This is a genomic window from Shinella sp. GW821-FHT10F02 (assembly GCF_058809275.1).
Genome location: NZ_JBXASL010000003.1, coordinates 55632 through 110960, shown reverse-complemented (window position 1 = coordinate 110960; position 55329 = coordinate 55632). Strand labels below are relative to the sequence as shown.

Annotated in this window: 58 protein-coding genes (2 of these 58 running past the window's edge); 46 read left to right on the top strand and 12 right to left on the bottom strand. The window is 64.3% G+C overall.

Annotated elements, in window-relative coordinates; all coding sequences use genetic code 11:
* The 3 genes in view from AC1RWL_RS10290 to AC1RWL_RS10280 are tightly spaced (at most 4 nt apart) and all read left to right on the top strand, a layout consistent with a single transcriptional unit that may run on beyond the window.
* On the top strand, window positions 1-1177 hold the 3' portion of the coding sequence (locus tag AC1RWL_RS10290) for a terminase large subunit domain-containing protein (protein ID WP_493094856.1). The gene continues 446 nt to the left of window position 1, outside the view; the window shows 1177 of its 1623 coding nt (coding positions 447-1623); its start codon lies off the left edge, out of view; the stop codon is at window positions 1175-1177.
* Window positions 1174-2841, top strand: a complete 1668-nt coding sequence (locus AC1RWL_RS10285; protein WP_493094857.1) for a DUF935 domain-containing protein — start codon at window positions 1174-1176, stop codon at window positions 2839-2841. Before AC1RWL_RS10290 ends, AC1RWL_RS10285 begins: the two co-directional genes overlap by 4 nt.
* 4 nt (window positions 2842-2845) lie before the next feature.
* The gene (locus AC1RWL_RS10280; protein ID WP_493094858.1) at window positions 2846-4093 is read left to right on the top strand and encodes a phage head morphogenesis protein; all 1248 of its coding nucleotides are present in this window, start codon (window positions 2846-2848) and stop codon (window positions 4091-4093) included.
* Window positions 4094-4212: 119 nt separating this feature from the next.
* On the opposite strand, the gene AC1RWL_RS10275 is transcribed toward AC1RWL_RS10280, so the two are convergent.
* On the bottom strand, window positions 4213-4644 hold the full coding sequence (locus AC1RWL_RS10275; protein ID WP_493094859.1) for a hypothetical protein: 432 nt from the start codon (window positions 4642-4644) through the stop codon (window positions 4213-4215).
* Window positions 4645-4906: 262 nt separating this feature from the next.
* Between AC1RWL_RS10275 and AC1RWL_RS10270 the strand changes: the two genes are divergently transcribed.
* From AC1RWL_RS10270 to AC1RWL_RS10140, 27 genes are all read left to right on the top strand, one after another.
* The gene (locus AC1RWL_RS10270) at window positions 4907-5908 is read left to right on the top strand and encodes a phage protease (RefSeq protein WP_493094860.1); all 1002 of its coding nucleotides are present in this window, start codon (window positions 4907-4909) and stop codon (window positions 5906-5908) included.
* A gap of 27 nt (window positions 5909-5935) precedes the next feature.
* On the top strand, window positions 5936-6340 hold the full coding sequence (locus AC1RWL_RS10265; RefSeq protein ID WP_493094861.1) for a hypothetical protein: 405 nt from the start codon (window positions 5936-5938) through the stop codon (window positions 6338-6340).
* A gap of 31 nt (window positions 6341-6371) precedes the next feature.
* Window positions 6372-7268, top strand: coding sequence for a Mu-like prophage major head subunit gpT family protein (locus tag AC1RWL_RS10260; protein WP_493094862.1), 897 nt, complete (start codon window positions 6372-6374; stop codon window positions 7266-7268).
* 119 nt (window positions 7269-7387) lie between these two features.
* Window positions 7388-7753 (top strand): hypothetical protein, encoded by a 366-nt coding sequence (locus AC1RWL_RS10255; RefSeq protein WP_493094863.1) that lies wholly within the window; start codon window positions 7388-7390, stop codon window positions 7751-7753.
* A gap of 133 nt (window positions 7754-7886) precedes the next feature.
* Entirely contained in the window at window positions 7887-8348 is a 462-nt protein-coding gene (locus AC1RWL_RS10250) for a phage protein Gp36 family protein (RefSeq protein WP_493094864.1), read from the top strand.
* Window positions 8348-8827, top strand: a complete 480-nt coding sequence (locus AC1RWL_RS10245) for a phage virion morphogenesis protein (RefSeq protein ID WP_493094865.1) — start codon at window positions 8348-8350, stop codon at window positions 8825-8827. Before AC1RWL_RS10250 ends, AC1RWL_RS10245 begins: the two co-directional genes overlap by 1 nt.
* Complete coding sequence (locus AC1RWL_RS10240) at window positions 8824-9444, top strand: hypothetical protein (protein ID WP_493094866.1); 621 nt, start codon at window positions 8824-8826, stop codon at window positions 9442-9444. The genes AC1RWL_RS10245 and AC1RWL_RS10240 overlap by 4 nt, the downstream gene beginning before the upstream one ends.
* Entirely contained in the window at window positions 9437-9964 is a 528-nt protein-coding gene (locus tag AC1RWL_RS10235) for a phage baseplate protein (RefSeq protein WP_493094867.1), read from the top strand. Before AC1RWL_RS10240 ends, AC1RWL_RS10235 begins: the two co-directional genes overlap by 8 nt.
* An 11-nt stretch (window positions 9965-9975) precedes the next feature.
* Window positions 9976-10263 (top strand): hypothetical protein, encoded by a 288-nt coding sequence (locus AC1RWL_RS10230; RefSeq protein WP_493094868.1) that lies wholly within the window; start codon window positions 9976-9978, stop codon window positions 10261-10263.
* A gap of 13 nt (window positions 10264-10276) precedes the next feature.
* The gene (locus AC1RWL_RS10225; protein WP_493094869.1) at window positions 10277-10678 is read left to right on the top strand and encodes a GPW/gp25 family protein; all 402 of its coding nucleotides are present in this window, start codon (window positions 10277-10279) and stop codon (window positions 10676-10678) included.
* Complete coding sequence (locus AC1RWL_RS10220; protein WP_493094870.1) at window positions 10675-11619, top strand: hypothetical protein; 945 nt, start codon at window positions 10675-10677, stop codon at window positions 11617-11619. Before AC1RWL_RS10225 ends, AC1RWL_RS10220 begins: the two co-directional genes overlap by 4 nt.
* Entirely contained in the window at window positions 11612-12889 is a 1278-nt protein-coding gene (locus tag AC1RWL_RS10215) for a phage tail protein I (RefSeq protein ID WP_493094871.1), read from the top strand. Before AC1RWL_RS10220 ends, AC1RWL_RS10215 begins: the two co-directional genes overlap by 8 nt.
* Window positions 12886-15174 carry a hypothetical protein gene (locus AC1RWL_RS10210; protein WP_493094872.1) on the top strand — a complete coding sequence of 763 codons (2289 nt, stop codon included), beginning with the start codon at window positions 12886-12888 and terminating at the stop codon, window positions 15172-15174. The genes AC1RWL_RS10215 and AC1RWL_RS10210 overlap by 4 nt, the downstream gene beginning before the upstream one ends.
* Before the next feature lie 10 nt (window positions 15175-15184).
* Entirely contained in the window at window positions 15185-15385 is a 201-nt protein-coding gene (locus tag AC1RWL_RS10205) for a hypothetical protein (RefSeq protein ID WP_493094873.1), read from the top strand.
* The gene (locus tag AC1RWL_RS10200) at window positions 15363-15911 is read left to right on the top strand and encodes a hypothetical protein (protein WP_493094874.1); all 549 of its coding nucleotides are present in this window, start codon (window positions 15363-15365) and stop codon (window positions 15909-15911) included. Before AC1RWL_RS10205 ends, AC1RWL_RS10200 begins: the two co-directional genes overlap by 23 nt.
* Before the next feature lie 15 nt (window positions 15912-15926).
* A complete protein-coding gene (locus tag AC1RWL_RS10195) occupies window positions 15927-16328 on the top strand; it encodes a hypothetical protein (protein ID WP_493094875.1) in 402 nt (133 codons plus the stop codon).
* Window positions 16329-17024 (top strand): hypothetical protein, encoded by a 696-nt coding sequence (locus AC1RWL_RS10190; RefSeq protein WP_493094876.1) that lies wholly within the window; start codon window positions 16329-16331, stop codon window positions 17022-17024. It abuts the gene before it with no gap.
* Entirely contained in the window at window positions 17021-17533 is a 513-nt protein-coding gene (locus AC1RWL_RS10185) for a hypothetical protein (protein WP_493094877.1), read from the top strand. Before AC1RWL_RS10190 ends, AC1RWL_RS10185 begins: the two co-directional genes overlap by 4 nt.
* 140 nt (window positions 17534-17673) lie before the next feature.
* Window positions 17674-18924, top strand: a complete 1251-nt coding sequence (locus AC1RWL_RS10180) for a phage tail sheath family protein (RefSeq protein WP_493094878.1) — start codon at window positions 17674-17676, stop codon at window positions 18922-18924.
* Window positions 18925-18938: 14 nt separating this feature from the next.
* Window positions 18939-19484 carry a phage major tail tube protein gene (locus tag AC1RWL_RS10175; protein ID WP_493094879.1) on the top strand — a complete coding sequence of 182 codons (546 nt, stop codon included), beginning with the start codon at window positions 18939-18941 and terminating at the stop codon, window positions 19482-19484.
* Window positions 19485-19572: 88 nt separating this feature from the next.
* Window positions 19573-20049, top strand: coding sequence for a hypothetical protein (locus AC1RWL_RS10170; RefSeq protein WP_493094880.1), 477 nt, complete (start codon window positions 19573-19575; stop codon window positions 20047-20049).
* 169 nt (window positions 20050-20218) lie between these two features.
* Entirely contained in the window at window positions 20219-22270 is a 2052-nt protein-coding gene (locus AC1RWL_RS10165; protein WP_493094881.1) for a phage tail tape measure protein, read from the top strand.
* Window positions 22267-22737, top strand: a complete 471-nt coding sequence (locus tag AC1RWL_RS10160; RefSeq protein ID WP_493094882.1) for a hypothetical protein — start codon at window positions 22267-22269, stop codon at window positions 22735-22737. The genes AC1RWL_RS10165 and AC1RWL_RS10160 overlap by 4 nt, the downstream gene beginning before the upstream one ends.
* The gene (locus tag AC1RWL_RS10155) at window positions 22734-22958 is read left to right on the top strand and encodes a tail protein X (protein ID WP_493094883.1); all 225 of its coding nucleotides are present in this window, start codon (window positions 22734-22736) and stop codon (window positions 22956-22958) included. Before AC1RWL_RS10160 ends, AC1RWL_RS10155 begins: the two co-directional genes overlap by 4 nt.
* A gap of 3 nt (window positions 22959-22961) precedes the next feature.
* Window positions 22962-23978 carry a phage late control D family protein gene (locus tag AC1RWL_RS10150; protein ID WP_493094884.1) on the top strand — a complete coding sequence of 339 codons (1017 nt, stop codon included), beginning with the start codon at window positions 22962-22964 and terminating at the stop codon, window positions 23976-23978.
* A 149-nt stretch (window positions 23979-24127) separates the two neighbouring features.
* On the top strand, window positions 24128-24928 hold the full coding sequence (locus tag AC1RWL_RS10145; protein WP_493094885.1) for a DNA adenine methylase: 801 nt from the start codon (window positions 24128-24130) through the stop codon (window positions 24926-24928).
* 144 nt (window positions 24929-25072) lie between these two features.
* Window positions 25073-25288, top strand: coding sequence for a hypothetical protein (locus AC1RWL_RS10140; RefSeq protein WP_493094886.1), 216 nt, complete (start codon window positions 25073-25075; stop codon window positions 25286-25288).
* Window positions 25289-25345: 57 nt separating this feature from the next.
* On the opposite strand, the gene AC1RWL_RS10135 is transcribed toward AC1RWL_RS10140, so the two are convergent.
* From AC1RWL_RS10135 to AC1RWL_RS10105, 7 genes are read right to left on the bottom strand one after another with little or no spacing between them, the layout of a single operon-like run.
* Window positions 25346-25615: a hypothetical protein gene (locus AC1RWL_RS10135; RefSeq protein ID WP_493094887.1), complete on the bottom strand. Its 270-nt coding sequence runs from the start codon at window positions 25613-25615 to the stop codon at window positions 25346-25348.
* 45 nt (window positions 25616-25660) lie between these two features.
* Window positions 25661-26296, bottom strand: a complete 636-nt coding sequence (locus tag AC1RWL_RS10130; RefSeq protein WP_493094888.1) for an ASCH domain-containing protein — start codon at window positions 26294-26296, stop codon at window positions 25661-25663.
* 15 nt (window positions 26297-26311) lie between these two features.
* A complete protein-coding gene (gene ertB, locus AC1RWL_RS10125) occupies window positions 26312-27973 on the bottom strand; it encodes a thiourocanate hydratase (protein ID WP_493094889.1) in 1662 nt (553 codons plus the stop codon).
* 20 nt (window positions 27974-27993) lie between these two features.
* Window positions 27994-29082: a thiohydantoin desulfurase gene (ertC, locus tag AC1RWL_RS10120; RefSeq protein WP_493094890.1), complete on the bottom strand. Its 1089-nt coding sequence runs from the start codon at window positions 29080-29082 to the stop codon at window positions 27994-27996.
* Window positions 29082-30353: a Zn-dependent hydrolase gene (locus tag AC1RWL_RS10115; protein WP_493094891.1), complete on the bottom strand. Its 1272-nt coding sequence runs from the start codon at window positions 30351-30353 to the stop codon at window positions 29082-29084. The genes ertC and AC1RWL_RS10115 overlap by 1 nt, the downstream gene beginning before the upstream one ends.
* A complete protein-coding gene (gene ertD / locus AC1RWL_RS10110) occupies window positions 30353-31729 on the bottom strand; it encodes a hydantoin-5-propionate amidohydrolase (RefSeq protein WP_493094892.1) in 1377 nt (458 codons plus the stop codon). The genes AC1RWL_RS10115 and ertD overlap by 1 nt, the downstream gene beginning before the upstream one ends.
* Before the next feature lie 12 nt (window positions 31730-31741).
* Window positions 31742-33280, bottom strand: a complete 1539-nt coding sequence (locus AC1RWL_RS10105; protein ID WP_493094893.1) for an aromatic amino acid lyase — start codon at window positions 33278-33280, stop codon at window positions 31742-31744.
* Between the two features lie 180 nt (window positions 33281-33460).
* Between AC1RWL_RS10105 and AC1RWL_RS10100 the strand changes: the two genes are divergently transcribed.
* Window positions 33461-34618 carry a LysR family transcriptional regulator gene (locus tag AC1RWL_RS10100; protein WP_493094894.1) on the top strand — a complete coding sequence of 386 codons (1158 nt, stop codon included), beginning with the start codon at window positions 33461-33463 and terminating at the stop codon, window positions 34616-34618.
* Here the strand turns inward: AC1RWL_RS10100 and AC1RWL_RS10095 are convergent.
* Window positions 34615-35589 (bottom strand): GlxA family transcriptional regulator, encoded by a 975-nt coding sequence (locus AC1RWL_RS10095; RefSeq protein ID WP_435267907.1) that lies wholly within the window; start codon window positions 35587-35589, stop codon window positions 34615-34617. The two genes, AC1RWL_RS10100 and AC1RWL_RS10095, sit on opposite strands and share 4 nt — an antisense overlap.
* Window positions 35590-35703: 114 nt before the next feature.
* On the opposite strand from AC1RWL_RS10095, the gene bcoG reads away from it, so the two are divergent.
* From bcoG to AC1RWL_RS10050, 9 genes are all read left to right on the top strand, one after another.
* On the top strand, window positions 35704-36615 hold the full coding sequence (gene bcoG, locus AC1RWL_RS10090) for a 3-dehydrocarnitine:acetyl-CoA trimethylamine transferase BcoG (protein ID WP_435267906.1): 912 nt from the start codon (window positions 35704-35706) through the stop codon (window positions 36613-36615).
* Window positions 36612-38105 carry a carnitine 3-dehydrogenase gene (locus AC1RWL_RS10085; RefSeq protein WP_493094895.1) on the top strand — a complete coding sequence of 498 codons (1494 nt, stop codon included), beginning with the start codon at window positions 36612-36614 and terminating at the stop codon, window positions 38103-38105. The genes bcoG and AC1RWL_RS10085 overlap by 4 nt, the downstream gene beginning before the upstream one ends.
* 129 nt (window positions 38106-38234) lie before the next feature.
* Entirely contained in the window at window positions 38235-39395 is a 1161-nt protein-coding gene (locus AC1RWL_RS10080) for an acyl-CoA dehydrogenase family protein (protein ID WP_256117251.1), read from the top strand.
* A 7-nt stretch (window positions 39396-39402) separates the two neighbouring features.
* Window positions 39403-41463: an acetate--CoA ligase family protein gene (locus AC1RWL_RS10075; RefSeq protein WP_493094896.1), complete on the top strand. Its 2061-nt coding sequence runs from the start codon at window positions 39403-39405 to the stop codon at window positions 41461-41463.
* Window positions 41460-42242 carry a carnitinyl-CoA dehydratase gene (locus AC1RWL_RS10070; protein ID WP_435267902.1) on the top strand — a complete coding sequence of 261 codons (783 nt, stop codon included), beginning with the start codon at window positions 41460-41462 and terminating at the stop codon, window positions 42240-42242. Before AC1RWL_RS10075 ends, AC1RWL_RS10070 begins: the two co-directional genes overlap by 4 nt.
* Window positions 42243-42519: 277 nt before the next feature.
* Window positions 42520-44109, top strand: a complete 1590-nt coding sequence (locus AC1RWL_RS10065) for an ABC transporter substrate-binding protein (RefSeq protein ID WP_256117256.1) — start codon at window positions 42520-42522, stop codon at window positions 44107-44109.
* Window positions 44109-45218, top strand: a complete 1110-nt coding sequence (locus AC1RWL_RS10060; RefSeq protein WP_493094897.1) for an ABC transporter permease — start codon at window positions 44109-44111, stop codon at window positions 45216-45218. Before AC1RWL_RS10065 ends, AC1RWL_RS10060 begins: the two co-directional genes overlap by 1 nt.
* Complete coding sequence (locus AC1RWL_RS10055) at window positions 45215-46042, top strand: ABC transporter permease (protein WP_256117258.1); 828 nt, start codon at window positions 45215-45217, stop codon at window positions 46040-46042. The genes AC1RWL_RS10060 and AC1RWL_RS10055 overlap by 4 nt, the downstream gene beginning before the upstream one ends.
* Window positions 46035-47666, top strand: coding sequence for an ABC transporter ATP-binding protein (locus tag AC1RWL_RS10050; RefSeq protein ID WP_493094898.1), 1632 nt, complete (start codon window positions 46035-46037; stop codon window positions 47664-47666). The genes AC1RWL_RS10055 and AC1RWL_RS10050 overlap by 8 nt, the downstream gene beginning before the upstream one ends.
* A gap of 187 nt (window positions 47667-47853) precedes the next feature.
* Here the strand turns inward: AC1RWL_RS10050 and AC1RWL_RS10045 are convergent, their stop codons facing one another.
* From AC1RWL_RS10045 to AC1RWL_RS10035, 3 genes are read right to left on the bottom strand one after another with little or no spacing between them, the layout of a single operon-like run.
* Window positions 47854-48207, bottom strand: a complete 354-nt coding sequence (locus AC1RWL_RS10045) for a PAAR domain-containing protein (RefSeq protein ID WP_492646909.1) — start codon at window positions 48205-48207, stop codon at window positions 47854-47856.
* Window positions 48204-48620, bottom strand: a complete 417-nt coding sequence (locus AC1RWL_RS10040) for an ACT domain-containing protein (RefSeq protein WP_435267897.1) — start codon at window positions 48618-48620, stop codon at window positions 48204-48206. The genes AC1RWL_RS10045 and AC1RWL_RS10040 overlap by 4 nt, the downstream gene beginning before the upstream one ends.
* The gene (locus tag AC1RWL_RS10035; protein ID WP_493094899.1) at window positions 48617-49528 is read right to left on the bottom strand and encodes an alpha/beta hydrolase; all 912 of its coding nucleotides are present in this window, start codon (window positions 49526-49528) and stop codon (window positions 48617-48619) included. Before AC1RWL_RS10035 ends, AC1RWL_RS10040 begins: the two co-directional genes overlap by 4 nt.
* A gap of 123 nt (window positions 49529-49651) precedes the next feature.
* Here AC1RWL_RS10035 and AC1RWL_RS10030 point away from each other — a divergent pair, with 123 nt between their 5' ends.
* From AC1RWL_RS10030 to AC1RWL_RS10005, 6 genes are all read left to right on the top strand, one after another.
* Window positions 49652-50560, top strand: coding sequence for a LysR family transcriptional regulator (locus AC1RWL_RS10030; protein ID WP_306031837.1), 909 nt, complete (start codon window positions 49652-49654; stop codon window positions 50558-50560).
* Window positions 50561-50685: 125 nt separating this feature from the next.
* Window positions 50686-51846: an ABC transporter substrate-binding protein gene (locus AC1RWL_RS10025; protein ID WP_256117266.1), complete on the top strand. Its 1161-nt coding sequence runs from the start codon at window positions 50686-50688 to the stop codon at window positions 51844-51846.
* Between the two features lie 243 nt (window positions 51847-52089).
* Complete coding sequence (locus AC1RWL_RS10020; RefSeq protein ID WP_493094900.1) at window positions 52090-53088, top strand: ABC transporter ATP-binding protein; 999 nt, start codon at window positions 52090-52092, stop codon at window positions 53086-53088.
* Window positions 53085-54035: an ABC transporter permease gene (locus tag AC1RWL_RS10015; protein ID WP_256117268.1), complete on the top strand. Its 951-nt coding sequence runs from the start codon at window positions 53085-53087 to the stop codon at window positions 54033-54035. The genes AC1RWL_RS10020 and AC1RWL_RS10015 overlap by 4 nt, the downstream gene beginning before the upstream one ends.
* Window positions 54025-54840 (top strand): ABC transporter permease, encoded by an 816-nt coding sequence (locus AC1RWL_RS10010; protein WP_439616386.1) that lies wholly within the window; start codon window positions 54025-54027, stop codon window positions 54838-54840. The genes AC1RWL_RS10015 and AC1RWL_RS10010 overlap by 11 nt, the downstream gene beginning before the upstream one ends.
* Window positions 54841-54860: 20 nt before the next feature.
* Window positions 54861-55329: the start of a gamma-aminobutyraldehyde dehydrogenase gene (locus AC1RWL_RS10005; RefSeq protein WP_439616387.1), read on the top strand. Its footprint extends 959 nt past the window's final position; the window shows 469 of its 1428 coding nt (coding positions 1-469); its start codon is at window positions 54861-54863; its stop codon lies off the right edge, out of view.

Here is a 55329-nt window from a genome sequence, read left to right as displayed (position 1 = left end):
GCCGCGCTCGCTTCGCGGCAAGCAGGGCGTCGTCATGATCGACGAGGCCGCGTTCGTCGATAACCTGAAGGAGCTGCTCAAGGCGGCGCTCGCCTTCCTCATGTGGGGCGGCCAGGTGGTGGTCTGCTCGACGCACAACGGCGTCGACAATCACTTCAACGAACAGATCCAGGACATCCTCGCAAAGCGCAAGCCGTATCATCATCTGCGCATCGACTTCGACGACGCGCTGAAGCAAGGCCTCTACGAGCGCATCTGCCTGGTCACCGGCAAGGAATGGTCTCCCGAGGCCGAGGCCGACTGGCGCGAGAGCATCATCAAGTTCTACGGCGACGGCGCCGACGAGGAGCTGTTCTGCATCCCGACCATGGGCAGCGGCGCGTGGTTGTCAGCCCCGCTCATCGAAGCGCGCATGACGATGCTGCCAGAGCACGCGCCTATCATCCGCATCGAACTGCCCGCGAACTACCTGCATCTGCCGCGCCTGGAGCGCGCCTCGCTGATGGCGCCGCACATCGAGGCCGTGGAGCGCGCCGTGAAGAAGCTCGATCGGACCAGGCGCCATGCCTTCGGTTTCGACTTTGCGCGCGTGGCCGACCTCTCCGTTGCCAAGCTGCTTTCCATCTCCCGGCTGCTGAAGCGCGAGAGCGCATTGACGGTCGAGATGCGGAACGTGCCGGGCGACGAACAGAAGCTGATCACCGGTATCATCCTGCACGGCGCGCCGATGCTCACCGGCGCCGCCTTCGACGCGACCGGCATGGGCTGGACGGTCGCCGAAGACATGGGCCGCATCTTCGGCTTTCACGATCCCGACCATCCGGGCGGCCTGGTCCATGCGATCAAGTTCTCGCAGGACTGGTACCGGATCAACATGCCGCCGCTGAAAGGCGCGTTCGAAGACGAAGGCATGCTCGCCCTGGTGAAGGATGACGAGCACCTTTCTGACCTGCGCCTGGTGAAGGTCATTCGCGGCGTGCCGATGGTGCCCGATGCCAGGACCGGCGAAGGCAGCAAGAAACGCCACGGCGACTTCGCCATCGGTTTGGCACTCGCCTACTTCGCGAGCCTCCATCAGTGGCACGAGTACGACTATCAATCCGTGAAATCTCTCGCCGAGCCGGGCTCGCCCTATGACGACGACGAGGTCTTCGAGTTCATGAGGCAACACTGGTGAGCACCCGCACCTCTTCCGTCCTTGGCCCGGATGGCCGGCCGATCATCGTCCAGGTGCTCTCCGAAGAGATCGCCACGCCGACCGTCGCAGGCGTGCGCCGCACGCACGAGGACAGGGTTGCCTCTGGCATCACGCCCGAACGCCTCGGGACGATCTTGCGCGATGCCGCCGAAGGCAATGCCCGCGCCTACCTCACGCTGGCCGAGGAGATGGAGGAGCGCTATCTGCACTATGCGTCGCAGCTCCAGACCCGCCGGCTTGCCATCGAGAGCGTCGACGTCACGCTTTCCTCCGACAAGGTTCCCACGAAAATCACCGACGCCGTCAACGAGCTGATCGACGACGACGGCTTCAAGGAAGCTAAGGGCAGTCTGCCGGACGGCATTTCCAAGGGTTACGCCTGCGTCGAAATGATGTGGGAGTACGAGCGGAAATACCTGCGCCCGGTCGAATACAGAGACCGTGATCCACGGTTCTTTCAGATGGAAAAGCTCGGCCTGCGCGATCTGCGCCTTGCAGTGGACGGGTCCATCGATGGCGTCGAGCTGCCCGAGGCAAAGTTCCTGCGCCACATGCCGCGCACCAAGCTTGGGCTGCCGTTGCGGCGCGGCATGGCGCGGCCGGCGGCGTGGGCCTATCTCATCCAGCAATTCACCCTGCAGGACTGGGCGGCCTTCTCCGAGGTCTACGGTATGCCGCTCCGCGTCGGCAAATACAATGCCGGCGCCAGCCCGGCCGACAAGCGCACCCTGCTGAAGGCGGTCGCCTCGATCGCCAACGACGCCGCGGCAATCATCCCGGCCGGCATGGACATCGAGTTTCACGAGGTCAACGGCGCGAACGGCGCGGCGGTCTTCGGCGGCCTGCTCGACTATATCGACAAGCAGATCTCGAAGCTTGTGGTTGGCCAGACCATGACGAGCGACAACGGCTCCTCCCTCGGACAGGCGAAGATCCACAACGAGGTGCGCCTGGACATCCTGCGCGCCGACTGCCGCCAGCTCGCCATCACGATCAACCGCGACCTGATCAAGCCCTTCGTGGACCTGAACTTCGGTCCCCAGGATCATTACCCCTTCGTCGAGCTGCCGGTGCCCGATCCGGAGGACGTGAAGGCGCTGTCCGACAGCCTTGCCGCTCTGGTCCCGCTCGGCCTGCGCGTCAGCCAGAACGAGATCCGCGAGAAGCTCGGCCTTTCCGATCCGAAGGCGGATGACGAGGTGCTGACGAAAACAGAGCCGACCGTCGCACCGCCGCCGCCTGCCGGAGCCAATCCGGCCGAGCCGGCACCCTTGAAGAAGCCGGCCAATGACGACGTGAAGCCGGCCGAAGACCGGAAGGCGAAGACAGCCGCGCTCTCGGCGATCGTCTCCGACCACAAGCGCGCGTGCCGGTGCGGCGCATGCACCTCGCTGCTCGCGGCCGAGGCCGGCGAGCCCGACGCGCTCGACCAGGTCGAGCAGCTCTTCGCCGACGCGATGGACGACTGGGAGGAGATGGCATTGCCGATCGTCGCGCCGATCGCCGACATCATCACCAACGCCTCATCCTTCGAAGAGGCTTTGAAGATGCTTCAAGCCGCCGGCCCGGATGCCTCGAAGATGGGCGAGCGCCTGGCGCGCCTGGCAGCGATCGGCCGCGGCGTCGGCGACATCGCGGACTGACGGGATGGCAGAGCGGGCCAACCAGTTTGCCTACCCGCCCGAGGTGTCGGGCTATTTCAAGAACAAGACCGTCAAGCCGGCCTTCTCCTATCTCGACGTGTGGGCGGAGGAGCACGCCTACATGTTCACCGTCGCCAAGACGACGGAGCTTGAAGTCACCAACGCCTTTCACCGGACGATCGGCCAGGCCTTCGACGAGGGCAAGGGTTTCGACAACTGGAAGCCGCTCATCCAGGCCGAGTTGTCCAAGCTCGGGTGGTGGCAGCCTCGCATGGTCTCCGATCCCTCGGGCATCGATCCCGACCGCATGGTGAACTTCGCCTCCGATCGCCGCCTGAAAACCATCTTCTGGTCCAACATGAATTCCGCCCGATCGGCGGGACAGTGGGAGCGGGCACAGCGATCGAAGCGCGCCTTGCCCTATGTGCTTTACATGCGGACCACGTCGGGCGATCCGCGCGAAGAGCATCTCCAGTGGGTCGGCCTCATCCTGCCGATCGACCATCCATTCTGGCGAACCCATTGGCCGCCAAACGGCTGGCTCTGCAAATGCCAGGTGCGCATGATCTCTGCCCGCGAGGCTCAATCCTTGATCGGCACGACGCGCGTCATCGGGAAGGACGAGGCCGATAACGACATCACCATGCGATACACAGACAGCCCGCCGGATCTCGGTCCTGATCGGCAGCACCGCAACCGGCGCACCGGCGAAATCACCATGGTGCCGCCTGGCATCGATCCGGGCTGGCACACCAATCCCGGCCAGGCGCGCGCCACGACGTTGATCCGCAATCTCGAAACGCAGCTGGAGGCGGCGCCGGAGGCCGACGCGACGAAGGTGCTGAAGGAGTTGTGGGAAGATCCTTATCTCCGGCTTGCGCCGCGACTTGATCAGAAGGTCTGGTTGCCGGCCGGCGTGTCCCGCGAACTGGCGGACGAGCTCGGCGCGAAAAGCCCCGTGATCTCGGTCACCAGCGAGACGATCGCCGAGCGCATGACGCGCCATAAGCTATCCGTTGACGACTTCGCGGTTTTCCCCGAGCTGCTCGCCGAAGGCCTGTCGCTTCCCGACCCGCGCGGCAAGGGCAATGTTCGCTCTATCATCCGGCAGATCGGCAAGTCCTGGTGGCGCGCCTTCGTTACCCTTTCGGAGACCGGCTATATGCGCGCGACCTCCCTGCACCAAAAGCAGGAGAAGGAGTTACGCAACGCCGTGGCGCGCGCCGGGATCAAATGGCCTTGGGGAGAATGAGGCGCGGCAGGGAGGGACCGCATCCCGGCCTAATCCGGGCTCCCTCCATGGGCAATCGAGGCCAACGGGCTTCACTGCCGCGCCAACAGATAGATAGCGCCGAGAGATCGAAAATTCAACTAATCGGCCGCGAGCATTCTGATAAGCGTTTTTGCCTGAGCCTCGGCCGCGGCCAACTCGGCCTGGTCCACGTTTTCAGCACCGCAGAAATATTTGGCGTTCGACACGTCTGTCGTGTCCACGGAAAGGTGGCCGCTTTCGAGAATGACGAAGCGCCAGGCGCAGCCCAGGATCTTGTTCACGACGATCGCCCCTTGGCAGCCGGTGCTAAGGCAGAAGGAAACATTCCGCTGGCCTTGATAGCCTCCCGCGATGGCTTCAGAATAATCCTTCGGCCAAAGCTCCTTCGAATACCGGCACGACGAACTTGCATCATCCGCGCTGCATGCTGATGGATGCACATATGTTTCCGCCGCCGGCCACGCCGTCTCGCCGGCCTCAACCAAGCTCACACACCCGCAAGCCAACACCGCCGCCAAAATAGCTCTCACGTACTTTCCCCTCAGCCTTGATCCGGCTTCAAAATAAACGGGCCACGGGCGCGCGCAAGCCGTTGCGATGGCTCGATGTACCATCCCGCCCCTAAAAACGCGCCCAAGGCCTTCAAATCGGCTTCAAATTTGAAGGCATGGTTGATTGCGGGGGCGCGGTCGGCGTAGATGGAGAGGGTGGCGCGCCGGGCTTGGCTCTCGGCCTAGACTGCTGACAGGTGTCAGCCACGAAATCCCATGCGGCTCTGGCAAAGATTGCCGCATGCTTTTCAAAACCGCAACCCACCTTTTGACTTCCTGCCTTGCCGGCGAGCCGGCCGGGATTGCCGACGCCATGACGGGCCTGACCGTGCTCGATGCGTTCGCCGGCGATCCGGCGGCCGTCGCTGCACAGCGTGCGCCTGAATGGATCAAGCTTGCCCCGCGCGGCAAGTTCACGGCCCGCGACGGCCGCGTCTTCGAAGTCGATCCGGACACGCTCGTCTCCCGCTTCGAAGCAGATGGCGTGGACCTGCCGATCGACCTCGACCATGCCACCGTCAAGAAGGCGATGTTTGGCGATGCCGCGCCGGCACTTGGCTGGATCTCGAAGCTGGAAGCGCGCGACGATGGCCTCTACGGCAAGGCCGAGTGGCTTGACGAAGGCACGCGCGTCCTGACGGCTCGCACCCATCGCTACGTTTCCCCGACCCTCAAGACCGACGATCGCGGCAAGGCCTACTGGCTGCACTCGGCCGCTCTCGTCGCCGCGCCCGCGGCATCCATGCCGGCCCTTGCGTCGGCCCAGCCCACCACAACGGAGCCCACCATGCTGAAAGCCATCGCTGCCGCCCTCGGCCTTAACGAAGACGCCGCCGAGACGTCCTGCCTGTCCGCCATCACCGACCTGCGCAAGCGCATCGATCCGGCTGTCCATGAGCAGACGCTCACCACGCTGTCCGCCGTCCAGGCAAAACTCGACGGCATCGAGAAGACCGCGCGTAAGGAGAAGGTCGACGCCCTGCTCGAAGGTGCGCTCACCGCCAAGAAAATCAGCCCGGCCCAGCGCGAAAGCTACGAGCTTCTCTGCGCCACCGATGACGGCCTGGTGCAGGTGACGAAGCTGATCGAGACGCTCGGCGCCGGCCTTGCCGCGTCCGGCCTCGACACCAAGCCGACGCCCGGCGGCCTCGCCACCCTCTCGGCCGAGGACCGCGACGTCATGAAGCTGCTCGGCCAGACCGAGGAAGAATTCCGCAAGGCGAACGGCCTCGCCGCCGCCTGATCCAGTCTAAACCCGGAGACCATCCACATGACGGCAATGTCCCAGGCCCGCTCGCTGATCGAGATCGAGGGCGTCTTCAGCGAAGCGCCGATGAAGGGCGCCACCACCATCCTCCAGGGCGCCTTGGTCGTCAGCGAGAGCGGCCTCGCCGTTCCCGGCAAGACGGCCGCAAGCCTGACCGTTCTCGGCGTTGCCCGCGAGACCGTCACCAATGCCGGCGCGGACGGCGCGAAAAAGATCCCGTTCAAGCGCGGCATCTTCAAGTTCTTCAACCTCGGCGCGGACCCGGTCGTTGCCGGCGACGTCGGCAAGGACTGCTTCCTCGTCGATGATCAGACCGTCGCCAAGACGTCGAACAGCAGCGCTCGCTCGGTCGCCGGCAAAGTCATGGTCGTCGAGAGCGACGGCGTCTTCGTCCGCGTCGGCTACTGACGCCGCCTAGAACCCACAAGGAACCACCTGAATGAGCCGCGTCATCACTCCCGCCCTGCTGTCCGCAATCAACAAGGGCTTCAACACGTCCTTCCAGAATGCCTTCGCCGGCGCCAACGCAATGTACCAGTCGGTCGCAACAGTCATCGCGTCGACCGCTTCGGAAGAAACCTATGGGTTTCTCGGGGATATCCCGAAGCTCCGCGAATGGATCGGCGATCGCCATGTGAAGGCGCTTTCCAGCAAGGGTTACGCGATCAAGAACCGGAAGTTCGAAGGCACCATCGCCGTCAGCCGGGACGACATCGAAGACGATAAGCTTGGCCTCTACGGGCCGCGCATCCAGATGCTTGGCCAGTCGGCCGGCACCCATCCCGACGAAATCGTCTTCGAGCTGATCAACAGCGCCACCTCGCTGGAATGCTACGATGGTCAGAATTTCTTCGACACGGACCATCCGGTCGGCAAGCCGGGCGCAGTGACCTCGGTTTCGAACTTCGCAAGCGGATCGGGTGATCTGTGGTTCCTCGCCGACTTCTCCCGCCCGCTGAAGCCCTTCATCTTCCAGAAGCGCCGCGACTATGCCTTCGCGGCAAAGGAAGACGGTAAGACCTCCGACCATGTCTTCATGCGCGACGAGTATCTCTACGGGGTCGATGCCCGCGTCTCCGCCGGCCTCGGCTTCTGGCAGATGGCCTTCGGTTCGACCGATACCCTCGACGCGCAGAACCTGCGTGAAGCCTACACCGCATTGAGCAGTTTCCGGGACGACGAAGGCCGTAAGCTCAATATTCGTCCCACGCACTTGGTCGTCGGTTCCACCAATCTCTTCGCCGCGCGCGACATCCTGCTCTCCGAGCAGCTCAACGGTTCCACCAACACCAACCGGAACCTCGTCCAGATCATGGACGCGCCGCTGCTGAATTAACGAACCCGGGGCGGGCGTTACGGCGCCCGCAAACTGCCGGCGGATTTCCTCCTCCCATCCGCCGGCGGTTTTCCGAGAGCAGCCTGTCGCTGCTTTCCGAAAACCGACAGGAGACGAACATGGCAAAGCGCCCCGCCATCACCCAGGAGAACCAGCCGGAGACGGCGACGAGCACGCCCGAGGATCACAAGCACCTCGGCCCGGCTTCCGATGGCCCAACAGGGTCGGATGACGGTTCCGTCTACTCCGCCCCTCCCGAACCCGATGGCAGCATCATGATGGTCGGCGAGCACATCCTTGTCGTTTCCGCCCCGGCCGGCCCACGCCGCCGCGCCGGTTTCGGTTTCGGCCCGACGCCTGTCGATCTGCCTTGGGAAGAACTTGGCGCCACGGCCGAGGAGCGCGAGAAGACGTTCGATCGCCTTCGCAATGACCCGATGCTGAAGATCGACGGCCGGATCGAGAGCCGCCCGGTTGAGGACTAAGGAATACCCAGGGGAGGCCTGGTCCGGCTCGCGAGGCCGTCAGCACCCATCGACCCGGCCGGCCGCCGGATAGGGGACGTCGAGAACGTAGGGGCTAAGCCCGCCTCCCACACCCATTTGCATGCGAGGAGCCATGACAGTTTACGCCACCATTGCGGATCTCGAAGCGCGCCACCGCGATCAGCTCACGCTGATCGCGGCCGACGAGCAGACGGGCGAGCGCGATGATGTGCGGATTGTTGCCGGGCTTGAAGACGCGTCGATTGAGATCCGCGCCATCCTTGCGGCGCGGTATTCGTCGGCCGAGCTTGCCGGCCTCGATGTCGATGGCCTCGCGATCCTGCGCATGTATTGCGGCGATATCGCATTCTACAAGATCGCGCTCGCCTTCAGCCGCGTCACGGACGAGATCCGCGATCGCCGGAACGACGCGATCAGAAGGCTTGAGGCGATCGCGGCCGGCAAGGGCGCGCTGCCGTCTGCCGGCGGCGGCTCAAGCGTCGGCGGCAGCGATGATGGCGAAGTCGGCCAGAACGAAGTCATCCTGGATGCGCCCGAGCGCGTCTTCACCCGCAAACGACTGGGGCGCATCTGATGAGCGGCGTCTCGATCGAGGTTGATGTCAGCGACTTCAAAGGCATTTTCCGCCGCCTGGAGCCGATCCTCAATTTTGAGCCGACCGAGTTGATGACGACGCTCGGCGCGCTCGGCGAAAGCCAGACCAGGCGCCGGATTGCGGAAGAGAAGACCGCGCCGGACGGCACGCCGTGGAAGCCGAACCTCGAAGGCACCTCCATCCTCATGAAGACGGGCCAGCACCTTCTCGCCTCCTGCGCCTTCACGGCCTCGGCAACGGAAGCCGAATGGGGCGCTGCCTGGGAATATGCCCATGTTCACCAGGACGGCATGACGATCATTCCTAAAAACAAGAGCCGCCTGGTCTTCACGGTCGGCGGCGTGAAGGTCTTCGCCAAAGAAGTCACCGTGCCAGCGCGGCCGTTCGTTGGTCTCTCGGCCGAGAACATCGCCCAGATAATCGACGAAGTCACAGATCATTTCGGGATGGCGCAATGAACCCGGTCTCCCTCGATCAGCTCCTCGCCGCCGATCCCATCGCGTCGTTGCAGAAGGTGATCGTCTCTACGATCAAGACGCAGATCCTCGGCGTCACCGTCATCAATCATCCCGGCAAGGTCGATATTTCCGAGCTGATCGAAAAGACCGTGGTTCCCGCGCCTGGTATCAGCATTGGCTGGACCCGCGCCCGCGCCGCAGGCCTGAGTGACGGTTCCTACGGCCTCGCGGTCGAATGGGTGGCTTACATCGTCGCTGCGGCCCGCGTCGTCGGCCTGAAGCGCGCCGAGAAGGAAGAGGTCGGCATCGCGATCGGCGCCCGCCTGCTCGCTATCCTCAATGACCCGGTGGTTTCATTCTGGGGGCGCACGTCGGGTCTGATGCCCGTTTCCGAGACGCCTGCGCCGGAGCTGAAGCCGATCTTCACGGTGAAGGATTCCGCACAGGGTACGGCCTATTACACCGTGACCTGGACGCAGGTCATTCCGGACGTCGGCCAAACCTACTTCCCGCAAGTGGTCGGCGCTGTTGCCGAGGACGCGGGCACGATCAACTACGAGGACGAGGCGTGGGCCGAGGCGATCGCTCCCTTCATTGCGGAGATGGACGATGCGTAGTCTCGCCGCCCTGGAGAACCGCCGTATCCGAAATGCGCTCGAAGCGGCCGAGCGGCGCATCGCCACGTCGAACCTACCGGGCAAGGTGTCCGGCGATCATATCGACCGCGAAAAGCGCCTGATCCGCCTGAAGCTTGGTGAAACCGAGGACGGCCAGCCGATCCTCGGCCCGTGGTCGCGCTGGCAGGAAGCCGGCGCCGGCGGCATGAAGATCCACTCAGAGCCCGCGCCGAACGAACAGATGATGCTGACCAGCTTCTCCGGAACGGTCGGTAGCGCCTCGATCGCCGTGCCCGCGACCTACGACCAGGACCATGACGCGCCATCCAAGTCCGGCGACACGGCCGTGATGGAACGCGGCGGCGGCCGCATCGAGATCGGTCCGGACGGCGTCAAGATCATCGGCAATTTCCGCGCCGAGGGCGGCGTCTTCGAACACGAGGGCAGCAATGTCGGCGTGGACCACAAGCACACTGATGTCTTCCCCGGCGGCGGCCTGTCCGGCCCGCCGCAAGCCTGAAGGAAAAGATGATGGCCAAACAGCCAAAGACCGAAACGGAAACCGCACAAGCCTTTGAGCCGCAGAAGACGGCTGACGGCCACACTCTCTACGACATCACCGAAGCCGCGCCGCCCTTCGTCGCCGGCCGACGCGTCAATGGCGCGGTCGATATCGCCCTCTTCGATCACGAGGCATCCGCCGAGCTGCTCGCCGGTCACATCTGGCCGAAGGGCATGCCGCGCAAGGAACGCGTGAAGAAGGCGGATGACGCCACCGCTGAAGCCGCCGGCGGCGAAGCCGGTTCGAACGACGTTTGAAGGGACTTTAAGGATGGTCGGAGCGATCCGGTACAGGGCTGGCATCAACGCCGTGGATGGGCAACCGCTCATCGGCGTGCCGCACCTCGTCCAGTCGCTCGGCAAGATCTGGACGACGGCCTACGAGACGCTCCCCATGCTGCTCGACTTCGGCAACAACCTTCGCGGTCTGCTTTCCGAGGACATCGAGCCAGCGCTTTCGCTTGCCATATATAATGAGATGGTGTTGAGCGCTGCCCGGTGGGAGCCTGAATATGAGCTGACCGAACTCCAGCTCGTCCTGCTGAAGGAAACCGGCGCACTCGGACTTCGCCATGGCGGGATCTACTATCCAGAAGGCCGCTACGGCAACTACTCGATCGCCGTGCCGCTTTCCCTGCCAGCCGGCGCGCTTATCGGAGGTTCCGCCCGATGAGCGTCGTCGCCGAGCTGCTCGACTTCTCCAGGCTTCCGCCGCCGGAAGCGCTCCTGACGCTGTCCTTCAAGACGAGCTTCGAAGAGGCCAAGGCGCGCCTGGTCGAAATCTTCACCGCCAATGGCATTCCGTTCAATGTCGAAAAGCAGGAGACCGATAGCGGCGTCCTGATCCTGCGCGTCAACAATTGGCGCGAGCTGCTCATCGTCGCGGCTATCAACCGCGTCTACAAGCAGACGCTCACCGCCTTCGCGACAGGCTCCTCGCTCGATCATATCGCTGCGACACTGCATTTCATGCGCCGCCTGGATGGCGAACTGGACGATCGCTTCCGCGCGCGCATCCAGCTCGAAGCCGAGAACAAGTCCGGCGGCCGGTTGGCTGGCTACAAGGCGGATTGCCTTGCCGCGGATCTCGATGTCACCGACGTGGGCGCCTGGTTCGATGATGTCGATCCGCTCCGCCCGACTGTGCGCCTCGCCGTCATGGGTCCGGCCGAGGGCGAATGGACGCCAGCGGTTTCGAACGATCCTGCCGTCCTGATCCTCCAGTGGGACGGCGCCACCGGCGCGGCATCGTCGTCGCTCGTCGGCAAAGTGCAGCTCTATGTCGACCAGGACCACGTCAAGCAGGCCACCGATATCGTCCAGGTCTCGGCGATCAGCGTGCGAGAGGTGGTTATCGACGTGACGCTGCAGCATTTGCGCGGCCCCGATCCGGCACTCCTCCGCACCACGGCGGCCGAGACGCTGAAGACCATGATCGCGAGCCGTCGCCGGCCTGGTCGCGATCTGCCGCTCGAAGCCATCGTCGCGGCCGCCAGCGTCGGCGGCGTAGAGAAGCCCGTCGTGGACAGTCCCGAGGCCGGCATCGTCGCTTCCAAGGGCGAACTGGTTCACGCCACAACCATCATCGTGCGGAGCGCCTACACCGATGGCTAGTCTCCTCCCGAACTCCACCACCACGACGCCGCGCGAAAAGGCCGTCGAAGGCGTCATGGCCGAGCGCTGGGCCGGGCTCGACATCGATGTCATCCGCCGATCGCGCGACGCCTGGGAGTGCGATGCGCATCTCCTGCCTTATCTCGCCGTCGATCGCGGCGTGGACCTCTGGTACGACGACTGGCCGGAGGAGTGGAAACGGCGCGCGATCGACCGGATGCCGCGGCTGAAGACGCTGAAGGGCAAGGTCGAGGGCATCCGCGGTTATCTCGCGCTGCTCGACATTCCTGTTACCTATGTCGTGCAGCCACCCTCGGATGGCTACCTCGGCGATTTCGTTTCCGAGGAAGAGCGCGCCGCCTGGCTGGCGAAGCTGCCGCAGATCCGCATCTACCCGTTCCGTGACACCGACGCCGTGCTCGATGGCGAAGGTTATGTCGATGACAACATGCTGCTCGCCGACACGGACGAACACGGGACCTATTTCGATTTCGAGCCGGAGCTGGTCGGCGAGCGGCTTTACATCTGGCATGCCGGCGTCGAGACGCCGCTCGTCTTCCTGTCCCGCGCCGTGAGCTATCGGGCCGGCCAGCGCGTCGAGACGGTGCAGATGGCGCGGCCCTTCGCGTCCGACTTCGACAACCTCGAAGACAGCGTGATCGAGGATACGGTTTTCGAGGAGACCAGCGCCGCAGGCATCATCACGGTTTCGCTTGTCGGTGAGGCCTCCGCGCCGATCGTGCCGGTCCCGTTCTCGGAGCGGGCCGCGATGACACGGTTCGAGCTGGTGAGCCAATCCGTTCCCGCCGATCCGACCGAGGCCTTTCTCGATGACAACCTCATGGTCGACGACGGCGATGAGGCGGGCACGTTCTTCGGTGATGATGATGCCGGCGAGTATGTCTATCGCCGGGCCTATCTCAGTGACCCGGCCGTGCCGGTTCCGGACATGGACGGCTCTCTTTGCGTTGACCAATTCATCTGGGATTTCCCGCCCTACACCCTCATCGTCGGCATCGATGTCTCGGAGCGCGTGCCGGAAGGCGACCTCCGCCACATCGTCGGCGAGACCACGATCGAAGACTATTATTTCGAAGACGATGACAGCGAGCGCGTGAAGCGAGCGCTGGAAGCAATTCGCTGTGCCCAGGGCGGCTCGGACCGGGTTGTTGTCGATATCCAAGTCGCCCGCCCCCTCAAATTCGGTGACGCCCCCAAGGCGGGAGCCGGCCTCAAGTTTGGACAAATGATCAGGAGCACCTGGCAATGAGCCTTCTCGCACAACGCCGCGCCGTCGTCGGCGCAAAACAGTTCGGCAACCGCATGGACTGGAACAACATAGGCATCTTCGCGGTCAATGCCATGGATGCCATGGGCCTCGACCTTCTCGGCGCCGATGGCGGGTGGGCAGGCATGGCCGTCACGCGCGAAAGCTCGAATTCGGTCCGCGTCACGCTCGGCCGCGTCTGGAAGAACGGAAAGTTCTACGCCAACGTCGACGAGGACAGCATCGTGGTGTCGCTGGTCTCCGTTGCCCCCACGCTTGGGGAGGTCATCGTTGCCATCGTCGCATCCGGTGAAGAGGTCGAGGCGGAGGAACAGCAGCGCGTCTTCAAGACGTCCGCACCGGGCGACCCGCTGGTGAAAACGCCCCAGCCCTGGAAAACCGAGGTACGCCGCGCCATGGCGATCGGCATCAAGGCCGGCCCCGATGGCGTAACGCCCTTGCCGCCGTTCATCGAGCCGAACTATGTCCCGGTCGCCTATGTCCGCATGACGACAACGGGCATCCCGGAGGTCGGCGCAATCACGATGCTGACCGATTACCGGCTTCCGTCCCAACAGGGCATGCAGGCCCGGCTGCTTTCGCTGGAGACATTCCGCCAGACGATCGGCAGCCGGGTGGAGACGCTGGCCGGTGACCTCGCGGCGATCGGCGCGCGTGTCGACCGCCTCAACGTTCCCGCCGTGCGCCAGGCGATGAGCCGGCTTGCCGAGCTTGAAGACATGCTCGACATCGACGAGGGCGCGCAGCTCCAGGGCTTCGATCGCTTCATGACCGACCACGACAGCGACACCGACAATGTCGCCTACAAGGCCCGCGTCTACGAAGGCATTCGCGCGCCCTGGGCGGCAACGAAGGTTGTCACGCCCCAGCAGCTCGCATCGAGCGATCCCAAGGTGGTGACAAAGAGCGGCTGGACGATGCCGGTCCACACCGAAGAGCGCCGGCTGGACATCTGGGGCCAGTACATCTCCATCAACATCTCCAACTTCCAGTACGCCAACAACTCGTTCACGGTCTATCCCGGCGCCAAGCGCCGCCGCCGCTATGGGCCGAGCCAGGTGCACGCCGCGAACTCGGCCTTCTGGCAGAAGGCGGCCTATGCGGTCGACTACCTGACCAACACCTTCATGGTTGCCGGCGAGACCTACAACATCACCGATCAGTGGATCGAGGACGGCGTCACCTATTACCGCGTCGAGCAGTATTGGGACGATCAGCAGAAATATTGGAATGGCTATCAGTCCGTGGTTGCGACGGCCGCCAACGGCTACACGGTAGGCCAGACCTTCCTTAATGCCCAAGCTGGCTGGTTGACGCGCCTTGGCCTGCGCTTCGGTCGCGTCGATCCCGACAAGGGCCTCAAGGTCTTCGTCTGCGAGGCAGTCAACGGCCAGCCGGATGAAACACGCATCATCGCCACGGGCACGGTCGCCGCCGGCGCGGTGCTGCTCGCTCCGCCGAACAATCCGGAAGGCGTGGAAACGCCGGTGACATTGTCTCCCGTCTTCCTCGAGGCGGGAAAGCGCTATGGCGTCATCGTCGTCTCGGACGGCGACCATGCCATAGCCTGCCGCAATGACAACGCCCTCTCGAACGGTGCCTTGTTCATCGGCCAGGGCGGCTCCTGGACTGCCGACCCCGGCAAGGACATGAACCTGCGGCTCTACTTCGCCAAGTTCACGTCGCCCTATGTCGCGCTCCAGCTCCGGACGGAAACGCTTTCCGGCGGCATCACGGACATCGACGCGATCATGCGCGAAATGACGCCCGATGGTGCCGAGTGCTACATGGCGATCAAGCTCGATGGCCAGCTCCACCGCTTCGAGCGGACGAAGGGAACGCATCCTCTGGCACCCAAGCCTGAAACGGTCGAGCTGTTCATCGTCATGGTGGGCACGACGGAAGTCATGCCGGCATTCAAGCTTGCGGAAAGCCGCATCACCCTCATGCGGATCGACGACGACTTCTGCCACATCTCGGAGGTGCGGAACGCCGGCGCCACGGTCGACCAGGTCGAATTGACATGGATCCTCGCCGGTTGGAATGCGGCCAAGCACACCTTCCCAGTCACCATCACCTATGGAGCAACCACGAAGTCGGCCGACGCCACGACGGACTATCCTCTGCCGGACGGCACGATCCGGCGGGTGATCACTTACAACCTCAGCGTCCCCACGACGAACTACCAGATCAAGGCGATCGGCACGACGACCGACATCACCGACTGGTTCGTCCCCCAGAAGCGCGAAGATCTCGCGGCAGCATAAGGAGCGCCACATGGCCAAGACACAAACCTATCCGGCCGTGCCGGAAACCGCCGGCCAGGTCGACCCGGAGGCGACCTACATCGTGCGCGTCTCCGAGCCTGTCCCCGTCGGCCGACGCCGGCTCGCCGTCAGCCTGGAGCACGAGCTGAGCGGCGAATTCCTCAAGACGATCTGGGAAAAGGTGTCCGATGTCCGGAAGAACGCTGGCTGAACTTTTTCCGGTCGACGACGATACGGACCTGGACGCGGAGTTTGCGACCAAGCTCATTCGTGAGATCAGCCAGCGCCTGGCGGCGCTTGCCATTCTTCGCGAGGGACTAGAGGCGGCGATCCGCCAGGCGCAGGACATCGCACTCCTCCGGATCAACGAGATCCTCGGCCCGGCTCGGCAACAGGTCGAGGACATGATCACGTCGTTGACTGCGATGCTGGCTACGGCGCAGGCCGCCCTGCAGGCCGCAACCGAGGACGCCCTCGCGCAGATCCAGCCGCAGATCGATGAGAAGCTTGCGGCGGTAGACACCGCGCTCACTGCACTCGCCACTGCCGTCTCGAATGCCAACACGGCGGTAAGCACTGCGATCGGCGCTGCAACCGCGGCGACCAATGCGGCAAACACGGCGGCGGGGTCGGCAAATGCTGCGGCTGCCGGCGTCGCTGCGGCCATCAGCTCGGCGCTTGCCGACACCAGAGCGGAGGCGCGCCGAAAGGCGATCGCCTTTGCAATAGCTCTCTAAGATCAGGAGATTGTCATGGCGGTCAGCCACGAACCCGTTTTCGCCCAAGGTCGCCGAACCGTGTGCGCTGTCGCAACAGCGGCAAAGGCGACCTACAACGATATCGCCAATGCGGTGCTGCTGTGCACTGGCCGGGCCAACGGTTCAATTCTCAAGTCGCTGTCAGCGATGCCGAACGCCACCGTGACAGCTTCAAAATTGACGCTGTTCCACGTCGATGCGGCCGGCACGACGATCACCCCGATCGATAGCGTTGGCATGGCGGCATACACGATGGCTGCCACGACCCCGACCCCCTTGACTACGTTCAGCGGTTTCTCCGACGTCGGTCTTGAGTTCAACGAAAAGCTCTATGTCGCAACCGGGGTTGCATTGGCTGCCGGCATCGCCTTCAGCGGCCAGGTCGAGGACAACTAAATGCCCGTCAGCCTCGGTCGCCGCTTCGATCTCAGCGGTTCGTATGTTCGACCGTTGGCGGCAAATCGCGGGTTGCTGCCAGTTCATCCGCGAGGCGGGAGCGCGATCTTCGTATCCGCCCAGAACGGCGTTTGGAATCCAACCGCCTCGAGCATGCTAAAACCTTCATTCACAAAGGTAGGTGACTGGCTTTTTGCGGTTTTCGTCTTCCACGATCCGGGAAACACCATCACTTCAGTTCCTGAAAAATGGATACGTCTTGTATCGTCGCCCCACGTTTGGATTTACAGGAAGCGGGCGAGTGCGGCCGAGCCAGCTGACTATGTTTTCGGTGCAAGCGCATCGAACGTAACCGGATATATAATGACGTTGCGCGGGAAAACGCTGGGCATAACGAGGCATAATCTCAATTCGATAGTGTCGCGGCCAGCGGAACCCGAAGTGTTTTCGGGGCAGATCCCTGTGCAGGCAGGTCGAACGCTTTTTGCGGTTCTCGGAATTCGTAACAATGGAGCCAACATGCTTGGCGGCCCATCTAGAATGACGCAGAGAGCAACACAGCTTGCTGGCGCGTCCCCGCGTGGTGCGATTTTCTCGCAAGTCGTCACATCAACAGGTGCCTCTGGAAGCAGGGTGTTTCGCGTCGAGGCCACCTATCATTCCTTCGCAGCTCTCTTTGAGGTTGGTTCAGTATGACCTATCAGCGCATCATTTTGTCCGGACCGACGATCGACGGAGAGCCTGGTCTTCCAGACGACTTGGTCGGCCTAGCAGATGAAAGCCTGGCGGATCTCGCGGCGGCGCTCGATCCGTGCCCGGCTGAGTACGTTGGCGTGGGCTATTGGCCCATCCAGGAGGCCGAGCCGTTGCCAGCAGGCATGGTCGCGGTCGATCGCCATGTCGAGCTGGTCGCGGGTCTGCCGAAGTGGATCGAGGAGGTCGAGGACGCGCCGCCGCTTCCGTTTCCGGATCTCACGCGCCGGCAGGTACGCCTGGCTCTGCTTTCGATCGGCATCACCCGCGAAGACGTGAACGCGCAGATCGAACTCATCGAGGACGCCGAGGAGCGCGCCTACTCCATGATCGAGTGGGAAGATGCCAACAGCTTCAAGCGTGATCATCCCCTGGTCGCCAGCCTTGCGGTCACCTTCTCCCTGCCGGCCGCGCAGGTCGACAATCTCTGGCGCTGGGCGGCGTCCCTTTGAAGGCGGCTTGAAACCGCCTCGAAAGCCGTTCATTGCTACGGACGCCGCCACCAGGCGGCGTTTGGCTGACAAGTGTCAGCCCCGACTCTGACGCGCGGGCGCGTATCGTCTCCCTGAACCCAATGCGTCAGGGATGCCTCATGTCAGCCACTACCGATTTCGTCGGCGTCCGCGTCTTTTCGGACCTCCGTTCCACCGTCGCCAAGATCGACACGCGCGATAGCACCACGCTCGGCATGGCGCTGCCCGCCCCGGCGGCCGACGCCGACGAATTCCCGCTCAACACGAAAGTCCGGCTGCCGATCGACGATGTCGAAAAGGTCGCCGCCCTTGGTGCCGGGGTTGCAAGGGATGCCGTCAACCAGATCCTTCTCGAAGGCATCGTCACCGACATCGCCTTCGTGCGCACGCCGCACTCGACCAAGACCGATCCGGCTGAGAAGCTGGAAGAGGAGATCGACGGCATCGTTGGCTCGGCCGGCGCGAAAACCGGCGCATGGGCTCTCCTCGACGATGCCGATGGCCTGGTACCCGGCTGCCTGATCTCGCCCGGCTACACCAGCCAGCGGCTGGACAGCGCCGCGAATGCGGTCACCTCGACCCTATCGACGATCGCCGGCCGCATCATCGACTGCATGGTGTTTGCCGATACGCCGGCGACGAGCCGGGAAGCCGCGCTTACCTGGGCCGAGGACTTCGACGGCGCGTTGAACGTCGTCGGCTTCTACCCGCAGATGCTCACGAACCTCGGCGACGGGAACGTCGTTCGCCCGATGTCGGCAGCGATGGCCGCGGCCATGGTGCGCCGGGACAAGGAAACGGGCGGCCCCTACAAGGCGTTCTGGAACCGGCCGCTTCAGGGTGCGCTCAAGCCTTCCGTGCCGGTGGGCTATACGGACGGCGATACCGGCTCCGATGCCAACTGGCTCAACCAGCGCGGCATCGGCACGCTGATCGAGGGCAACCGGATCTGGGCGCCCTTCACCACCGCGACGGACCCGACCGTCAAGGCCTGGCGCTCGATCAAGCGTATCCGGACGCGCCGCGCGATCGAGAAGGCGGTCCTTCGCCCGATGCGCCAATACCTGTCCGAGGACATTCACCCGGACGTCGTTAACCTCATCTACCGCGCGCTCGACCAGTTCATGATGGACCTCGTTACGGCGAAGGCGCTCATCGACTACGAGCTGATCTGGTCCAAGGCCATGAACCCCGGCACGCTCCTCGAAGCCGGTGCCCTCCGCGTCAAGGCGCGCTTCGCCGAGACGCCAGACCTGGTCGACCTCCAAATCTACACCGAGCCGCAGCCGGAAGCGTTCGACGTCCTGGAGGCGGCGATCGCCGCCTCGCTCCAGCAGCTTGGCCTGCAAAACATCCGCGTCACGGCCTAACAGGAGACCTTCGCATGGATCGCATTATTCGTGGCGCAAACTGGTACTGCCAGCAGATCAACCAGCGCCTGCGCATCGACGAAACAATCTTGCCCGACCTTCAGCGCGAGATGCTGCCCTTTGTCATGGGCGGCGGCTTCTTCGGCCTGGAGCTTCCCGCGGAGAGCAATCCGCTCTCCTGCGAACAGGCGATCAACGGCGCACCCGAGGATCTCAAGTCCCGCTACGGCCGTGAGCCGGGCGACTGGACTGACCTCCGCTTCTACCAGAGCCTCCTGAACGTGTTCCCGGCCAAATCAAACGGCGAAGTGGCGGCGTCCGGCAAGCCCACTCTGATGGGCCGCGTCGTGTTTCTGACTGGCCTCTTGAACGGTTACACAGAAGCTGGCGTCAAGGGCATGAAGGCGACGGGGCCGACGCGTCTGCGCTGGTCGAGCATCGTCCTCTACCACGACATGATGAATGGGCGGACGATCCACAAGTTCGACCTCCAGAACAACATCCTCATCATCAACGGCGTGAATTACTCGGCCGAACACAATCAACTGATCGCGGCCTGATCGTATCGCGGCCCACGTCGTCGAGCGGCACTTTATCCGGGCGACCGCCTCATCAGGCCGTCGCCCCTCATCTTTGAAGGAGGAACTCATGGCATCCGCACCCACGTCGGCGATGATCCAGACGCCCATGTCGAAAGACGATCCGACGCAAACGGCGATCGAGGAAATCCCTTTGCCGCCTCCGGAATTTTGGGGCGAACTGGACAACTCCGCGTCGGAACCGGTGCGAACGGCTCCGGCGGCTTCGGAAGCCGTCGAGGTGCAGGACGCAGAGGAACTCGATTTCGTAGGCGACGATCACCACACGGTTGTCACCTTGAAGCACCCGTTCCGCCGCGCGGGCGTTGTCGTCGACACGATCATTGTCCGGCGGCTTCGGATTGGCGAGGTCGACGGCGTGCTGCGACGGGTCGGGGCCACGAAGGTCTCTCTTTTCGACATCTACGCGCAGATGACGGGCGTGCCTGCACCTGTCCTGCGCGGCCTCATCGATGAGGACGGTGACGCTGTGACCGACGCGGCCTACCGTTTTTTGCCCCGCGCGCTCAAGGCGGACGCCGAGTAACCGGGAGCGTCCACCTGTGGCGGCGATATTGCGCGAGTGTGTCGGCCTACCTGCACACTCCTCTCTCGGAGGTGCTTGAGATGTTCTGGGACGAAATCCTGCTCTGGCACGAAGAGGCCCGCACCATCCACGATGAAACCTTTGGCCTGTTGCGGGCACCGGTGAACCCATGAGCGATCTCGACGTCTCCCTCCGCCTTCGCCTGGTCAACGACCTGTCAAAGGAAGCCGGCAAAGCTGAGCGCGACCTGAAAGACCTTGAAAACACCGCCCGCAAGCTCGGCAGGGCGGGTGGCGCGGACAAGCTCGGCAAGGACATCACCGATCTCGGCGCCGATGCGAACCGCAGCGAGAAGAAGGTTCGGGAACTTGAGAGCGCGGCTCGTCGCCTCGGCACGGTAAAAACCGATGCGGCTGAAGGCGAGATCAGGGCTCTCGGGAATGCCGCGCGCAAGGCAAAAGGCGACGTTGACGTCCTCTACCGCCGGATGGGTGACGGGAAGCGGATGACCGCTATCAATCAGCCTGCCGGCGCGCTGAACAATACGCTCGTGTCTTTGAAAGGCAGCGCCGCCAATGCGTTCACCGGGCTGATGGCTTTCGCATCGGTCGATACCATCATCCGGGGGCTTGAGCAGCTCGGTTCGCAATACCGGAAACTTAACAGCGAGATCGTCAACGTGGCGATCACCGCTGAGATGCGCACGCCTGAGGCGGTCGAGCGAATTGGCAAGTCGAATGAACGCCTCTCGATGAGATACGGTGTCGACCAGCTCGACGTGAACAATGGGCGCAAAACATTCGCGGCAGCTGGCTTCGCCCTGGATCAACAGGAAGCGGTCCTCGATCCCACACTGAAAGCAGCCGTCGCTGGCGGCAGTACCGGTGAAACGATGGCGACCGCCGTGATCGCCGCGCAACAGAACATGAATGTCAAGGACAGCGAGGTCCCGACGATCCTCGACATGATGGCCAAAGGCTCGAAGCTCGGCAGCTTCGAAGTCGATGCGATGGCGAAGAACTTTCCCGCGCTCGCGACAATGCTCTCGGGCACAGGACGATCCGGCACTGGCGGATGGGCGGAATTGGTTGCCTTGGCGCAGGTCGTTCGGATGGGCGCAGGCAGCCAGGACGAGGCCGCGACCAACCTGCAGAACCTGCTTTCGAAGGTGACCTCGCCCGACACGATCAAGAACTTCAAGGAAGCCGGCGTCAACCTTCCGGATCTCAAAGCCAAGGCTGACAAGGAAGGCACTCCTTATTTGACGGCCATAATGGACGAGGTGATGCGGCTGACTGGCGGCGACGAGTTCAAGATTGGTGAGCTGTTCGGAGACCAGCAAGCGAAGTTGGCCTTGAAACCGCTGCTGTCAAATCGGGCGAAGTACGACGAATTTCTTGCCAAAATCCTCGGCGAAAGCCAGGGCACGGTGGATGAAGACTACGAATTCAAACACAACACGCCGGACCAGAGAGCCGCGCGCCGTGCCGCCGCCCTCCAGGCCAGTGGGGACAAAGCCGGTAAATGGTATGATGACCTCGTCGGACCGCTGAAGGATCATGTCGTCCGCACAATCAATCCCGACTATGCCCGGCAGGAAGACGCCTATGAAACCCGACAAGAGTTGAAGGGCGCCGACCTCGATGATCTGCGCGCGTTGATCGGCGAGCGGGAAACTCAGCTTTCCGGGATGCCCCTGCCAAAGTTCTCCGATATCGATGCGCTGGCATCGGGCCGGCAGACGCTTGAGCAGGAAATCACCAGGCTCAAGGCGATCCTCGAAAGCGCCGAGCGCGTCCAGGATGACGGCAGCCTCGGCAAATCCCGCGGCTCCGACTTCATTCCCATCCCGACCGAGAAGCCGCTCAGCAAAGACATGTCTGGCGCTGCCGACCAGGCGATGGGCGGTTATAACGAGCGCCTACGCGCCGCGGCCGACACAGCCGTTTCTATCGCCCAGGACGCCGCCCAGCGCATGCTCGGCCTTCTGAACTTCACGGCCACACCCACGATCCAGCCCAACTTCGTGCCGACCACCGGCGGCGGAGGCGGCGAGAAGCACACGAACGCTCAACCTGCATCCACCGGTGCGAAGGTTACGCAGAACATCTACACTCCGAACGCCAAGCATGCGGCAATGCGGTCGATCAAGGAACAGAACCGCGCTTACCGCCAGGCGCAGGCGCGCTCCTACGCCGGCACGGGCCGGAGCCTCGCATGAAGCCGGCGCTGAAAGCCAATGGTGCCCTCATCTCGATCGGCGGAGCGGTTCTGCACGTCATCGGGTTGAACCCTCAGCGGCTCTCATTCTCATCCGAGGCGCGCTTTCCCGGCCATCCGACGCCATCGGGCATGTCCTACCAGAAGACGGGCCTCGGCCCCCAGGCGCTGACGATCGAGGCGAAGACGTTCCCGCACGTCACCGGCGGCCTGGACGCCTATGCGATCCTAAAGGCCCATCACGAGATGCAGTCCATCGTTCCCTACCTGCGTCTTCGCGGGAACTATCTCGGCCAGTCGGGCGGCCTGGTCGGCATCGAGACGTTGGACACCGACGAGGAGCGTTTGCACCCGTTTGATGGCGTCGGCCGCGAGGTGGATGTTTCTGTCGGGCTGATCCTGTTCCCGTTCAAGACGCTCTTCGGCATGGACCTCACCCGCATTCGCGGCTTTGGGGGGCTTCGATGATCCTGCCGTTCATCGTTCCCTTCGGCGGCATGCGCCTTGATCGCATCGCCAAAGCCTATCTGCAAACCGAGCTGCTCGGCGCGACCGAGGCGCTCCTCGATGCCAATCCGGGCCTGTCCGAGATCATGGTAGAGGGGACCGTTCCGGAAGGCACGGCGATCCATGCGCCGGCGGCCTGGGAGCCGGAGAGCAGCATTTCATCCGTCGTTCCGTGGGAGTGAGCCGTGCTGCGCAAACCGATCGTGCGTATCATCGGCCAGTCCGGCAGCGACCTTTTCCCGGTCTGGTCGGGCAAAGGGCTGATCAGTGCCTCGTTCCTCGACAACGATGGCGGCGAAGCCGATGAGATCGAATTCGAGTTTTCCATCTCGCCGCCGTTTCCGGACAGCCCCGCGGAAGGCACGAAATATCGCTTCCTCTATGGATGGGAAGAGCACTCCCTGCGAGATGCCGGCCTCTTCACCTATCAATCCGATCGGCTCGGCGGCGATCCGGACGAAGGTTACACTATGACGATCATCGCCCGATCGGCCGACTTCGTCGACGCCGATAAGGCGGAAAGCAGCGAGCATTTCGACGACAAAACCGCGGGAGAAGTTTTCCGGCTGCTCGCTTTCCGCTCGGGCAAGAGCGCGATCGTGCATCCGAGCATCGAGAACATCCGTCTTCCCTACCGACTGCGCTGGCGGCAGTCGCCGACCGCCTTCGCCCAGGATCTGGCCTCCGAGCTGGGCGGCACGGTGAAGTATGCGAACAACACGCTCCTGGTGCCGCGCCGGAACAGCGGCCAGACGGCGAGCGGGCAGACGCTTCCGACGATCGTCATTCCCTATAAGGACGATCAGTCGTTCGAGATTTCCAGCGAGGCAAAAGGCAAATTCAAGGAAAGCTCGACGGGCTGGTTCGATCCGATATCGGGCCTCGGAAAGTTCTTTGACGGCACGTCGATCGGCGCGGCCGGCCGATACGTGTCCCTGCATCCCGCTCGATCCGAAGCGGAAGCGGAACTCGCTGGCAAGGCAGAGATCGCCGAAGCGGCCCGCGCCAGCGTCTCCGGCAGCTTCGATACCGATGGTGATCCTGATGCCATGGCCGGCGCGCCGGCAAAGCTCCAGGGGTATGGGGCCAGCCGAGACGCGGCCGACCTGGTGGCATCCTCCATCCAACATAATTTCACCTTCGACGAGAGCGGGGGCTGGATCATGAGTATCGAGGTGGCGAACAGGGAGGCGAAAGGATAGCCGCACAGCCGGGCGGCCGAGGCGGTGGAACGCCTCAAGCGACGGGCCATAGTTTGGCGACCTGACCCGTCCGACAGCAGCTAAACACAACCGTCACACCCGTACCCTGCAGGGCCGGATTGCTGTGACTGAGTCGTGAGCTATTTGAAATGGTGAATTTGCAGCCGGTTTCGCCGGTCTCTCCCGCCGCTCCTTACCTCGGCGGAAAACGTGTCCTGTCCAAGACTATCGTTCGCATGATCAACGGCATCCCTCATGATGGATATGCCGAGCCTTTTGTCGGTATGGGCGGCGTGTTTCTTCGCCGCACCATGCAGCCTCGCATGGAGGCGATCAACGATATCAGCGGCGACGTGGCTAACCTCTTCCGCATCCTCCAGCGGCACTATCCGCAGTTCATGGAGACGTTGCGTTTCCAGATCACGAGCAGACGGGAATACGAGCGCCTGGTGAAGACCGACCCGACTACCCTCACTGACCTGGAACGCGCGGCACGCTTCCTCTACCTTCAGCGTCTGGCGTTCGGCGGCAAGATTTCAGGGCGCAACTTCGGTGTCGAGAAGAACAATGGCGGTCGCTTCAATCTGCTCAAGCTCGCGCCCATGCTGGAGGATATCCACGAGCGCCTCGCTGGCGTTGTCATCGAGTGCCTGCCCTGGCGGCGCTTCATCGAGCGGTATGATCGGCCGGGCATGCTCTTTTATTTGGACCCGCCCTATTGGGGAAACGAGGCCGACTATGGCGCCGGGGTGTTCGGCCGCGAGGACTTCGCCGAGATGGCAGGCGTCCTGATGGCCCTTCGAGGCACCTTCATTGTGTCCTTGAACGCGGCTCAAGGCGTCTTCGAAACCTTCAAAAACTTCAAAATTGAAGAGGTCGATTGCACTTACTCGGTTGCCGGGCGTGGCAACAGCAAGGCCGTGAAAGAGGTGCTGATATCGCCTCGGTGAGCGCGAGCAATGTCTTTGCTCGGATGGCAGGCACGAAACGGCTTCTAGCAAAGGTAATTTTCGTCGGGCCGATCAACGCACTGCCATTGCTCGATACCGGCGCCGCTTCGAGCGAATGTGTGCCCATCAACAAAGGAGACGCACATGAGCGAGACCAACGCAGCTATCACCCAGATCATCAAGGCCATGCAGAGAGACGCCGAGGACATCATGAACCAGATCGACCTTGCGGCCGGTGATATCGGGGAAGGCCGCCGCAACGGCGCGGTGGGCGCACTGGCGCCGCTGGATACGAGCCTGGAGCGCCTAGCCTCACTCGCGGCGGCCGTTCGCGCTATCCACCGGGTGACACCTTTCTAACGCTCCAGGGCATACGACGTGACAACGGGCGCAGCATGCGCCCGTTGTCGGTGCGGGTTACTCATCAGGGATTTTCGGGCGCTCGAATGCCCCGGTGCGGTAGGGTATCCGCCCGCCAGGGACATCAGCGTTTCGCCATTTTGGTAACACGATGCAATGACCGCGCTCATCGCAAAAGACGCAGCGAAAGCGCCGGCCGATGGGTCTTTCGCTTTCAACGACATTCGAGGGATCAAATTCCACCTTCCTGTCGCAGGGGTGGCAGTAGATCGTGAGATCATACTCGGCGGCTATCTTCTCGCCATACGTCAGCGGCTTGTCTGCCATGCGGCATCCTCGTTCCGTTATGCCGCATGGTCTTCGCCCCGGCAGCTAAATGGCGCGGGGCTGGTCGGTCGTCAAGCTTGAGGGAAAGGATAGCAACTCTGCTCGACGAGAGAAGACGAAAGCTCCGGAAAAGCGCGCAGTTTTGCTGCCACTTGATCTTGCGCGCCGCGCCATTCGATTTTGCGCGCTACACAACTCCTTGAGCTGGCGTATCTTTCGCTTGAGCGCGAGTTTCTCCACGCCGAGCCGCTCCGCCATCTCCGCCGCCGTCCGGCCGTCCTTTTCGGCGATCACGGAGAGCACGGGACCCGTCCAAGGTGAGGGGCGATCGAACCTTTCCAGTTGGGTCTTCAGTGCCGCGATATCGGCCGCATCAAGCGTATCGTTTTCGCGCAGGTTTTCCCGCGGGTCCTCGCCCGCGACATGGAAGGCGATGCGGTAGAGATCGCCCGCCGGCCGAAGGTCGCCCTCAAGCGCCTCCCGCGAGGCATAGCCCGCCGCACGGATATCGGCCTCGGAAAGCGCCGCCAGTTCCACCGGCTCGACGCTGTCGATGGCAAGCACGCCGGCCGCGGTGCGCAGCGTTCCGCCGGCCCTGACCGTCGGCTTCGTCCAGCGGCGAAAGGCGAGTGTCACCTCGCCCCGCCCGATCCTCTCCAGCACCGCCGCCTTGAACAGCATCGCACCCTTCCGGGTTTACCCAACCCTGACGTAGCCGATGCCCTTCTTCTCGATCTCGTCGAGCGACTCGTCGTAACCGGCATCCGCATAGCGGATCACACCGAGCGAGGTGTCGTTCGTCAAGGCGTGTTCCAGCCGTTCCGCCGCCGCTTCCGTGCCGTCCGCGACCAGCGTCACGCCGCAGCTCGTCATGTAGCCGGCGTAACCACCGCCACCTGAATGGATGACGACGAGGTCGGCCATCGAGGAGGTGAGAAGCATGGCATCGAGCAGCGGCCAGTCGGCAATGGCATCCGACCCGTCCTTCATGCGCTCCGTCATGATGTTCGGATGCGCCATGGCCCCGGCGTCGAGATGGTCGCGCGAGAATGCAATCGGACCCGCGAGTTCGCCCGCCGCCACCAGCTTGTTGACGGCCAGTGCCAACTCCGTGCGCTCGCCGTGGCCAAGCCAGGCAATGCGCGCCGGCAGCCCCTCGAAGGGCACGTTTTCGCGGGCAAGGCGGATCCAGTTTGTGACGATCCGATTGTCCGGAAACATCTCCAGAACGAGATCGTCGATGCGCGCGATATCGCTCTCCTCGCCGGACAGCGCCATCCAGCGGAACGGCCCGATGGCGCGCGCAAAGAGCGGACGCAGGTAGGCTTCGGTAAAGATCGGGATGTCGAAGGCATTGGCAACGCCCCCTTCCCGCGCCTGCGTGCGGATGAGGTTGCCGTTGTCGAAGACTTCGGAGCCGCGCTTCTGGAACTCCAGCATCGCCGAGACATGCTCGACGATCGAGGCCCGGCTTGCCGCCATCAACTGCCCCTGCCCGTCATCGCGCAGCCCCTTCACCTGGTCGAGGCTCATGCCCTTCGGTACGTAGCCGTAGACGAGGTCATGCGCCGAGGTCTGGTCGGTGACGATATCCGGCACGATGCCGCGCCGCGCAATCTCCGGGTAGATTTCCGCCGCATTGCCGACAAGGCCGATCGAAGTCGCGCGTTTCTCCTTCACCGCCTCGTCGATCATCGCCAGCGCCGCATCGAGATCCGGCGCCACATGTTCGAGATAGCCGACCGCCTTGCGCGCCGCCGCGCGCGCCGGATCGATATCGACGCAGAGGATGGCCGCCCCCGCCATGCGGCCGGCCAGCGGCTGCGCGCCGCCCATGCCGCCGAGGCCGGCGGTCAGGATGAAGCGGCCCGCAAGGCTTCCGCCAAACCGCTTTTCCGCGATGCGCATGAAGATTTCATAGGTGCCCTGGATGACGCCCTGGCTGCCGATATATTGCCAGGCCCCGGCCGTCAGCCCGCCCCAGCAGATCAGCCCCTTGCGCTGGAGTTCATAGAACACCTCCGCCTTCGCCCATTGCCCGACGATGTTGCAATTCGCCATGATGACAAGCGGCGCCTTGGAGTGTGTCTTCAGCAGCCCCACCGGCTTGCCGGACTGGATGACCAACGTCTGGTCCTCGTCCATCTCCGTCAGCGCCTTGACGATCGCCCGATGCGCCGCCCAGTTGCGCGCCGCCTTGCCGAGCGCCGCGTAGACGATGAGATTGTCCGGATCCTCACCAACCGACAGCACGTTTTCAAGCAGCCGCAACAACCCCTCCTGCCGCCAGCCCTTGGCGCGCAGCACGTCGCCGCCGGGGATTGGATAGTTCGGATGGCGCGAATTGGGTTTGGGCATGGTCGTCTCCTCAAGTCTCTTCAGGCCAGCGCGTAACTCACCAGATCGATCCCCATCGCCTTCTCCACAGACGGATACACCGTCGGGTCGAGCACGCTGGAGGCGAGCGGGATGATGGTCTTCGGCACATGCAGCACGAAGAGCTTCATGCCGACTTCGAGTTGGCCGACGCTCAGGGGCTCGCCGTCCGGCGAGAGCGTGGTGATGACATCGGGGAAGGTCGCGAGACGTTTTCCCGCGGCCGATTCCACCGCCATGTACTCGTTCATCACATGCAGCACCGTCGCGTCGTCACCCTTGCCGAGCGTCACCGTGCCGATGTCGAAGGCCTCCTTGGTATAGACCACCGACTTGTCGGTGATCGTGCCTTCGGAAAGGATCGCGCCGCCCGTCGTCTTGACGATCGCGTCGATGATCGCCGAGCCGCCCTTGCCCTCCGCCGCGAGGATCGCCTCGCCGAGCGTCAGCGCCAGCGAAATGCCGCCGAGCGCCGCGTTCTTGCGCACATAGGAGGCGCGCAGCGGGTTGCGGCAGGAGGCGATGAAGCCGCCGGACATGTCGGAGGCGGTGCGCAGGATCGGCGAGACCTTTGCCGTCGCGCCGCGCACGACGAGTTCGATATAGCGGTTCTCGTCCCGGTTTCCGCCCACGGCCGTCTGGATCATCTGTTCCGGGGAGCCGGCCATGCCGATCGACCCCATGTCGCCCGTCGGGTGCGCGCGCATGTCGCCGACAGCATCCAGCACCTTGGTGCCGAGGATGGCCGACGGCAGCCAGCCGTTCAGCGTCGAGGACTTTCCGTTCTGCCCGACCATCAGCGCCGCAACCTTCTCGCCGAGCGCCTCCTGCAAAAGCTCGACGGCCTTCACGTAATCGACGCCGCGCATCTCCCAGGGCGTGGTCGAGGCCGGGGCGCCAATGGCGGCAGCCGTCGCCACCCAGTCGTCATCGGAGAGTTCGTCGATGGAAACCAGCTCCGGCTTGCCGATCGATACCGCGGCATAACCGAGCATGCGGCCATGATCCGCCCAGCCGCCGCCGCCGGCGGCATAGACCGAGCCGCCCTTGACCGCCGCCTCGACGTCTTTTTCCTTTAGAATCCGGCCCATCAGACGTCCTCCTGACTCAAGATCTTATCCAGCTGAATCACTGCGTTAAAAAGCACCGCCGCGCCGAGCGCGATGTCGTCCGTCTCTGCAAATTCCTCCGGCGCATGGCTGCGCCCGCCAAGGCAGGGCACGAAGATCATCGCCGAGCGCGTCACCCGCGCCATCCAGGCCGTGTCGTGCCCGGCGCCGGATGCCATGCGGCGATGGCTGGCGCCCGTGGTCTCGCAGGCGGCATCCAGCACGTCGAGCAGCAGCGGATCGCCGGGTGTCGGCGGGTTGTCGGAGATGCGGCGCGGGGCTTCGATGATGGTGCCCGTCTCACGCGCCAACTGCTCGGCCATCATGTCAACCGATGCCGCGAAAAGGTCCATCGCCGTGCGATCCTCCGCCCGCGCATCGATCAGCAGGCGCGCGCGGGAGGGAACGACGTTGGCGGCATTCGGCTCGATGGAGAATTCGCCGACCGTCGCCGTAAAATGGCTCGGACCGTCGGAAAGCGATTTCGCCAGCGCTTCGATACCCGTCACCAGCCGCGCTGCGGCCGCGAGCGCATCGGCACGATTGCCCATCGGCGTCGTGCCGGCATGGTCCGCGCGGCCCTGCACGATGATCTCGATGCGCGTGATGCCGGCGATTGCCGTCACCACGCCAATGTCGCGCTTTTCGGTTTCCAGCACCGGGCCTTGCTCGATATGCAGTTCGAGAAAGGCCGCGATATCCTTGCGCGCCTCGGCGGCCATGCGCGTTGGGTCTCCGCCGGCATCGCGAATGCCCTGCTCCAGCGTTAGCCCGTTGCTTTCGCGCGAGAACCAATCCTCCGGCAATACGCCGGCCATGCCGCGGCTGCCGATGCAGGAGACGCCAAAGATCGACACCTCCTCGGCGAGGAAATCGACGACCTCCAGGTCGTGGTCGAGCTCTATGCCCTGGTCGGCCAGCGCCCGGGCCACTTCCAGCGCCACCGCCACGCCGGCAATGCCGTCGTAACGCCCACCATCCGGCACCGTATCTGAATGGGAGCCGAGCATGATCGTGCCGAGGCCGGGCTTCCTGCCCGCGCGCCGAGCGACGAGATTGCCCGCGGCATCCACGCGTGTCTCAAGCCCCGCGGCCTGAAATTTTTCGAGAAGAAAATCCCGCCCCGCCGGGAACAGAGCGGTAAAGGCACGCCGCGTATAGGGCCGGCCGGGCTCGGTGAGCCGGGCGAGGCCGTCGATCACGTCCGCAATGCGGGCGGGATCGACCGGCAGATTGGTTTTTGGCGCGGCCATCAGGCGCGGCCCGAAACGAGCGTCGGCAGCGGGCGCACGAAGGCGCCGGTGCCGGGCTCGGCCAGCACCTTGGTGCCGTCGAAGGCGAGCTTGCCGCGCAGATAGGTGGCGGAAACGCGCCACGGAAGGCGAATGCCGTTATAGGGCGACCAGCCGACGACGTTGTGGCCGCTGGCGGCAGCGTCATAGGTGTAGGGCTCCGGCGTCAGCACGGTGATATCGGCATCCTTGCCGGCTTCCAGCGCGCCCTTGACATGGTCGAGCCGGAAATGACGAGCCGGGTTCAGCGTCATCAGCTCGGCGGCGCGGGTCAGCGGAATGCCGCGCTCCAGCGCACCCTTGACGAAGAGCGGCACCATCACCTCCAGACCCGGCACGCCCGACGCGTTCGCCAGCATGTCCGGATTGGTCTTGCGGTCCTCCGACCAGCTGACATGGTCGGTGGAAACCAACGTGACATTGCCCTCGGCGACATGGCGCCAGAGCTTTTCCACCTCGGCGCGCGGGCGGATCGGCGGGTTGATCTTCGCCTTGCCGCCGAGCCGGGCAACGTCGTTCTCCTCGTCGAGCGTCAGATAGTGGATGCAGCACTCGATGGTCGCGCGAAAACCTTGCGCGCGGTAGGCGGCGGCGATCTCGTAGCCACGGCCGAGCGAGCAATGCACCACATGCGCCGGGCAACCGGTTTCCGCCCCGGTCTCGTAGATCTGGTTGGAGGCGAGCAGCTCCGTCAGCGGCGGGCGCGACAGGCCGTGCGCGCGATAGTCGGTGATGCCCGCGGCCTTGACCTTGGCGATCGCCGCGCGCACCGCCTCGTCGTCCTCGTTGTGCACGCCGGCCGTAAGCCCCGTGGGTGCGATGGCGCGGAAGCAGTCTTCCAAAAGGGCGGCGGGGATGCGTGGAAACCGTTTCGGATCGGTGCCGAAGGTGGAGAACTTGAAGGCGGCGACGCCGGCCTCGACCATCTCGCCAATGCGCGCCGGCCCCTCTTCCGGATCGACCGTGCCATAGAGCGCAAAATCGACGCGGGCCTGGGGCGATGCATGGTCGACCTTGATTTTCACCGCCGCGGCCGAGCAGACGAGATTGCCCTCGTCATAGGGCATGTCGACGATGGTCGTCACACCACCGGCCGCCGCCGATCGCGTCGACCAGAGGAAATCCTCCTGATTCTTCTGCGACAGCGAATGCACCTGCGCGTCGATGGCGCCAGGCAGGATCAGCGCGCCGGAAAGGTCGTGCCGTTCCTTCGCTGCCGGCATCGCGCCCTGCCCGACATGCACCACCTTGCCATCACGGACGGCGACATGGCTGCCCTCGACGATGCGGTCGGCGAGCACCACGGTGCCTTTCAGAACGAGATCGAAATCGGCCATCTGGTTCTCCCGTCAGAGTTTTAGGGCGAAGAAAGTGTCGATGCCCGCCATCGGCGCCGCCTCGACGAAGGCGGCGAGCGCCTCGGGGCTTGCCAGGTCGCGGTCGAGCGCCTCGATCTCGGCGGAAAGCGGCCGGTCCTTGCGGTAGAACGGGCTCACCGCCCGCGTGCGGGCATAGGCAACGGCGACGACACCCTCGACATTATCGCCGGCAAGGTCGATCGCCTGCGCAGACAGCATCGCTTCGAGGGCGGCAAGCTGGCGCAGGTCGCGCACCTGGCTTTCCATGCGCTCGACGATCAGCGGCAGGAAGGTCGCCTCCTCTTCGAGGCCGCCGGCAACGACGATCGACTGCGCCGAGATCGGCACCGCCAGCGACTGGATGCGCATGTAGAGCTCGACGGCAAGCTTCAACAGCGGGCCGAACCCCGTCGCCGCCTCGCCGGGCGCCACGAGATTGACCGGCAGGTTGCGGCGCACGCCGTTCGCCAGCAGCACGCAGCGGTTCAGCACGTTGCGGGCGAGATGGGCAAAGCCCGTCTGCGCCGCTTCCACATAGAGCGTGGTCGAGAGCGGCAGCGAGCCGCCGGAGGCCATGACGTGGTTGTCCATCACCACCGGATTGTCATCCGACTGCGCGGTCGCTTCCACGATGCGCTCGGCGGCCAGCAGCAACGTATCGAGGCAGGCGCCGAACACCTGGGCGGTCATGCGCAGGCTGAGCGGATCGTGGATGGCGGACGGTTTCGGCCAATGGCCGGAAGAGGCCTGCGCCTCGAACCAGCAGCCGGCCAGCGCCTCGCCGTGGGCGGAGAGCCGGGCCGCTACCCGCCACGGATCGGCCGAGGCGCCGAGCGCCAGCGACGAGAGCAGGCCCGTCACCATGAGATTGCGGATGGCCTTCGCCGCCTCGCGCACCACATTGGCGGCGGCGGCATGCGAAATGGCGTTGACGCTGAGCGCCGCCAGCGCATCGCGCGGCTGCATGCGATAGGGCTTGAGGCCGGCGCGCTTCAGCGCGTCCGCGGCCGACAGGCGCTCGCCGCCATACCACGCCTCGCCGTCGCCGGTTATCACCGAGGCGATCTGCCCCATCAGGCCGATATCGGCGCAGCCCATCGAGCCATGCCGGCGCACGACGGGCACGACGTCCTTTTCGAGGAGCGCCAAGAAAGCATCGATCAGCTCCGGGCTGCAGCCGGAATAGCCGCCGAGCGCGGTGTTGACGCGGATCGCCATCGCCTTGCGCACGATCGGCAGGGTGAAGGGCTCGCCGGTGCCGAAATGGTGCGCCTTCACCAGGTTGTTGTTGAACTCCACCAGGTCATCGGCCGTCCAGAGCTTGTCCTTCATCGAGCCGACGCCCGTATTGGCGCCGTAGATCGGCAGGCCCGTGGCAAGACGATCCGTGATGACGAGACGAGACGCGCCGACGCGGCCCATGCCGATCTCGCAGGCGACCGGCCGTCGCGCGGCGGCGCCGATCGCCTCCAGCGTTGCGAAGTCGAGCGGTTGACCGGTGAGATAGAGCGTATCGGCGGAAGCGAGCATGTTTGGAAGCCTGTTTTTCCCTAAGCAATTCCAGGAAAAGTGTGAAGCGGTTTTCCGTCCGGAATTGCGTAGAAACTAGAGATGGATGTTATGCGCATCGTGGCACAAACAGATATCCCAAAATCCGTACGGTCCATGTTATGAACCGAACGGAAGACGGCAGCGCGAAGGACCGCACCCTTGGATCTCTCCACCCTCTGCCTTGTGCACAGCATTCTCGAAGAACGCGGCATCCGCAGGGCAGCCGCCGCGATAGGCCGCCCGGCCTCCAGCGCCAGCGCGGCGCTGCGGCGCGTCGAGGCCAGCCTGTCGGTGCCGCTGGTGCGCCGCGACGGCCAAGCGCTGGTGCCGACGCTGGAGGCCGAAACCCGCCTGCCGCGCTTTGCAGAGATCGCCGGAGCCGCCGCCGCCCTTGCCGCGCTCGGTGAGGGATCACGAGATGCGATTTCGCTCTCCGCCCTCGCCCGCTTCGCCACCGTCGCCAGAACCGGCAGCATCAACGGCGCGGCCAAAAGCCTCGGCCTCGGCCAGCCGCAACTCACCCGCCAGCTTAGCCATCTGGAAGACGCGCTTGGCTGCAAGTTGCTGGAGCGTTCGGCGACGGGGATCAGCTGCACGCCGGCCGGCCTAGAAGCCCTGGCGCTTGCCGAGCGCATCGGCGCGGCATGGGAGGCGCTTTCCGCCGCCTCGGCGGAACGCTTCCGCCGCAGCGCCGCCACCTGGCGGCTCGGCACGATCATCCCCTTCGGCCATGAAAGCGAGATCGCCGCCATGCTCGCCCGCCTCACGGTCGAGTGGCGGGCGGCGCGGCCGCGCCAACCGCTCTTCCTCTCCTCCACCACGGCGGACGATCTCATTTCGGGCCTGAAGAACCGCCGCTTCGACCTGATCCTGCTCGATACCGACCACTACCCGGCCGAATTCGAGGGCAGCCTGATCGGCCGCTCGCAACTGGCGCTCGCAGGCCCCCGCTCCCTGGACGAGGCGGAACGGCAGGATTTTGCAGCGCTGCTGCGGCGTTACCCCATCGCCGTGCCGAGCCCGAGGAGCGGTTTGCGCCAGATGACGGACCGCTTCCTCGAAGCGACGCTGACACCAGCGGAACGCTCCCGCCTGACGCTGGTCGAGGTCGATTCCATCCCGGTCATCATCAACCTCGTGCTCCGCCACGGCCATCTCTCCGTGCTGCCGGAACATTCCGTCGCCAACATCAACCCGCCGCCGACGCTGCTGCCGCTCTATCCGGCCTACCAGCAATCACTGAGCCTCGTCTGGCCCCGCGATGCGCTCTCCCGGCAGGCGGCCGAGACGATGCTGCCTTTGCTCGCGAAGAGCTAACCCTTCGCCCCAGCCCGAAGCCGCCGGCGGGTCTCCGTGGGGCTTTCGTGATAGTGCGCGCGATAACTGCGCGAGAAGGCGGAGGAGGAGTTGAAGCCGGTGAGCGCGGCGATGTCGGCGAATTCCGATTTGGTCTCGATCACCTTGCGCCGCGCTGCGTTGAGCCTGAGTGCCAGATAATGCTGGTGCGGCGCCACGCCCATCGATTCCTGGAACAGGTCCTGCAAATGCCGCGCGCTGATGCCGACGCGCTTGGCGAGCCGCGTCAGCGTTAAGGGTGCGTCCACCGTCTCCTCCATCAGCCGCACCGCCTGGCTGACCCGCTGGTCCGCAACGCGCATGTTGCCGAGCGCCGGCACCTGAAGCAGGCCGCCGGTGCGCTCGTGTTCGTAGATGAAGAGCCGCGACACTTCCAGCGCCAGCGAATAGCCCTGCCGGCGGCGGATGATCTCCAGCATCAAATCCAGCGTCGGCAATGAGCCGCCCGTCGTGATGCGCTTGCCATCGATGACGTAGCGCTCGCGCACCACGCCGATCTGCGGAAAGGCGGAGGCGAACTCCTCCATGTCCTCCCAGTGGATCGTCACCGAATGGCCGTCGAGCAGGCTTGCCTGCGCGAGCAGCCAGCTGCCCGATTCGATGCCCGCCATCATGCTGCGATAACGCGCCGTCTGCGAAAGCTGGCGCCGCAACAGAGGCGTCGCACTCATCTGCCATTGATAGGAGGAAAGCACGAAAAGCGGCTGGGTCTCCTTCTCCGGCCGGAACAGGCCATCGACCGGCACGGGAATGCGGCTGCGCGTCTCGATCGGCTGGCCATCCGGCGAGAAGATGCGCCAGCAGTAGAGGTCCTGTCCGGAGATGCGGTTTGCCGCGCGCAAGGGCTCGATGACCGAGGCGACGAGGATGAGGTTCGTCTCGGGCAGGACGAGGATATCGATGTCGAGTGTCTCGGAGGATGGATCCAGCATGGCGAAAGCATGCGTGTTCACCTCTCGAATTGTCAAGGATAGATCCGAAAAGTGAAAGCACTGCGCCTCCTCTTGGCTCGTAATGTCCCCCATAAGAATTCTGGGAGAGACCACATGCCCTTAGCCATGAACCGTGATGTCTTCATCACCTGCGCCGTCACCGGCTCCGGCGACACCGCCGGCAAATCGCCCCACGTGCCGCGCTCGCCCAAGCAGATCGCCGAATCGGCGATCGACGCCGCCAAGGCCGGCGCCGCCGTCGTGCACTGTCACGTCCGCGATCCGGAAACCGGCGCACCGAGCCGCCGCAACGACCTCTACCGCGAAGTGACCGAGCGCATCCGCGATGCCGAGGTGGACGTGGTGCTGAACCTCACCGCCGGCATGGGCGGCGACATGATCTTCGGCAACACCGAACAGCCGCTGCCGCTGAACCCGAACGGCACCGACATGGTCGGCGCCACCGAGCGTGTCAGCCACGTCGCCGAATGCCTGCCGGAAATCTGTACGCTCGATTGCGGCACGATGAACTTTTCGCTCGGCGACTACGTGATGACCAACACGCCGTCCATGCTGCGCGCCATGGGCAAGATGATGACGGACCTCGGCGTCCGCCCGGAAATCGAGGCTTTCGACACCGGCCATCTCTGGTTCGCCAAGCAGCTCGTCGAGGAAGGCGTCATCGAGGACCCGGTCCTCATCCAGCTCTGCATGGGCATTCCGTGGGGCGCGCCGGACGACCTCAACACTTTCATGGCAATGGTCAACAACGTGCCGTCCTCCTGGACCTTCTCGGCTTTCTCGATCGGCCGCAACGCCATGGCCTATCCGGCAGCCGCGGTGCTTGCCGGCGGCAATGTCCGCGTCGGGCTTGAAGACAACCTCTATGTCGGCAAGGGCCAGCTCGCGACCAATGCGCAGCTCGTCGAAAAGGCCGTCAACGTCGTCGAAAGCATGGGCGCACGCATCATCGGCCCGGCCGAAGTGCGCGAAAAGCTGAAACTCCAGAAGCGGGCACCGAAATGAGCCAGATCAACAAGGCGGCCTGCGTCGGCGGCGGTGTCATCGGCGGGGCCTGGGTCGCGCGTTTCGCGCTCGCAGGCATCGACGTCAACATCTTCGATCCGCATCCGGAAGCCGAACGCATCATCGGCGAAGTAATGGCCAATGCCGAGCGCGCCTATGGCATGCTCACCATGGCGCCGCTGCCGCCGAAGGGCAAAATCACGTTCTGCAAAAGCTTGGAAGAAGCCGTCCAAGACGCTGACTGGATTCAGGAAAGCGTGCCAGAGCGGCTGGAAATGAAGCGCGGTGTCCTCACCCAGATCGACGCCGCCGCCAAGCCCGACGCCCTGATCGGCTCCTCCACCTCCGGCCTCATGCCGACCGATCTGCAGCGCGACATGAAGCACCCCGAACGCCTTTTCGTGGCGCATCCCTATAACCCAGTCTACCTGCTGCCGCTGGCGGAGCTCGTCGGCGGCGAGAAGACGAGCAAGCAGACGCTCGAAGACGCCAAGGCGAAGCTTGCGCCGATCGGCATGAAGGGCGTGATCATCAAGAAGGAGATCGAGGCCTTCGTCGGCGATCGCCTGCTCGAAGCCGTCTGGCGCGAGGGCCTCTGGCTGATCAAGGACGACATCTGCGACACCGAGACGCTCGACGACGTGATCCGCTATTCCTTCGGCATCCGCTGGGCGCAGATGGGCATGTTCGAGACCTACCGCATCGCCGGCGGTGAAGCGGGCATGCGCCACTTCCTCGCCCAGTTCGGCCCCTGCCTCTCCTGGCCGTGGACGAAACTCACCGACGTCGTCGATCTCAACGACGAGCTGGTGGAAAAGATCGCCCAGCAGTCGGACGACCAGTCCGGTGCGCGCGGCATCCGCGATCTGGAGCGTATCCGCGACCAGAACCTCGTCGGCATCATGCATGCGCTGAAGGCCGGCGACGACGGCAAGGGTTGGGGCGCGGGCAAGCTGCTCGCCGAGTTCGAAGAACATCTCTGGTCTAAGGCCGGCAAGGCGAAGGTCGAAGTCTCCGCCGCCGAGCCGCTGCGCCTCGTCGATACCAAGGTCAACGCCGCCTGGGTCGATTACAACGGCCACATGACCGAGCACCGCTATCTCCAGCTCTTCGGCGATACGATGGATGCGCTGCTCAGGCTGATCGGCGTCGACTTCGCCTATGTCGAGGCCGGCCACAGCTACTACACGGTGGAAACCCACATCCGCCATCTCGGCGAAGGCAAGCTCGGCCAGGCGCTCTACACGACGCTCCAGCTTCTCTCCTCCGACAACAAGCGGCTGCACTTCTTCACCCGCATCCACGACGCCGCGACCGGCGATGTCATCGCGACGGCCGAACAGATGGCGCTGCATGTCGACAGCAAGGCCGGCAAGAGCGTCGATGCGCCTGCGGATGTGCTGGCAAAGGTTGCCGAGATTGCGGAAGCCCATGCCAAGCTGCCGGCGCCGGAGGGTGTTGGGCGGCATGTCGGGCAGACGCGCGCCTGAAACATCCGCCAGGGCGCCGAAGAGGAACGGTGCCGGACGCGAAACTCGGTCTCTCCCGGCAATCGGGGGAGACGCCCGCAAAGGGCATCAGGCCGCCACGCGGCCCGCAAAAATACGAGGGGGACTGCCATGAATTTCGCATTGACCGACGAACAGCAGATGATCGTGGACACGGTCCGCTCCTTCGTCGAAACAGAAATCTATCCGCATGAAAACGAGGTCGAGCGCACCGGCCATGTGCCGCCGGAACTCGGCCGGGAAATCGCCCGCAAGTGCAAGGAAATCGGCTTCTTCGGCTGCAACATGCCGGAAGAGGTCGGCGGTGCCGGCCTCGACCATGCCTCCTTCACCCTCGTCGAGCGTGAACTCGGCCGCGGCTCGATGGCGCTGACGGTCTTCTTCGGCCGCCCCTCCGGCATCCTGATGGCCTGCAACGACGAGCAGCGCGAACGCTACCTGCTGCCCGCCGTCAGCGGCGAAAAATTCGATGCGCTCGCCATGACCGAGCCGGATGCCGGCTCTGACGTGCGCGGCATGAAATGTTTCGCCCGAAAGGACGGCGACGACTGGATCGTCAACGGCACCAAGCATTTCATCAGTCATGCCAACATCGCCGATTTCGTCATCGTCTTCATCGCCACCGGAGAGGAAGACACGCCGCGCGGCAAGAAGAAGCTCATCACCTGCTTCCTCGTCGACCGCGGCACGCCCGGCTTCGAAATCCGCGACGGCTACGAATCGGTCTCGCACCGCGGCTACAAGAACTGCATCCTGAATTTCGACGATTGCCGCCTGTCCTCCGCCCAGATCCTCGGCGAGGTGCACAAGGGTTTCGACATCGCCAATGACTGGCTCTACGCGACCCGCCTCACCGTCGCCGCCACGTCCGTCGGCCGGGCGCGGCGCGCCTTCGACTACGCGCTGAACTACGCCGCCGAGCGCAAGCAGTTCGGCAAGCCGATCGGCGCCAACCAGGGCGTCTCCTTCAAGCTCGCCGACATGATCACCGAGATCGACGCCGCCGACCTGCTCACGCTGTCGGCCGCCTGGCGCCTCGACCAGGGCCTGCCGTCGAACCGCGAGATCGCCTCCGCAAAGGTCTACGCGACTGAAATGCTCGCCCGCGTCACCGACGAGGCGATCCAGATCTATGGCGGCATGGGCCTGATGGACGACCTGCCGCTCGCCCGCTTCTGGCGCGATGCCCGCGTCGAGCGCATCTGGGACGGCACGTCGGAAATCCAGCGGCACATCATCAGCCGTGATCTGCTCAGGCCGCTCGGAGCGTAATGTCGACATGACACGATCCCTCGACCGTCTGATCCGGCCCCGCTCCATCGCCGTCTTCGGCGGCAAGGAAGCGCGCCGCGTCATCTTCCAATGCGACAAGATGGGTTTTTCCGGCGAGATCTGGCCGGTGCACCCGCGCGAGGAGGAAATCCTCGGGCGCAAATGCTATCGCTCCGTCGCTGACCTGCCGGGCGCACCGGACGCATCCTTCGTCGGCGTCAACCGCGAACTGACCATCAGCATCATCCGTGACCTCTCGGCGCGCGGTGCCGGTGGCGCGGTCTGCTACGCCTCGGGTTTCCGCGAGGCCGTCAGCGAGCTTGCCGATGGCGACGATCTGCAGAAGGCGCTGGTGGAGGCCGCCGGCGATATGCCGATCCTCGGCCCGAACTGCTACGGCTTCATCAACATGCTGGACGGCGCCCTGCTCTGGCCCGACCAGCACGGCATGCTGCGCATCGACAAGGGCGTCGCCGTCCTCACGCAGTCCTCCAACATCGCCTGCAACATTTCCATGCAGCAGCGCGGCTTGCCGCTCGCCTATATCCTGACCGCCGGCAACCAGGCACAGACCGGCCTCGCCGACCTCGCCTGCGCCGTGCTGGAAGACCCCCGCGTCACCGCCGTCGGCCTGCATATCGAGGGTTTCGACAGCCTTGAATCGCTGGAGCGCCTGGCGCTGCGTTCCCGCGAGTTGAAGAAGCCGGTCGTCACGCTGAAGGTCGGCAAGTCGGAGCAGGCGCAGCTTGCCACCGTCTCGCACACCGCCTCGCTCGCCGGCAACGATGCGGTCTCTTCGGCCCTGCTCGCCCGCCTCGGCATCGGCCGCGTCGAAACGCTGCCGGAACTGCTTGAAACGCTGAAGCTGCTGCATGTCGCCGGCCCGCTCACAAATTACGACATCTCGTCGATGAGCTGCTCCGGCGGCGAAGCCTCGCTGATGGCGGATGCCGGGGTGAAGCGGAAGGTCAACTACCGCGAGCTGAAGCAGGAGCAGCGCCAGCCGCTGCGCGAGACGCTCGGCCAGATGGTGACGATCTCCAATCCGCTCGACTACCACACCTTCGTCTGGGGCAACCGCGAGAAACAGACCGCCGCCTTCACGACCATGATGCAGGGCGGCTACGCGCTGAACCTCGTCGTGCTCGACTTCCCCCGCCTCGACCGCTGCGACGCCGCCGACTGGATCACCACCTGCCACGCCGTCATCGACGCCTCCAAGACGACCGGGGCGAATGCCGGCATCGTCGCCAGCATGGGCGAAAACATGCCGGAAGCGACCGCTGAAATGCTGATGCAGAACGGCGTCGTGCCCTTCTACGGCATCGAGGAGGCACTCGCCGCCGCCGAAGCCGCCGCCGGCATCGGCGAAATATGGGCCAAACCCCTGCCCGCGCCGCTGCTGAAGACCGCGGCCGGCGAAGGTGAAGCCGTCACGCTCACCGAACATGAAGCCAAGCAGGCCCTCGCCGCGCACGGCCTGCCCGTGCCGAAGGGCGTCACCGCCGAGACCGCGGAAGCAGCGGCCGATGCCGCGCAAAACCTCGGCTTCCCGGTCGTGCTCAAGGGCCTCGGCGTCGCCCACAAGACCGAGGCCGGAGCCGTCAGGCTCAACCTCGCCAGCCGCGAGGCCGTGCTCGATGCGGCAAAGGCCATGGCGGGCGTCGCCTCCGGTTTCCTCGTCGAAAAGATGGTGGGCAAACCCGTTGCCGAGCTCATCGTCGGCGCGATGCGCGATCCTGTCGCGGGTCCGGTCCTGACCATTGGCGCCGGCGGCATCCTCGTCGAACTGCTCGAAGATTCCGCCATCCTGACCCTGCCGACGGATGAAAAAGCCATCCGCGCGACCATCGCTGGATTGAAGATTTCGAAGCTTCTGGATGGTTATCGCGGCGCTGCGAAGGGCGATATCGACGCTCTTGTCGCCGCCGTCGCATCAGCGGCATCCTATGTCGTTTCAAACGCTTCAATAATCGAAGAACTGGACGTTAATCCCGTAATGGTGCTGCCTGCTGGCGACGGTGTCGTCGCGGCCGACGCGCTGATCCGTCTAAGGAAAAACCCATGACCGGACCGATCCTGCAACGCCGCGAAGGCGGCATCCTGGAAATCACGATCGATCGCCCGAAGGCCAACGCCATCGACCTCGTGACGAGCCGCCTCATGGGCAAGATCTTTGCCGATTTCCGCGACGACGACAGCCTGCGCGTCGCCATCATCACCGGCGCGGGAGAAAAATTCTTCTGTCCAGGATGGGACCTGAAAGCGGCGGCCGCGGGCGATGCGGTCGACGGCGACTATGGTGTCGGCGGCTTCGGCGGCATGCAGGAGCTGCGCGACCTCAACAAGCCGATCATCGCGGCCATCAACGGCATCTGCTGCGGCGGCGGGCTCGAAATCGCGCTCTCCACCGACCTCATCCTCGCCGCCGAACACGCGACCTTCGCGCTGCCGGAAATCCGCTCCGGCACCGTGGCGGATGCCGCCTCGATCAAGCTGCCGAAGCGCATCCCCTACCACATCGCCATGGACATGCTTTTGACCGGCCGCTGGCTCGACGTGCAGGAGGCGCACCGCTGGGGTTTCGTCAACGAAATCCTGCCCGCCGACAAGCTGCTCGACCGGGCGTGGGAGCTTGCCCGCCTGCTCGAAAGCGGCCCGCCGCTCGTCTATGCCGCCATCAAGGAAGTGGTGCGCGCCGCCGAGGGCGACACCTTCCAGGCGACCATGAACAAGATCACCCGCCGCCAGTTCAAGACGGTGGATATTCTCTATTCCAGCGAGGATCAGCTCGAAGGCGCGCGCGCCTTCGCCGAAAAACGCGATCCCGTCTGGAAGGGACGATAGCGTCCGCGTCCCTGCATCGGGCGCGGCCTGCATCCTTCCATAAGCCAGGCTTTTGGAAGACCAAGATAAATTAGGGCGTTACAGACGCCCTGCATTTGAATAGCTTTATGGAACAGGGCCGCTGCTCGGCAGGAAGAGGAGGCTTTCGGAAGACGAGGACATGCACCGCCACCGTCACAAATCTCGGACGGGAGGTTGCCATGGAGGCCAAAAACAGAAATTCTGCCAATCACAATAACAATTGCCCACTTCAGGGCCAGCAAAAGGGAACAGGGGAATGACTGATTACACCAAATACCTCACCAGCCAGGTCACGCTCGGCCAGATGAACCGCCGCGAATTCATGGGCCGTGCCGCTGCATTCGGCATCACCCTCGCCGTCGCCGGCACCATGTTCGACACCGCTGCCAAGGCGCAGGAGCCGAAGCGCGGCGGAGCCCTCAAACTCGGCCTCGAAGGCGCTGCCGCGACCGACTCGAAGGACCCCGCCAAGGCGCTCTCGCAGTTCATGTTCGTCGTCGGCCGCAACTGGGGCGACATGCTCGTCGAATCCGAGCCGCTGACCGGCAAGCCGGTTCCGGCACTTGCCGAATCCTGGGAGCCGTCCGCCGACGCCTCGACCTGGACCTTCGCCATCCGCAAGGGCGTGAAATTCCACGACGGCAAGGAACTGACGGTCGACGACGTCATCAAGACGCTGCAGCGCCACACCGACGAGAAGTCGGAATCGGGTGCGCTCGGCGTCATGAAGTCGATCAAGGAAATCAAGGCCGACGGCGACAAGCTGGTGCTCGTGCTGACGGAAGGCAATGCCGACCTGCCGCTGCTGCTCACCGACTACCACCTCGTCATCCAGCCGAATGGCGGCCTCGACGATCCGAACGCCATGATCGGCACCGGCCCCTACAAGGTCACGAGCTTCGAGGCCGGCGTGCGCGCCACCTTCGAGCGCAATGCGGATGACTGGCGCCAGGACCGCGGCTTCGTCGACTCGATCGAAATGATCGCGATGAATGACGCGACGGCCCGTATCGCGGCGCTGTCCTCCGGCCAGGTGCACTACATCAACCGCGTCGACCCGAAGACCGTCGACCTCCTGAAGCGCGCGCCGACCGTGGACATTCTCTCCACCTCCGGCCGCGGCCACTACGTGTTCATCATGCATTGCAACACGGCGCCGTTCGACAACAACGACCTGCGTCTGGCGCTGAAATATGCGATGGACCGCGAGACGATGCTGGAAAAGGTGCTCGGCGGCTACGGCAAGATCGGCAACGACTTCCCGATCAACGAGACCTATGCCCTCTTCCCCGAAGGCATCGAGCAACGCGCCTATGACCCGGACAAGGCGGCCTTCCACTACAAGAAGTCGGGCCACAGCGGCTCGGTCCTGCTGCGCACGTCCGACGTCGCCTTCCCGGGTGCCGTCGACGCCGCCGTTCTCTACCAGGAGAGCGCCAAGAAGGCCGGCATCGAGATCGAAGTGAAGCGCGAGCCTGGCGACGGCTACTGGTCGAACGTCTGGAACGTGCAGCCCTTCTCGACCTCCTACTGGGGCGGCCGCCCGACCCAGGACCAGATGTACTCGACCGCTTACCTCTCGAAGGCCGACTGGAACGACACGCGTTTCCTGCGCGAAGACTTCGACAAGATGGTTCTCGAGGCCCGCTCGGAACTCGACGAGGCCAAGCGCAAGGAAATGTACCGCACCATGGCCATGATGGTGCGTGACGAAGGCGGCCTGATCCTGCCGATGTTCAACGACTTCGTGAACGCCTGCGGCAAGAACGTGAAGGGCTACGTGCACGATATCGGCAACGACATGTCGAACGGCTATGTCGCAACCCGCGTGTGGCTCGACGCCTGATGACCGGCCGCGGACCGGCGCACGGTCCGGAGCTGACAGCAACGACGACTGCGGGCGAAGCCCCGCAGTCTGTCGGCGTTGCCGGGTCGGTTGCGTCCACTGGAGCCCCCTTCAACGAAGGTTCGCCCTCGTTCTGGGCGAAACTCAGCAAGAGCAGCCCCCTCGCTGCGCTCATTCTGCAACGCTTCGCGCTCAGCGTGGCTTTGCTCTTCGCCGTGTCCCTGATGATCTTCGGGGGCGTGGAAGCCCTGCCCGGCGACTTCGCCACCACCTATCTCGGCCAGTCCGCCACGCCGCAAGCCATCGAGAACATCCGCAAGGATCTCGGCCTCGACCAGCCGGCCACCACCCGCTACTTCAAATGGCTCGGCGGCGCCGTCCAGGGTGATTTCGGCAATTCCTGGGCGTCGAAAAACTCGGTCAGCGAGCAGATCGGCAAGCGCCTCGGCAATTCGCTGTTCCTCGCCTTCTTCGCGGCCATCATCTCGGTGCCGCTCGCCGTCGGCCTCGGCATGCTGGCGGTGCAATATCGAAACCGCCTGCCGGACAAGATCATCAACGTCATCTCGCTTGCGGCGATCTCGCTTCCCGAGTTCTTCGTCGGCTACCTGCTGATCCTGTTCTTCGCCGTGCAGATGGGCGTCGCGACCTTCCCCGCGACGGTCTATGAATCGATGACCATCGGCCAGCGCCTCTCCGCCATCGCGCTGCCGACGGCAACGCTGGTGCTGGTCGTGCTCGCCCACATGATGCGCATGACGCGGGCCGCGATCCTCAACGTCATGTCGTCCGCTTACGTGGAGACGGCCGAACTCAAGGGTCTCGGCAGCCTTCGCGTCATCGCGAAACATGCGGCTCCCAACGCGCTGGCGCCGGTCATCAACGTCATCGCACTCAACCTCGCCTATCTCGTGGTCGGCGTCGTCGTCGTGGAAGTGGTCTTCGTCTATCCCGGCATGGGCCAGTACATGGTCGACGCCGTGACGGTGCGCGACATGCCGGTGGTGCAGGCCTGCGGCCTGATCTTCGCCGCCTTCTACATCTTCCTCAACATGTTCGCCGATATCCTTGCGATCATCGCGAACCCCAGATTGAGGCACCCGCGATGAGACTTTCCTCCATTCCCGTCAGCGCCTGGGTCGGCATCCTGGGCATCGCGCTCTCCCTCTTCTGTGCCGTCTTTGCCCCCCTCATCGCCCCCTATGGCGAAAGCCAGATCGTCGGCTCCGTCTGGGAGCCGATGGGCGGCGCCTATCTTCTCGGCACCGACAATCTCGGCCGCGACCTCTTCTCGCGGCTGATCTTCGGCGCCCGCACCACGATCTTCGTGGCGCTGGCGGCAACCGTGCTCTCCTTCTCGCTGGGCATGCTGCTCTCCTTCATCGCGGCGGTGACGGGCGGGTTGATCGACCAGATCTTCTCGCGCTTCAACGACCTGATGATGGCGATCCCGACGCTGATCTTCGCGCTCGTCGTGCTCGCTGTACTGCCGCAGCAGCTCTGGATCCTCATCCTCGTGATGGCGGTCCTCGACTCAACCCGCGTCTACCGCATCGGCCGCGCCGTGGCGCTCGATGTGGCCGTCATGGAGTTCGTGGAAGCGGCGCGTCTTCGCGGCGAAGGCACGGGCTGGATCATCTTCCGGGAAATCCTGCCCAACACGCTCTCGCCGCTGCTCGCCGAATTCGGCCTGCGCTTCGCCTTCTCCATCCTGTTCCTCTCCACCCTCTCCTTCCTCGGCCTCGGCATCCAGCCGCCGGCAGCGGACTGGGGCGGCATGGTGAAGGACAACAAGGATGGCATCATCTTCGGCATTTCGGCCGCCCTCATTCCGGGTGGCGCGATTGCGGGGCTGGCCATCTGCGTCAACCTCGTCGTCGACTGGCTGATGAAACGCACCTCGAGCCTCAAGGGAGGGCGCGGCGATGCCTGATCTGCTGTCTGTCAAGAACCTCAAGATCGAGGCGACCAGCTACCCGCCGGGCGAGCCGCCGCGCACCGTTACCCTCGTCGAGGGCGTGTCCTTCGACGTGGAAAAGGGCAAGGTGCTCGGCCTCATCGGCGAATCCGGCGCCGGCAAGTCGACGATCGGCCTCACCGCCCTCGCCTATGGGCGCGGCGGGGTGCGGATCACCGGCGGCGAGGTGCTGCTGAACGGGCAGGACCTGCTGAAGCTCGGCCCCAACGGCATCCGCAAGGTGCGCGGCGCCAAGGTCTGCTACGTCGCGCAATCGGCGGCCGCGGCCTTCAACCCCGCCCACCGGCTCGGCGAGCAGGTGATCGAGGCCTCGCTGAAACACGGCATCATGAGCCGTGCGGACGCGGAAAAGCGCGCGCTCTACCTGTTCAAGGTGCTCGGCCTGCCAAGCCCGGAAACCTTCGGCCAGCGCTACCCGCACCAGGTCTCGGGCGGCCAGCTCCAGCGCGCCATGACCGCCATGGCGCTCTGCCCGAACCCGGAACTCATCGTCTTCGACGAGCCGACCACCGCGCTCGACGTGACGACGCAGATCGACGTGCTTGCCGCCATCAAGCACGCTATCGAAGAAACGAATACGGCCGCGCTCTACATCACCCACGACCTCGCCGTCGTGGCGCAGATCACGGACGACATCCTCGTGCTCCGGCACGGCAAGATGGTGGAATACGGCTCGGTGAAGCAGATCATCGAGGCGCCGACCCAGGACTATACCCGCGCGCTGGTCAACGTGCGCGGCACCAAGCGCGAGGAGGCGCCCGACCAGTCGGATACGCTTCTGAAGGTGGAGAACATCACTGCCGGTTATTCCAACGGTTTCAAGGTGTTGCAGAACGTCTCGCTGCACCTGCCGAAGGGCCAGACGCTGGCGGTGGTCGGTGAATCGGGCTCGGGAAAATCCACCCTCGCCCGCGTCATCACCGGCCTGCTGCCACCACAGGAGGGCACGATCAGCTTCGACGGCAAACCCTTGCCGAAGGCGCTGAAGGGCCGGTCGAACGACGAGTTGCGCCGGGTCCAGATGATCTACCAGATGGCCGACACGGCGATGAACCCGCGCCAGACGGTGCGCGACATCGTCGGCCGCCCGCTCACCTTCTACTACGGCATGCGCGGCGCCAAGAAGACCGAGCGGGTGAAGGAACTGCTGGAGCAGATCGAAATGGGCGGCCGCTTCGCCGACCGTTATCCGGCCGAGCTCTCCGGCGGCCAGAAGCAGCGCGTGGCGATCGCAAGGGCACTTGCGGCCCAGCCGGAACTCATCCTCTGCGACGAACCCACCTCCGCCCTCGACCCGCTGGTGGCCGAAGGCATCCTGAAACTGCTGCTGAAACTGCAGGACGAAACCCACGTCTCCTACATGTTCATCACCCACGACATCGCCATCGTACGCGCGATTGCCGACAGCGTGGCCGTGATGCACCGGGGAAAACTCGTCCGCTTCGGCCCGAAGTCAAAGGTGCTGTCACCGCCTTTCGACGATTATACCGACCTGCTGCTGAAATCCGTTCCCGAGATGGAAATCGGCTGGCTGGAAAAGGTGCTGACGACCCGACGCATGGAAAGCGCCGGCAACTGACAAAGCGGCGGGTGGCTTTGTCACCCGCCGCCGCCTGTCAAAAACCCGAAAACCTCTCCTCCGTCATCCTCGGGCTTGACCCGAGGATCCATCACTCGACGCAAACAGTGGATCCTCGGGTCAAGCCCAAGGATGACGGAGAGGATGGGGTTGGCCTCGCCAACAAACTCCGGCGGGCTTCAATCCCTCAATTCTGCGTGCAGGTCACATCCCCAAGCCGGCTGGCAGAGCCGCCTTCGACGCTCACCGTCTCATCCCCCCGCGCCGTACAATTGCCCTTCTCGCCGACGCCACTGCGGAATTTCACCATGGGCTGGCCTTCGATCATGATGCTCGGCACGATCTCGTAAAGCTCCGGCGGGCAATTCACCACGTCGGAGAGGCGCAGCGCCGGGGCGCCGCCGATGAAGACGCTTTTCGAGCCGGACAGGGCGCAAGCCGGGATGGGCACGGCCGCATCCTCGGCAAAGGACAGCGACGGCCCCGCCGCAAACATCCCGAATGCCAGGGCGACACCGGCAAACCGCAGAACCTTCATCATGCTTCTCCCTTTTCACGCGCCGCACGGGACAAGGCCCGCAAGGTTTCGAGCGCCCGTTCGGCATCCCGCTCCGGCACGAATATATGGTCGTGATGGTAGCCGGCAACCACGTTGGCGCTGATGCCGTCTGCCGTCAACGCCGTGGCAAAGGCCGCCGTCAGGCCGACGGCCTCCAGCGAGGAATGTACGGTGAGCGTGATCATCCGCATCGGCGGGCTGGCGGCAAGGCCATCCGCAGCATCGGCCGGCAGGATCAGCGTGATGCCCTCCTCCTCGCGGAAAAGCCCGATCGGCCCGCGCGACAGATGCGCCGCAAGCTCGCCCGCCGGCACGCTGGCATAGACGAAGCTGCCCTCCACCAGCGCCGGCTCCATGGTTGCGAGCAGCACGTCGAGGTCGGTGACGCCGCTCATGGCCGTGCCATCCGGCGGACCGCATCGCACAGCGCCGCAAAGCCGGCCTTCGCGCCTTCGCTCATGAAGCGCGCCCGAATCCACGCATGGATCATCTGCTTCTCCTCGCGAAATTCCACCGGCACGCCGGCCAGCACCAGCCGCGCCGCATAGGCCCGCGCATCATCACGCAGCGGATCGAAGAAAGCACCGGTGATGAAGGCGGGCGGCAGGCTGGCCAGGTTTTCCGCTCGTAGCGGAAAGGCATGCGGGTCATCCTTCGGCGCTTTGTAGATCTCGCGGTAATAGCTGGTATCGGCCGTCGAAAGTCCCGGCGCCTCCGCCATCTCCTCATAGGAGCCCGACACCAGATCGCCGCCGAGGCCCGGATAGATCAGCGCCTGCCCGACAATGCCCTTCAGCCCCTCATCGCGCGCCCGCAGCACGATGCCGGCCGCAAGATTGCCGCCCGCGCTGTCGCCGATGACGACGACGGGATGCGGCTCCAGCAGAAGATCGATCAGCACCGCCCAGCAATCGTCGAAGGCGGCGGGCCAGACGTGCTCCGGCGAAAGCCGGTAATCGACGGAGACAAGTTCGGCCCCCGCTGCCTCGGAGATTTCGGCACAGATCGCATCATGGCTGTCGAGCGACCCGACGACGAAGCCGCCGCCATGAATGTAAAACAGCCGCGTCTCGGTCGAGACCACAGTCGGCCGGTAGCGGCGGACCGGAATGCGCTCCGCGACGAGGCCGTCCACCTTGACCATGCCCGCTGGCGCCGGCGCATCGAAGACGGCGCAGAGCGCATTGTACCAGGCGCGCTGCTGCACGATGTCCGCATCGACGGCATCGGCGGGATAAAAATCCTCGCAGCGCTGGTGGAAGGCAAGAATGCCCGCTTCGCTGGGCATGGGACGTCCGGTCATGGCAACTCCTCGTCGATTGCCGGCATCATAACCATGCTACGCAACAAGACCTGTCCCGTCAGCGGCTTTCCCACGGAATTTTCGCCGCTTGCCTCGCCGGACCCCGCCATATTAACTGCCGCCATGGCATTCACCTTCCGGCAATTGCAATATTTCGTCGCCGTCGCGGAACAGGGTTCGGTGACGCGCGCCGCGCAAAACCTTTCGATCTCGCAATCCTCCATCACCGAGGCGATCAAGGAACTCGAATCCGATCTTGGCGTCGAGCTGTTCGATCGCCACCCGCGCGGGCTGACCACGACGCATAACGGCCACCAGTTCCTGCGCCACGCGACAAAGATCCTCGCCGACGTCTCCGATGCGCGCCGCTCCTTCTCCGACAACCGCACGGCCGAAAAGGGCCAGCTCAATCTCGGCGTCACCTCGCTCGTCGCCGGCTACGTGCTGTCGGACCTGCTCTCCCGCTACCGCCGCGCCTTCCCCGGCATCGATGTCAGCGCCATCGAGGACAACGGCTCCTATCTCGAACACCTGCTGGTCGGCGGCGAGCTCGACGTCGCGGTCATGGTCATCTCAAACCTGCGCGACCGCATGGCGCTTCAGGCGGAAATCATCGAGACTTCGCCCTATCGGCTCTGGCTGCCGATCGGCCATCCCCTCGTCTCCGCCGATATCATCTCCGTCAGCGATATCGCCAAGGAACCGCTGATCATGCTGACCGTCGACGAAATCGAGGAGAACACGGGCAAGCTGCTCTCGGCGCTGGGTGCCCGCCCCCATGTCGCCTTCCGCACCCGCTCGGTGGAAGCCGTGCGCAGCCTGGTCGCCACCGGCGCCGGCATAGCGCTCCTGCCCGACCTCGTCTACCGCCCCTGGTCGCTGGAAGGCGACCGCATCGAAAGCCGCGACGTGTCCGGCGCGCTGCCGGTCGTGCAGGTCGGCATGGTCTGGCGCAAGGGCTCCAGCCTGCCGCAGGCGGCGCGGGATTTTGTGGGGCTGGCGGAGGCTTTACGCAGCGGGCGCGGGCGATAAAGCTATCGGTTTCGGAATTTCCGATAGCGACATTCTGATTAATGAATTTGCGAAAGCGGCGAAATCGCGGCACCTTTTCTTTCGGGAACAATACCGCACGAAGCGGATCACACCGGGAGACTGACATGAAGCGACTTCTGCATTCCTGCACCGCGCTCACCCTTTCGCTCGCCTTCACCGCATCCGCCCTTGCCCAGGAGCCGCTGAAGGAGCTTGGCGCCGGCGAAGGCGAAGTGTCCATCGTCGCCTGGGCCGGCTATATCGAGCGCGGCGAGACGGACAAGAACTACGACTGGGTCACCGAATTCGAGAAGAAGACAAGCTGCAAGGTCACCGTGAAGACCGCCGCAACCTCCGACGAAATGGTCGCCCTGATGAACGAAGGCGGCTTCGACCTCGTCACCGCCTCGGGCGACGCGTCGCTCCGCCTTGTCGCCGGCAAGCGCGTCCAGCCGATCAACACCGACCTCATCCCGAGCTGGAAAACCGTCGACGAGCGCCTGCAGAACGCGCCCTGGCACACGGTGAATGGCGTGCACTACGGCACCCCCTATCTCTGGGGCCCGAATGTGCTGATGTACAACACCGATGCCTTCAAGGACGAGGCGCCGAAGAGCTGGAACGTCGTCTTCGAAGAAATGACGCTGCCGGACGGCAAGTCGAACAAGGGCCGCGTGCAGGCCTATGACGGCCCGATCCATATTGCCGATGCCGCGCAATACCTGATGGCGCACAAGCCGGATCTCGGCATCAAGGATCCCTACGAGCTCAACGAAGACCAGTACAAGGCCGCCCTCGACCTCTTGCGCGTCCAGCGCACGCTCGTCGGCCGCTACTGGCACGATGCGATGATCCAGATCGACGACTTCAAGAACGAAGGCGTTGTGGCGTCCGGCTCCTGGCCGTTCCAGGTGAACCTGATGCAGGCGGAAAAGCAGAAGATCGCCTCGACCTTCCCGGAAGAAGGCGTGACGGGCTGGTCAGACACGACCATGCTGCATGCCGAAAGCCAGCATCCGAACTGCGCCTATATGTGGATGGAACACTCGCTGTCCGCCAAGGTGCAGGGTGACGCCGCCGCCTGGTTCGGCGCGGTACCTTCGGTTCCGGCCGCCTGCAAGGGCAATGCGCTGCTCACCGACGAAGGCTGCAAGACCAACGGTTTTGAGAACTTCGAGAAGATTCACTTCTGGCGCACGCCGGTCGCCAAGTGCGAAAGCCAAAGCGAATGCGTGCCCTACCACCGCTGGGTCTCCGACTATATCGGCGTGATCGGCGGACGTTGATTTAGAACGGCGCGGCATACACCAACCGATCTCCCCCCTTGTGGGGGAGATGTCACCGAAGGTGACAGAGGGGGGTGGCCGCGAAGCGGCAAAATCTTACGGAGCGGGTGGGTTACCCCCCTCTGCCCTGCCGGGCATCTCCCCCACAAGGGGGGAGATTGACGAGTTGCGCCGTCTTCTACCCATGACGACGATTTGCGATGGGCGCTCGCTGCCCTTGCCCAAATAACACCCGGAGCCCCCATGACCGCCGTCCTGTTCCAGCAAGTCTCCCGCCATTTCGGTGCCGTGCGCGCCGTCGATAGCGTGGATCTCGCGATTGCCGAGGGCGAGTTCTTCGCCATGCTGGGGCCGTCGGGGTCCGGCAAGACGACCTGCCTGCGCCTGATGGCCGGCTTCGAGCAGCCGACGTCCGGCCATATCGAGATTTTCGGCGAGACGGCGGAGGGCGTGCCGCCCTACCGGCGCAACGTCAACACGGTGTTCCAGGACTATGCGCTGTTCCCGCATCTCTCGATCCTCGAAAACGTCGCCTATGGGCTGATGGTCAAGGGCGTCGCCAAGGCGGAACGGCTGAAGGCCGCCGAAGAGGCGCTCGCCATGGTGAAACTGCCCGGCTACGGCACGCGCCGGCCCGGCCAGCTTTCCGGCGGCCAGCGGCAGCGCGTGGCGCTCGCAAGAGCGCTGGTCAACCGCCCCCGCGTGCTGCTGCTCGACGAACCGCTCGGCGCGCTGGACCTCAAACTGCGCGAGCAGATGCAGGAAGAGCTGAAATCGTTGCAGAAATCGCTCGGCATCACCTTCGTCTTCGTCACGCATGACCAGGGCGAGGCGCTCTCCATGGCCGACCGCATCGCCGTGTTCAACGACGGCAGAATCCAGCAGCTCGGTACGCCGGAAGAGGTCTACAAGCGGCCGAAGACGCGCTTCGTCGCGGATTTCGTCGGCTCCTCCAATGTGCTGCCGCCGGATTTCGTGGCGGGCCTCGGCTTTGGCAAGGGCTATGCCAGCCTGCGCCCGGAAGCGATTGCGCTTGGCGAGAGCGGGCCGGGGCGCAAACATTTCACCGGCCGCGTTGTCGCCGCGAGTTTTCTGGGCGCGGCGAACCGCGTGACGGTCGAGGCGGCGGGCGCCCGGGTCGCCGCCATGGTGCCGGCCTCGCTCGCGGTGCCGGCCGAGGGCGAGACGGTCACCTTCTCCTTCCTGGCCGACGACCTGCACCAGATGGACGGCGCCCAATGACGATCGCCGCCGACACCTCCATCCTCGCGCGCCGCGAAAACACCTCCGGGCGGCTTTCGGATTTCTTCTGGCGCAACCCGAAGATTCTGCTGCTCCTGATGCTGACACCGCCGCTCCTCTGGCTCGGCGTCATCTATCTCGGCTCGCTCTTCGCGCTGCTGTTGCAGAGCTTTTTCTCGATCGACGACTTTTCCGGGCTGATCAACTACGAGTTCACGCTCGCGACCTATCGCCAGCTGCTCATCCCGTCGAATTTCGACATCATCCTGCGCACCGTCGTCATGGCCGTGCTGGTGACGCTCGCCTCCGCCGTCATCGCCTTCCCGATCGCCTATTATGCGGCGCGGTATGCCAGGGGAAAATGGAAGGTCATCTTCTATCTCGGCGTCATGCTACCGCTCTGGTCGAGCTATCTGGTGAAGGTCTATGCCTGGAAGCTGATCCTCGCCAAGGAAGGTATCGTCACCTGGGCGCTCGCCAAGCTCAACCTGCTGTGGGTGCTGGATGCCTGGCTGTCGCTGCCGGTCGTCGGCGGCACGTCGCTGTCGATCAGCTATACCGGCACCTTCATCGTCTTCATCTATGTGTGGATGCCCTTCATGATCCTGCCGATCCAGGCAGCGCTGGAGCGCGTGCCCGGCAACCTGATCGAGGCCTCCGCCGATCTCGGCGGCCACCCGGCGCAGACCTTCCGCTATGTGCTCTTCCCCTTGGCACTGCCCGGCATCATCGCCGGCTCGATCTTCACCTTCTCGCTAACCTTGGGCGACTACATCATCCCGCAGATCATCGGCTCGTCGCGGCTCTTCATCGGCCAGGCGGTTTATGCCCAGCAGGGTACGGCCGGCAACATCCCGCTCGCCGCCGCCTTCACCGTCGTGCCGATCGTCATCATGGGCCTCTATCTCTGGATGGCCAAGCGACAGGGGGCCTTCGATGCGCTCTGACCGAAACACCTCCGCGCCGCTGGGCCTGAAGATCGCCGCCGGTGCCGGCCTCGCTTTCCTGCACCTGCCGATCCTGCTGATCTTCCTCTATGCCTTCACGACTGAGGAGAAGAGCTACCAGTTCCCGCCACCGGGCTACACGCTGCAATGGTTCGCCGTTACCTGGAACCGGCCGGATGTCTGGGCCGCGATGGGCCTTTCGGTACGCGTCGCCGCGATCTCGACGGCTATCGCGCTGGTGCTCGGCACGCTTTGCGCCGCCGCGGTCAGCCAGACGAAATTCTTCGGCCGCGAGACGATCTCGCTGCTCGTCATCCTGCCGATCGCGCTGCCCGGCATCATCACCGGCATCGCGCTGCGCTCGGCCTTTTCCTTCGCGGAAATCCCCTTCTCGTTCTGGACCATCGTGCTCGGCCACGCGACCTTCTGCGTCGTGGTCGTCTACAACAATGCGGTCGCCCGCTTCCGCCGCGTCTCGGGCTCGCTGATCGAGGCGTCGATGGATCTCGGCGCCGATGGCTTCCAGACCTTCCGCTACATCATCCTGCCGAATATCGGCACCGCCCTGCTTGCCGGCGGAATGCTCGCCTTCGCGCTCTCGTTCGACGAGGTGATCGTGACGACCTTTACCGCCGGCCAGCAATCGACCCTGCCGATCTGGATGCTGGAGGAGCTCGTGCGCCCGCGCCAGCGGCCGGTGACGAACGTCGTCGCCATGGTCGTCGTGCTGCTGACCTTCCTGCCGATCCTCGGCGCCTACTACCTCACCCGCGACGGCGACCAGGTCGCCGGCGGCGGCAAATGACGACACAAGGGAGAACATCGATGGACACCCAAATGCTGATCGGCGCGCGCTTCGAGGCCGGCACGGAAGTCGAGGAGCACATCCTGAACCCGAAGACCGGCGCCAAGATCGTCGACCTGCCGGAAGCCTCCTATGCGCAGATCGACGCCGCGGTGGACGCCGCCGAAAAGGCCTTCGTCTCCTGGGCCACCACCACGCCCGCCGAACGCTCCGGCTACCTCTTGAAGATCGCCGACGCGATCGAGAAGGATGCCGACGCCTTCGCGGCGCTGGAATCGCTGAATTGCGGCAAGCCGATCAACGCGGCGCGCAATGACGAACTGCCGGCGATCGTCGATTGCTGGCGCTTTTTTGCAGGCGCCATCCGCTCGCTCAATGCGCCGGTCGCCGCCGAATACCTGCCGGGCTTCACCTCCATGGTGCGCCGCGACCCGATCGGCATCGTCGGCTCGATTGCGCCGTGGAATTATCCGCTGATGATGATGGCGT

Bases quoted from the DNA above. Each gene is read 5' to 3' on its own strand.
- AC1RWL_RS10250 (WP_493094864.1), top strand. From the start codon at position 7,887: ATGACAGTTTACGCCACCATTGCGGATCTCGAAGCGCGCCACCGCGAT.
- AC1RWL_RS10060 (WP_493094897.1), top strand. From the start codon at position 44,109: ATGACCGGCCGCGGACCGGCGCACGGTCCGGAGCTGACAGCAACGACG.
- AC1RWL_RS10135 (WP_493094887.1), bottom strand. From the start codon at position 25,615: ATGGCAGACAAGCCGCTGACGTATGGCGAGAAGATAGCCGCCGAGTAT.
- AC1RWL_RS10070 (WP_435267902.1), top strand. From the start codon at position 41,460: ATGACCGGACCGATCCTGCAACGCCGCGAAGGCGGCATCCTGGAAATC.
- AC1RWL_RS10215 (WP_493094871.1), top strand. From the start codon at position 11,612: ATGGCTAGTCTCCTCCCGAACTCCACCACCACGACGCCGCGCGAAAAG.
- AC1RWL_RS10155 (WP_493094883.1), top strand. From the start codon at position 22,734: ATGATCCTGCCGTTCATCGTTCCCTTCGGCGGCATGCGCCTTGATCGC.
- AC1RWL_RS10080 (WP_256117251.1), top strand. From the start codon at position 38,235: ATGAATTTCGCATTGACCGACGAACAGCAGATGATCGTGGACACGGTC.
- AC1RWL_RS10245 (WP_493094865.1), top strand. From the start codon at position 8,348: ATGAGCGGCGTCTCGATCGAGGTTGATGTCAGCGACTTCAAAGGCATT.
- AC1RWL_RS10190 (WP_493094876.1), top strand. From the start codon at position 16,329: ATGCCCGTCAGCCTCGGTCGCCGCTTCGATCTCAGCGGTTCGTATGTT.
- AC1RWL_RS10030 (WP_306031837.1), top strand. From the start codon at position 49,652: ATGGCATTCACCTTCCGGCAATTGCAATATTTCGTCGCCGTCGCGGAA.
- ertC (WP_493094890.1), bottom strand. From the start codon at position 29,082: ATGGGCCGGATTCTAAAGGAAAAAGACGTCGAGGCGGCGGTCAAGGGC.
- AC1RWL_RS10210 (WP_493094872.1), top strand. From the start codon at position 12,886: ATGAGCCTTCTCGCACAACGCCGCGCCGTCGTCGGCGCAAAACAGTTC.
- AC1RWL_RS10145 (WP_493094885.1), top strand. From the start codon at position 24,128: ATGGTGAATTTGCAGCCGGTTTCGCCGGTCTCTCCCGCCGCTCCTTAC.
- AC1RWL_RS10180 (WP_493094878.1), top strand. From the start codon at position 17,674: ATGTCAGCCACTACCGATTTCGTCGGCGTCCGCGTCTTTTCGGACCTC.
- AC1RWL_RS10055 (WP_256117258.1), top strand. From the start codon at position 45,215: ATGAGACTTTCCTCCATTCCCGTCAGCGCCTGGGTCGGCATCCTGGGC.
- AC1RWL_RS10105 (WP_493094893.1), bottom strand. From the start codon at position 33,280: ATGCTCGCTTCCGCCGATACGCTCTATCTCACCGGTCAACCGCTCGAC.
- AC1RWL_RS10270 (WP_493094860.1), top strand. From the start codon at position 4,907: ATGCTTTTCAAAACCGCAACCCACCTTTTGACTTCCTGCCTTGCCGGC.
- AC1RWL_RS10140 (WP_493094886.1), top strand. From the start codon at position 25,073: ATGAGCGAGACCAACGCAGCTATCACCCAGATCATCAAGGCCATGCAG.
- AC1RWL_RS10170 (WP_493094880.1), top strand. From the start codon at position 19,573: ATGGCATCCGCACCCACGTCGGCGATGATCCAGACGCCCATGTCGAAA.
- AC1RWL_RS10095 (WP_435267907.1), bottom strand. From the start codon at position 35,589: ATGCTGGATCCATCCTCCGAGACACTCGACATCGATATCCTCGTCCTG.
- AC1RWL_RS10235 (WP_493094867.1), top strand. From the start codon at position 9,437: ATGCGTAGTCTCGCCGCCCTGGAGAACCGCCGTATCCGAAATGCGCTC.
- AC1RWL_RS10035 (WP_493094899.1), bottom strand. From the start codon at position 49,528: ATGACCGGACGTCCCATGCCCAGCGAAGCGGGCATTCTTGCCTTCCAC.
- AC1RWL_RS10175 (WP_493094879.1), top strand. From the start codon at position 18,939: ATGGATCGCATTATTCGTGGCGCAAACTGGTACTGCCAGCAGATCAAC.
- ertD (WP_493094892.1), bottom strand. From the start codon at position 31,729: ATGGCCGATTTCGATCTCGTTCTGAAAGGCACCGTGGTGCTCGCCGAC.
- AC1RWL_RS10230 (WP_493094868.1), top strand. From the start codon at position 9,976: ATGGCCAAACAGCCAAAGACCGAAACGGAAACCGCACAAGCCTTTGAG.
- bcoG (WP_435267906.1), top strand. From the start codon at position 35,704: ATGCCCTTAGCCATGAACCGTGATGTCTTCATCACCTGCGCCGTCACC.
- AC1RWL_RS10015 (WP_256117268.1), top strand. From the start codon at position 53,085: ATGACGATCGCCGCCGACACCTCCATCCTCGCGCGCCGCGAAAACACC.
- AC1RWL_RS10025 (WP_256117266.1), top strand. From the start codon at position 50,686: ATGAAGCGACTTCTGCATTCCTGCACCGCGCTCACCCTTTCGCTCGCC.
- AC1RWL_RS10065 (WP_256117256.1), top strand. From the start codon at position 42,520: ATGACTGATTACACCAAATACCTCACCAGCCAGGTCACGCTCGGCCAG.
- AC1RWL_RS10185 (WP_493094877.1), top strand. From the start codon at position 17,021: ATGACCTATCAGCGCATCATTTTGTCCGGACCGACGATCGACGGAGAG.
- AC1RWL_RS10255 (WP_493094863.1), top strand. From the start codon at position 7,388: ATGGCAAAGCGCCCCGCCATCACCCAGGAGAACCAGCCGGAGACGGCG.
- AC1RWL_RS10050 (WP_493094898.1), top strand. From the start codon at position 46,035: ATGCCTGATCTGCTGTCTGTCAAGAACCTCAAGATCGAGGCGACCAGC.
- AC1RWL_RS10240 (WP_493094866.1), top strand. From the start codon at position 8,824: ATGAACCCGGTCTCCCTCGATCAGCTCCTCGCCGCCGATCCCATCGCG.
- AC1RWL_RS10160 (WP_493094882.1), top strand. From the start codon at position 22,267: ATGAAGCCGGCGCTGAAAGCCAATGGTGCCCTCATCTCGATCGGCGGA.
- ertB (WP_493094889.1), bottom strand. From the start codon at position 27,973: ATGCCCAAACCCAATTCGCGCCATCCGAACTATCCAATCCCCGGCGGC.
- AC1RWL_RS10020 (WP_493094900.1), top strand. From the start codon at position 52,090: ATGACCGCCGTCCTGTTCCAGCAAGTCTCCCGCCATTTCGGTGCCGTG.
- AC1RWL_RS10200 (WP_493094874.1), top strand. From the start codon at position 15,363: ATGTCCGGAAGAACGCTGGCTGAACTTTTTCCGGTCGACGACGATACG.
- AC1RWL_RS10220 (WP_493094870.1), top strand. From the start codon at position 10,675: ATGAGCGTCGTCGCCGAGCTGCTCGACTTCTCCAGGCTTCCGCCGCCG.
- AC1RWL_RS10010 (WP_439616386.1), top strand. From the start codon at position 54,025: ATGCGCTCTGACCGAAACACCTCCGCGCCGCTGGGCCTGAAGATCGCC.
- AC1RWL_RS10260 (WP_493094862.1), top strand. From the start codon at position 6,372: ATGAGCCGCGTCATCACTCCCGCCCTGCTGTCCGCAATCAACAAGGGC.
- AC1RWL_RS10280 (WP_493094858.1), top strand. From the start codon at position 2,846: ATGGCAGAGCGGGCCAACCAGTTTGCCTACCCGCCCGAGGTGTCGGGC.
- AC1RWL_RS10130 (WP_493094888.1), bottom strand. From the start codon at position 26,296: ATGCTGTTCAAGGCGGCGGTGCTGGAGAGGATCGGGCGGGGCGAGGTG.
- AC1RWL_RS10085 (WP_493094895.1), top strand. From the start codon at position 36,612: ATGAGCCAGATCAACAAGGCGGCCTGCGTCGGCGGCGGTGTCATCGGC.
- AC1RWL_RS10195 (WP_493094875.1), top strand. From the start codon at position 15,927: ATGGCGGTCAGCCACGAACCCGTTTTCGCCCAAGGTCGCCGAACCGTG.
- AC1RWL_RS10225 (WP_493094869.1), top strand. From the start codon at position 10,277: ATGGTCGGAGCGATCCGGTACAGGGCTGGCATCAACGCCGTGGATGGG.
- AC1RWL_RS10040 (WP_435267897.1), bottom strand. From the start codon at position 48,620: ATGAGCGGCGTCACCGACCTCGACGTGCTGCTCGCAACCATGGAGCCG.
- AC1RWL_RS10205 (WP_493094873.1), top strand. From the start codon at position 15,185: ATGGCCAAGACACAAACCTATCCGGCCGTGCCGGAAACCGCCGGCCAG.
- AC1RWL_RS10165 (WP_493094881.1), top strand. From the start codon at position 20,219: ATGAGCGATCTCGACGTCTCCCTCCGCCTTCGCCTGGTCAACGACCTG.
- AC1RWL_RS10075 (WP_493094896.1), top strand. From the start codon at position 39,403: ATGACACGATCCCTCGACCGTCTGATCCGGCCCCGCTCCATCGCCGTC.
- AC1RWL_RS10045 (WP_492646909.1), bottom strand. From the start codon at position 48,207: ATGATGAAGGTTCTGCGGTTTGCCGGTGTCGCCCTGGCATTCGGGATG.
- AC1RWL_RS10115 (WP_493094891.1), bottom strand. From the start codon at position 30,353: ATGGCCGCGCCAAAAACCAATCTGCCGGTCGATCCCGCCCGCATTGCG.
- AC1RWL_RS10265 (WP_493094861.1), top strand. From the start codon at position 5,936: ATGACGGCAATGTCCCAGGCCCGCTCGCTGATCGAGATCGAGGGCGTC.